Annotated in this window: 50 protein-coding genes (1 of these 50 cut by a window edge); 31 read left to right on the plus strand and 19 right to left on the minus strand. The window is 64.0% G+C overall.

All coding sequences use genetic code 11. The features are described from left to right. Positions 1-1,289 precede the first annotated feature (1,289 nt). From ACIQUI_RS10305 to ACIQUI_RS10370, 14 genes are all read left to right on the plus strand, one after another. Positions 1,290-2,606, plus strand: coding sequence for a nucleotide sugar dehydrogenase (locus tag ACIQUI_RS10305; protein WP_403197830.1), 1,317 nt, complete (start codon positions 1,290-1,292; stop codon positions 2,604-2,606). Between the two features lie 74 nt (positions 2,607-2,680). Next, a complete protein-coding gene (locus tag ACIQUI_RS10310; RefSeq protein ID WP_105945717.1) occupies positions 2,681-4,162 on the plus strand; it encodes a glycosyltransferase family 2 protein in 1,482 nt (493 codons plus the stop codon). 36 nt (positions 4,163-4,198) lie between these two features. Next, entirely contained in the window at positions 4,199-5,365 is a 1,167-nt protein-coding gene (locus ACIQUI_RS10315) for a PilZ domain-containing protein (RefSeq protein ID WP_403197832.1), read from the plus strand. A gap of 90 nt (positions 5,366-5,455) precedes the next feature. After that, positions 5,456-6,901, plus strand: coding sequence for an alginate biosynthesis TPR repeat lipoprotein AlgK (gene algK / locus ACIQUI_RS10320; RefSeq protein WP_403197835.1), 1,446 nt, complete (start codon positions 5,456-5,458; stop codon positions 6,899-6,901). Further along, a complete protein-coding gene (locus ACIQUI_RS10325; protein ID WP_403197838.1) occupies positions 6,898-8,376 on the plus strand; it encodes an alginate export family protein in 1,479 nt (492 codons plus the stop codon). Before algK ends, ACIQUI_RS10325 begins: the two co-directional genes overlap by 4 nt. A 16-nt stretch (positions 8,377-8,392) precedes the next feature. Next, a complete protein-coding gene (gene algG, locus ACIQUI_RS10330; RefSeq protein ID WP_391127562.1) occupies positions 8,393-9,952 on the plus strand; it encodes a mannuronan 5-epimerase AlgG in 1,560 nt (519 codons plus the stop codon). Positions 9,953-9,965: 13 nt separating this feature from the next. After that, a complete protein-coding gene (locus tag ACIQUI_RS10335) occupies positions 9,966-11,408 on the plus strand; it encodes an alginate O-acetyltransferase (RefSeq protein WP_403197842.1) in 1,443 nt (480 codons plus the stop codon). An 8-nt stretch (positions 11,409-11,416) separates the two neighbouring features. Next, a complete protein-coding gene (locus tag ACIQUI_RS10340; RefSeq protein ID WP_403197844.1) occupies positions 11,417-12,520 on the plus strand; it encodes a mannuronate-specific alginate lyase in 1,104 nt (367 codons plus the stop codon). Between the two features lie 197 nt (positions 12,521-12,717). Next, the gene (locus ACIQUI_RS10345) at positions 12,718-14,175 is read left to right on the plus strand and encodes an MBOAT family O-acyltransferase (RefSeq protein WP_403197846.1); all 1,458 of its coding nucleotides are present in this window, start codon (positions 12,718-12,720) and stop codon (positions 14,173-14,175) included. 10 nt (positions 14,176-14,185) lie between these two features. Further along, the gene (locus ACIQUI_RS10350; RefSeq protein WP_403197849.1) at positions 14,186-15,343 is read left to right on the plus strand and encodes an alginate O-acetyltransferase; all 1,158 of its coding nucleotides are present in this window, start codon (positions 14,186-14,188) and stop codon (positions 15,341-15,343) included. A 20-nt stretch (positions 15,344-15,363) separates the two neighbouring features. After that, the gene (locus ACIQUI_RS10355; protein WP_403197851.1) at positions 15,364-16,011 is read left to right on the plus strand and encodes an alginate O-acetyltransferase AlgF; all 648 of its coding nucleotides are present in this window, start codon (positions 15,364-15,366) and stop codon (positions 16,009-16,011) included. A 36-nt stretch (positions 16,012-16,047) separates the two neighbouring features. Then, entirely contained in the window at positions 16,048-17,502 is a 1,455-nt protein-coding gene (locus tag ACIQUI_RS10360; protein ID WP_403198096.1) for a mannose-1-phosphate guanylyltransferase/mannose-6-phosphate isomerase, read from the plus strand. A 188-nt stretch (positions 17,503-17,690) separates the two neighbouring features. Then, positions 17,691-18,155: a multidrug transporter gene (locus ACIQUI_RS10365; protein ID WP_403197854.1), complete on the plus strand. Its 465-nt coding sequence runs from the start codon at positions 17,691-17,693 to the stop codon at positions 18,153-18,155. Between the two features lie 150 nt (positions 18,156-18,305). Then, positions 18,306-19,118 (plus strand): SDR family oxidoreductase, encoded by an 813-nt coding sequence (locus tag ACIQUI_RS10370; RefSeq protein ID WP_403197856.1) that lies wholly within the window; start codon positions 18,306-18,308, stop codon positions 19,116-19,118. A gap of 130 nt (positions 19,119-19,248) precedes the next feature. Here the strand turns inward: ACIQUI_RS10370 and ACIQUI_RS10375 are convergent, their stop codons facing one another. The 5 genes from ACIQUI_RS10375 to ACIQUI_RS10395 all read right to left on the minus strand — a co-directional run bounded on the left by ACIQUI_RS10375 (position 19,249) and on the right by ACIQUI_RS10395 (position 25,390). Next, on the minus strand, positions 19,249-20,043 hold the full coding sequence (locus tag ACIQUI_RS10375; protein WP_403197858.1) for an SDR family NAD(P)-dependent oxidoreductase: 795 nt from the start codon (positions 20,041-20,043) through the stop codon (positions 19,249-19,251). 135 nt (positions 20,044-20,178) lie between these two features. Continuing rightward, the gene (locus ACIQUI_RS10380; protein ID WP_403197860.1) at positions 20,179-21,630 is read right to left on the minus strand and encodes an efflux transporter outer membrane subunit; all 1,452 of its coding nucleotides are present in this window, start codon (positions 21,628-21,630) and stop codon (positions 20,179-20,181) included. Continuing rightward, positions 21,627-22,688, minus strand: a complete 1,062-nt coding sequence (locus ACIQUI_RS10385) for an HlyD family secretion protein (protein WP_403197863.1) — start codon at positions 22,686-22,688, stop codon at positions 21,627-21,629. Before ACIQUI_RS10385 ends, ACIQUI_RS10380 begins: the two co-directional genes overlap by 4 nt. Before the next feature lie 28 nt (positions 22,689-22,716). Continuing rightward, positions 22,717-24,258, minus strand: coding sequence for an MFS transporter (locus tag ACIQUI_RS10390; protein WP_403197866.1), 1,542 nt, complete (start codon positions 24,256-24,258; stop codon positions 22,717-22,719). Between the two features lie 226 nt (positions 24,259-24,484). After that, on the minus strand, positions 24,485-25,390 hold the full coding sequence (locus ACIQUI_RS10395; RefSeq protein WP_403197869.1) for a LysR family transcriptional regulator: 906 nt from the start codon (positions 25,388-25,390) through the stop codon (positions 24,485-24,487). A 272-nt stretch (positions 25,391-25,662) separates the two neighbouring features. Here ACIQUI_RS10395 and ACIQUI_RS10400 point away from each other — a divergent pair, with 272 nt between their 5' ends. Then, the gene (locus tag ACIQUI_RS10400; RefSeq protein ID WP_403197871.1) at positions 25,663-26,112 is read left to right on the plus strand and encodes a universal stress protein; all 450 of its coding nucleotides are present in this window, start codon (positions 25,663-25,665) and stop codon (positions 26,110-26,112) included. Positions 26,113-26,458: 346 nt separating this feature from the next. Here ACIQUI_RS10400 and ACIQUI_RS10405 read toward each other — a convergent pair whose 3' ends face one another. Genes ACIQUI_RS10405 through ACIQUI_RS10420 form a run of 4 tightly spaced genes read right to left on the minus strand, consistent with a single transcriptional unit; the run spans position 26,459 to position 31,238 of the window. Then, positions 26,459-27,319 (minus strand): efflux RND transporter periplasmic adaptor subunit, encoded by an 861-nt coding sequence (locus ACIQUI_RS10405; RefSeq protein WP_391127514.1) that lies wholly within the window; start codon positions 27,317-27,319, stop codon positions 26,459-26,461. Positions 27,320-27,329: 10 nt separating this feature from the next. Then, positions 27,330-27,530: a DUF1656 domain-containing protein gene (locus ACIQUI_RS10410; RefSeq protein WP_008097766.1), complete on the minus strand. Its 201-nt coding sequence runs from the start codon at positions 27,528-27,530 to the stop codon at positions 27,330-27,332. Between the two features lie 4 nt (positions 27,531-27,534). After that, positions 27,535-29,712, minus strand: coding sequence for an FUSC family protein (locus tag ACIQUI_RS10415; protein WP_403197874.1), 2,178 nt, complete (start codon positions 29,710-29,712; stop codon positions 27,535-27,537). Further along, entirely contained in the window at positions 29,709-31,238 is a 1,530-nt protein-coding gene (locus ACIQUI_RS10420) for an efflux transporter outer membrane subunit (RefSeq protein WP_403197877.1), read from the minus strand. The genes ACIQUI_RS10415 and ACIQUI_RS10420 overlap by 4 nt, the downstream gene beginning before the upstream one ends. A gap of 191 nt (positions 31,239-31,429) precedes the next feature. Between ACIQUI_RS10420 and ACIQUI_RS10425 the strand changes: the two genes are divergently transcribed. Beyond that, on the plus strand, positions 31,430-32,377 hold the full coding sequence (locus ACIQUI_RS10425) for a LysR family transcriptional regulator (protein WP_016713499.1): 948 nt from the start codon (positions 31,430-31,432) through the stop codon (positions 32,375-32,377). Positions 32,378-32,553: 176 nt separating this feature from the next. Then, positions 32,554-33,528 carry a 2-hydroxyacid dehydrogenase gene (locus tag ACIQUI_RS10430; RefSeq protein ID WP_403197882.1) on the plus strand — a complete coding sequence of 325 codons (975 nt, stop codon included), beginning with the start codon at positions 32,554-32,556 and terminating at the stop codon, positions 33,526-33,528. A 134-nt stretch (positions 33,529-33,662) separates the two neighbouring features. Here ACIQUI_RS10430 and ACIQUI_RS10435 read toward each other — a convergent pair whose 3' ends face one another. Further along, complete coding sequence (locus ACIQUI_RS10435; protein WP_403197885.1) at positions 33,663-34,565, minus strand: DMT family transporter; 903 nt, start codon at positions 34,563-34,565, stop codon at positions 33,663-33,665. Between the two features lie 274 nt (positions 34,566-34,839). On the opposite strand from ACIQUI_RS10435, the gene ACIQUI_RS10440 reads away from it, so the two are divergent. Further along, on the plus strand, positions 34,840-35,715 hold the full coding sequence (locus ACIQUI_RS10440) for a helix-turn-helix domain-containing protein (RefSeq protein ID WP_403197886.1): 876 nt from the start codon (positions 34,840-34,842) through the stop codon (positions 35,713-35,715). A 127-nt stretch (positions 35,716-35,842) separates the two neighbouring features. Here ACIQUI_RS10440 and ACIQUI_RS10445 read toward each other — a convergent pair whose 3' ends face one another. The 6 genes from ACIQUI_RS10445 to ACIQUI_RS10470 all read right to left on the minus strand — a co-directional run bounded on the left by ACIQUI_RS10445 (position 35,843) and on the right by ACIQUI_RS10470 (position 42,193). Then, positions 35,843-38,233, minus strand: a complete 2,391-nt coding sequence (locus tag ACIQUI_RS10445) for a TonB-dependent siderophore receptor (protein ID WP_403197887.1) — start codon at positions 38,231-38,233, stop codon at positions 35,843-35,845. Between the two features lie 200 nt (positions 38,234-38,433). After that, entirely contained in the window at positions 38,434-39,414 is a 981-nt protein-coding gene (locus ACIQUI_RS10450; RefSeq protein ID WP_403197890.1) for a FecR family protein, read from the minus strand. Further along, positions 39,411-39,968, minus strand: coding sequence for an RNA polymerase sigma factor (locus ACIQUI_RS10455; protein WP_403197892.1), 558 nt, complete (start codon positions 39,966-39,968; stop codon positions 39,411-39,413). The genes ACIQUI_RS10450 and ACIQUI_RS10455 overlap by 4 nt, the downstream gene beginning before the upstream one ends. Before the next feature lie 22 nt (positions 39,969-39,990). Next, complete coding sequence (locus ACIQUI_RS10460; RefSeq protein WP_403197894.1) at positions 39,991-40,317, minus strand: DUF3325 domain-containing protein; 327 nt, start codon at positions 40,315-40,317, stop codon at positions 39,991-39,993. Next, positions 40,317-41,891 (minus strand): PepSY-associated TM helix domain-containing protein, encoded by a 1,575-nt coding sequence (locus tag ACIQUI_RS10465; protein WP_403197897.1) that lies wholly within the window; start codon positions 41,889-41,891, stop codon positions 40,317-40,319. The genes ACIQUI_RS10460 and ACIQUI_RS10465 overlap by 1 nt, the downstream gene beginning before the upstream one ends. After that, positions 41,888-42,193 carry a DUF3649 domain-containing protein gene (locus ACIQUI_RS10470; RefSeq protein WP_403197898.1) on the minus strand — a complete coding sequence of 102 codons (306 nt, stop codon included), beginning with the start codon at positions 42,191-42,193 and terminating at the stop codon, positions 41,888-41,890. The genes ACIQUI_RS10465 and ACIQUI_RS10470 overlap by 4 nt, the downstream gene beginning before the upstream one ends. A gap of 107 nt (positions 42,194-42,300) precedes the next feature. Between ACIQUI_RS10470 and ACIQUI_RS10475 the strand changes: the two genes are divergently transcribed. The 4 genes from ACIQUI_RS10475 to ACIQUI_RS10490 all read left to right on the plus strand — a co-directional run bounded on the left by ACIQUI_RS10475 (position 42,301) and on the right by ACIQUI_RS10490 (position 47,086). Continuing rightward, positions 42,301-42,846, plus strand: coding sequence for a sigma-70 family RNA polymerase sigma factor (locus ACIQUI_RS10475; protein ID WP_403197900.1), 546 nt, complete (start codon positions 42,301-42,303; stop codon positions 42,844-42,846). Beyond that, positions 42,843-43,763 (plus strand): FecR domain-containing protein, encoded by a 921-nt coding sequence (locus tag ACIQUI_RS10480; protein WP_403197902.1) that lies wholly within the window; start codon positions 42,843-42,845, stop codon positions 43,761-43,763. Before ACIQUI_RS10475 ends, ACIQUI_RS10480 begins: the two co-directional genes overlap by 4 nt. A gap of 380 nt (positions 43,764-44,143) precedes the next feature. Beyond that, on the plus strand, positions 44,144-46,468 hold the full coding sequence (fecA, locus tag ACIQUI_RS10485) for a TonB-dependent Fe(3+) dicitrate receptor FecA (RefSeq protein WP_403197905.1): 2,325 nt from the start codon (positions 44,144-44,146) through the stop codon (positions 46,466-46,468). 270 nt (positions 46,469-46,738) lie between these two features. Beyond that, the gene (locus ACIQUI_RS10490) at positions 46,739-47,086 is read left to right on the plus strand and encodes an HPF/RaiA family ribosome-associated protein (protein ID WP_391127474.1); all 348 of its coding nucleotides are present in this window, start codon (positions 46,739-46,741) and stop codon (positions 47,084-47,086) included. A gap of 75 nt (positions 47,087-47,161) precedes the next feature. Here the strand turns inward: ACIQUI_RS10490 and ACIQUI_RS10495 are convergent, their stop codons facing one another. Further along, a complete protein-coding gene (locus tag ACIQUI_RS10495; RefSeq protein ID WP_403197907.1) occupies positions 47,162-47,569 on the minus strand; it encodes a response regulator in 408 nt (135 codons plus the stop codon). A gap of 21 nt (positions 47,570-47,590) precedes the next feature. Continuing rightward, a complete protein-coding gene (locus ACIQUI_RS10500; protein WP_403197910.1) occupies positions 47,591-47,761 on the minus strand; it encodes a Flp family type IVb pilin in 171 nt (56 codons plus the stop codon). Between the two features lie 294 nt (positions 47,762-48,055). On the opposite strand from ACIQUI_RS10500, the gene cpaB reads away from it, so the two are divergent. From cpaB to ACIQUI_RS10540, 8 genes are read left to right on the plus strand one after another with little or no spacing between them, the layout of a single operon-like run. After that, positions 48,056-49,006 carry a Flp pilus assembly protein CpaB gene (gene cpaB, locus ACIQUI_RS10505; RefSeq protein WP_403197913.1) on the plus strand — a complete coding sequence of 317 codons (951 nt, stop codon included), beginning with the start codon at positions 48,056-48,058 and terminating at the stop codon, positions 49,004-49,006. A gap of 18 nt (positions 49,007-49,024) precedes the next feature. After that, entirely contained in the window at positions 49,025-50,263 is a 1,239-nt protein-coding gene (locus ACIQUI_RS10510) for a type II and III secretion system protein family protein (RefSeq protein ID WP_403197916.1), read from the plus strand. Continuing rightward, positions 50,260-51,450, plus strand: coding sequence for a pilus assembly protein (locus ACIQUI_RS10515; RefSeq protein ID WP_403197918.1), 1,191 nt, complete (start codon positions 50,260-50,262; stop codon positions 51,448-51,450). The genes ACIQUI_RS10510 and ACIQUI_RS10515 overlap by 4 nt, the downstream gene beginning before the upstream one ends. Beyond that, positions 51,447-52,703 carry an ATPase, T2SS/T4P/T4SS family gene (locus tag ACIQUI_RS10520; protein WP_391127457.1) on the plus strand — a complete coding sequence of 419 codons (1,257 nt, stop codon included), beginning with the start codon at positions 51,447-51,449 and terminating at the stop codon, positions 52,701-52,703. The genes ACIQUI_RS10515 and ACIQUI_RS10520 overlap by 4 nt, the downstream gene beginning before the upstream one ends. Continuing rightward, complete coding sequence (locus ACIQUI_RS10525; RefSeq protein WP_403197921.1) at positions 52,700-53,581, plus strand: type II secretion system F family protein; 882 nt, start codon at positions 52,700-52,702, stop codon at positions 53,579-53,581. Before ACIQUI_RS10520 ends, ACIQUI_RS10525 begins: the two co-directional genes overlap by 4 nt. Before the next feature lie 2 nt (positions 53,582-53,583). Next, a complete protein-coding gene (locus tag ACIQUI_RS10530; RefSeq protein WP_403197924.1) occupies positions 53,584-54,471 on the plus strand; it encodes a type II secretion system F family protein in 888 nt (295 codons plus the stop codon). A 10-nt stretch (positions 54,472-54,481) separates the two neighbouring features. Further along, the gene (locus ACIQUI_RS10535) at positions 54,482-55,183 is read left to right on the plus strand and encodes a tetratricopeptide repeat protein (protein ID WP_403197927.1); all 702 of its coding nucleotides are present in this window, start codon (positions 54,482-54,484) and stop codon (positions 55,181-55,183) included. Between the two features lie 15 nt (positions 55,184-55,198). Next, positions 55,199-55,462: a DUF3613 domain-containing protein gene (locus ACIQUI_RS10540; RefSeq protein WP_403197930.1), complete on the plus strand. Its 264-nt coding sequence runs from the start codon at positions 55,199-55,201 to the stop codon at positions 55,460-55,462. 282 nt (positions 55,463-55,744) lie between these two features. Here the strand turns inward: ACIQUI_RS10540 and ACIQUI_RS10545 are convergent, their stop codons facing one another. Beyond that, positions 55,745-56,167 (minus strand): prepilin peptidase, encoded by a 423-nt coding sequence (locus tag ACIQUI_RS10545; RefSeq protein ID WP_403198099.1) that lies wholly within the window; start codon positions 56,165-56,167, stop codon positions 55,745-55,747. Positions 56,168-56,243: 76 nt separating this feature from the next. Between ACIQUI_RS10545 and ACIQUI_RS10550 the strand changes: the two genes are divergently transcribed. Continuing rightward, positions 56,244-56,533 carry the 5' portion of a TadE/TadG family type IV pilus assembly protein gene (locus tag ACIQUI_RS10550; protein WP_403197932.1) on the plus strand. The gene runs 154 nt beyond the window's last position, so only the first 290 of its 444 coding nucleotides appear in the window; it begins with the start codon at positions 56,244-56,246; the stop codon falls past the right edge of the window.

Here is a 56,533-nt window from a genome sequence, read left to right on the forward strand (position 1 = left end):
ACCTGTGGGAGCAACTGTCTTATCCAAAATCTTCAAGCTCGCGCAATCTCTGTGGGAGCGGGCTTGCCCGCGAACACCGGCAAAGCCGGTGCCATCCACAGCGTTGTCTTCTTCGCGGGCGCGCCCGCTCCCACAGGTACTGCACCGGCTTCGGGTTCACCTTGAACCTGTGGGAGCAACTGTCTTATCCAAAATCTTCAAGCTCGCGCAATCTCTGTGGGAGCGGGCTTGCCCGCGAACACCGGCAAAGCCGGTGCCATCCACCGCGTTGCCTGTTTCGCGGGCATGCCCGCTCCCACAGATACTGCACTGGCTTCGGGTTCGCTTTGAACCTGTGGGAGCAACTGTCTTGCTCAATTTCTAAAAGCTGGCGCGAATCCCTGTGGGAGCGGGCTTGCCCGCGAACACCGGCAAAGCCGGTGCCATGCACCGCGTTGGATTCTTCGCGGGCATGCCCGCTCCCACAGGTACTGCTCTGGCTTCGGATTCACTTTGAACCTGTGGGAGCGGCTTTAGCCGCGAAGAGGCCAGCAGCCCGGATACAGCCTCCTGCCCTGCAACAGGGCACACTGCAAACCTCCATTACGCCAAGAAACCGGCGCCAAAATTTCTTCATGCCGGTCGTTATCGCCAACCGTCATAAGACCGTTCATACCTTTTTTGACGAATTTTGAAAAAAATTTTCTGATACTGGCATAAAAACATCTCGCAACAGTTTCACCCTTGGTACACAGGGGTATCACCCCCGCGTGCTATCAAATTGAAACTGCCAACAACTGAATAAATATTTAGAAATCTTTCATCCGGCCGAAACCGGCTCAGGAACTTCTCCTACGACGAATCGCTCATAGTGCCGTAACGAATTTCCTGCCTGCGGGCTGTGAGAGATGACTTACAGATGACAACGGCAGGTATCCACTACCCGCCTTGATAATTAAGACAGGCATGACCGGAACCCCCGAAACGCCTGTACACGCAGGAGAGACTCGCCCTTCACAATTCGTCCTAGTGGTTGATTTCAAAGGATTTTTCCACTTGAAAAAACAAGCACAGCAACGCGCCAAGTAGCGTATTGCAATAAAGACGGCTGCATTTCAGGGCACGTTTTTTAATAGATGGCTTTTTACTGCCAACTTTGAGTGCATAACTTTTTGCGCTCCGAATTTGTTTTGCCTGCGCTCGGCGAAGTGTGCATTCGCCATGGATCCGTGCGCCCGAAAACTGCTGTTAATCAACCCGGCCGGCACTTCTGGTAAGCGTCGGCGTGATAAACACATGAGGTGATAGCGATGCGTATCAGCATCTTTGGTTTGGGTTATGTGGGTGCAGTCTGTGCAGGTTGCCTGACGGCGCGTGGCCATGAAGTGATCGGTGTGGACGTGTCCAGCACCAAGATCGACCTGATCAACCAGGGCAAGTCGCCCATCGTCGAACCTGGCCTGGAAGCACTGCTGCAACAGGGCATCGCCAATGGCCGCCTGCGCGGTACCACCGACTTCGCCGAAGCCATCCGTGCCAGCGACGTATCGATGATCTGCGTGGGTACGCCCAGCAAGAAAAACGGCGACCTGGGCCTTGAGTACATCGAGTCGGTGTGCCGCGAAATCGGTTACGTACTGCGTGACACCACCCGCCGCCACACCATCGTGGTGCGCAGCACCGTGCTGCCTGGCACCGTCAAGAACGTGGTCATCCCGATCCTCGAGGACTGCTCGGGCAAAAAAGCCGGCGTCGACTTCGGCGTGGCGGTCAACCCGGAATTCTTGCGTGAAAGCACCGCGATCAAGGACTACGACCAGCCACCGATGACCGTCATCGGCGAACTGGACAGCGCCAGCGGCGACATCCTGCAAGCCCTCTACGAAGAACTCGACGCCCCGGTCATCCGCAAGCCGATCGAAGTGGCCGAGATGATCAAGTACACCTGCAACGTGTGGCACGCCACCAAGGTCACCTTCGCCAACGAGATCGGCAACATCGCCAAGGCCGTGGGCGTCGATGGCCGCGAAGTGATGGACGTGGTCTGCCAGGACACCGTGTTGAACCTGTCCCAGTACTACATGCGCCCTGGTTTCGCCTTCGGCGGCTCGTGCCTGCCCAAGGACGTGCGCGCCCTCACCTACCGTGCCTCCAGCCTCGATGTACGCGCACCGCTGCTCGACTCGCTGATGCGCAGCAACGAATCGCAGGTGCAGAACGCCTTCGAGCTGATCGAAGCCCACGACAAGCGCAAGGTCGCCCTGCTGGGCCTGAGTTTCAAGGCCGGTACCGACGACCTGCGCGAAAGCCCACTGGTAGAGCTGGCCGAGCGCCTGATCGGCAAGGGCTACCAGCTGGACATCTACGACGAGAACGTCCAGTACGCCCGTGTACACGGCGCCAACAAGGACTACATCGAATCGAAGATCCCGCATGTGTCGTCGCTGCTCAACGCCGACTTCCAGCAGGTGATCGACAACGCCGACATCATCGTGCTCGGCAACCGCGACGAGCAGTTCCGTGCGCTGGCCCAACAAGCGCCAGCCGGCAAGCAGGTGATCGACCTGGTCGGTTTCATGAGCAAACCGACCTGCACCACCAGCCGCACTGAAGGCATCTGCTGGTAAGTGTCTGGCCGGGCAGCGCAAGCCTCCCCACTTGCGCTGCCCACCCTCCCCCGAATTCTCGACGGATGCTGAACATGCAAAGGCTCCAGACCGTGCTGTTGCAGTGCGCCGGGTGGCTGCTCTACATGAGCCTGCTCATGCTGATCGCCCTGGCCCTGCCAGCCGATATCTTCGACTCGCAGTCGAAGCACTTCATCTTCCTGGTCGGCGCAGTCGGCATCTGGCGCTATTCCATGGGCGCCACCCATTTCATCCGCGGCATGATTTTCCTATACATCGTCTACCCGTACCTGCGCCGCAAGGTGCAGAAGATGGGCGATGCCACCGCCCCGTCGCATGTGTACCTGATGGTGACCAGTTTCCGCATCGAAGCGCTGACCACCGCCCAGGTGTACAGCTCGGTGATCCGCGAGGCGATCAACTGTGGTTTCCCCACCACCGTGGTCTGCTCGCTGGTGGAAATGTCCGATGAACTGCTGGTGAAGAGCCTGTGGGCCAAGTACAACCCGCCGGCCCATGTGAAGCTGGACATCGTGCGCATTGCCGGTACCGGCAAGCGTGATGGCCTGGCCTACGGCTTCCGCGCCATCTCGCGCATGCTGCCGGACGAAAACGCCGTGGTGGCGGTGATCGACGGTGACACCGTGCTGGCCGATGGCGTGGTACGCAAGACCGTGCCGTGGTTCAAGCTGTTCCCCAACGTGGGCGGCCTGACCACCAACGAATTCTGCGAAGTGCGTGGCGGCTACATCATGAGCGAGTGGCACAAGCTGCGCTTCGCCCAGCGCCACATCAACATGTGCTCCATGGCCCTGAGCAAGCGCGTGCTGACCATGACCGGGCGCATGTCGATGTTCCGCGCAAGCGTGGTGACCAACCCCGAGTTCATCGCCGACGTCGAAAGCGACTCGCTGATGCACTGGCGCCTGGGCCGCTTCAAGTTCCTCACCGGTGACGACAAGTCCAGCTGGTTCAGCCTGATGCGCCTGGGCTACGACACCTTCTACGTGCCGGACGCCGCCATCAACACGGTTGAGCACCCGCCGGAAAAGAGCTTCTTCAAGGCGAGCCGCAAGCTGATGTACCGCTGGTACGGCAACAACCTGCGGCAGAACTCCCGTGCACTGGGCCTGGGCCTTGGCCGCCTCGGGCTGTTCACCAGCATCGTGCTGTTCGACCAGCGCGTGTCGATGTGGACCAGCCTGCTGGGGCTGACCGTGGCGGTAATCGCCAGCCTCAAGTTCGGCCTGGCCTTCCTGCTGGTGTACCTGCTGTGGATCGGCATCACCCGCCTGATCCTCACCGTCATGCTGCTGTGCAGCGGCCACAACGTCGGCCCGGCCTACCCGCTGATTCTCTATTACAACCAGATCATCGGCGCGCTGATGAAGATCTACGTGTTCTTCCGCCTCGACAAGCAGTCGTGGACGCGTCAGCCCACTGCCCTCAAGCGTGACCTCGCCAGCTTTCAACAATGGTTCAACACCTGGTCCTCGCGGACCATGACCTTCTCGGCTGCCAGCATCTTCGTTGCTGTGCTGTTCATGGTCGTGTGAGCCCAACCCGGATCGGATCTAACAGGAACAAACCCCATGAATACCGCCGTGAACGTCAATGTCGTGCATGAGTCCGAAGCCCAGCGCCAACACGCCCGGGTGCGCATTCCCGCCAAGCTGCGGTTCCTGGACGCCCAGCGCCAGACCCACGAAGTGAAGGTCGACGACCTTTCTGCCGGTGGCCTGAGCTTCCACACCAAGCAGCCACTGTCGGTGGGCGATGTACTGCGCGGGCGCCTGCAGTTCGTGGTCGACAACCTGGGCCTGTCGATCGACATCGAGTTCCAGGTGCGCTCGTACAACCCGGACAGCGGCCGTACCGGCGCGCAGTTCCAGAACCTCGAACCCCGCGACATCGCCACACTGCGGCACATCATCACCAGCCACCTGTCGGGTGAGCTGATCAGCATCGGCGACGTGCTCAGCACCCTGCAACGTGACAACTTCACCAAGGCGCGCAAGCAAAAGGACGGCGGCTCTGGCCTGACCGCCTTCGGCCGGCTAAAGGCCGTTACCGTCACCCTGGGCGTGTTCGTGGTCGGCGTCGCTGCTTTCGGCTTTGTCGCCAAATCGCTGTACGGCATGTACTTCGTCAGCCATGCCGAAGCCGGTGTGGTCGCAGTGCCGACCACCACCATTACCATGCCGCGCGACGGCACCGTGAGCAGCCTGGTCGAAGGTGGCGGGCAAATTGCCAAGGGCGCACCACTGGCCAGCTTCACCACCAGCATGCTGGACATGCTCAAAGGCAGCCTGGATGACGCGCAGCTGGAACCGGCGAAGATCGAGGAACTGTTCGGCAAGCAGCTGTCCGGCACCCTGACCAGCCCCTGCGATTGCGTGGTCGCCCGGCAGCTGGTGGACGACGGCCAGTATGCCGCCAAGGGCCAGGCCATCTTCCAGCTGATCCCGCGCACCACCACGCCGATGGTCGAGGCGCGCTTCAGCTACCGCCAGTTCGACGAGGTCAAGCCAGGCACCCGGGTCAACTTCCAGGTGGCCGGCGAAGACGAAGTGCGCACCGGCCAGATCGTCAGCAGCGCCAGCCTCAACAGCGACGACCTGGCTTCCGACATTCGCGTGCAGATCAAGCCTGACGACGGCCTGCCCGCCGAACTGGCCGGCCGCCCGGCTGCGGTCAACAGCGACCGTGGCCCATCGCTGAACTGGCTGATCGACAAAGCCGTGGCCCGTGGGCTGTAAGAGGATCGGACGATGATCTCTGATACCAACACCTATCCTGTGGGAGCGGGCATGCCCGCGAAGAGGCCAGCATGGGCAGCATCGTCGGCCATGCCAGTTCGCGGGCTTGCCCGCTCCCACAGGGTCCGTGTGAACCTTGGTTTGTGTGGTCTGGCCATGGCCATCGCCTTGGCCGGCTGTGCCGGCCTGCCCGACCAGCGCCTGGCCAACGAAGCCCTGAAGCGTGGTGACACAGCCCTGGCCGAGCGCAACTACAAGGCCCTGGCCGACCTGGGCTACAGCGAAGCGCAAGTGGGCCTGGCCGACATCAAGGTGGCCACCCGCGACCCGTCGCAAATCAACGAAGCCGAGGCCACCTACCGCGCCGCAGCGGCCACGTCGCCCCGCGCCCAGGCACGCCTTGGTCGCCTGCTGGTGGCCAAGCCCGACAGCACCCAGGCCGAGCGCGAAGAAGCCGAAACCCTGCTCAAGCAGGCCGCCCGTCAAGGCGAAAGCAATACCCTGATCCCGCTGGCGATGCTCTACCTCAGCTACCCGCAGAGCTTCCCCAAGGTCAATGCCCAACAGCAGATCGACCAATGGCGCGCCGCCGGCAACCCGGAAGCGGGCCTGGCCCAGGTGCTGCTGTACCGCACCCAAGGCACCTACGATCAGCACCTGGGCGAGGTGGAGACAATCTGCAAGGCCGCCCTCAACAGCACCGACATCTGCTACGTCGAACTGGCCACGGTGTACCAGAAGCGTGGCCAGGCCGACCAGCAAGCCGCCCTGCTCGGCCAGCTGAAAGCCGCCTATGCCCGTGGCGCGGTGCCGGCCACCCGGGTCGACAGCGTCGCCCGCGTGCTGGCTGACCGCAGCCTCGGCCAGACCGACGAGAAAACCGCCAAGGACCTGCTCGAACAGGTCGCCCCGGCCAACCCGGCCTCATGGGTCAGCCTGGCACAGCTGGTCTACGACTTCCCCGAGCTGGGCGACACCGACCAGCTGATGGCCTACATCGACAAGGGCCGCGAAGCTGAACAGCCTCGTGCCGAATTGCTGCTGGGCCGCCTGTACTACGAAGGCAAGACCCTGCCAGCCGACGCCAAAAAGGCCGAGCAGCACCTGCAAGCCGCCGCCGACGCAGGCGAGATCAGCGCCCATTACTACCTGGGCCAGCTGTACCGCCGCGGCTACCTGGGCAACGTCGAGCCGCAGAAGGCCGTCGACCACCTGCTCGCCGCCGCCCGTGGCGGGCAGAACAGCGCCGACTACGCCCTGGCCCAACTGTTCAGCGAAGGCCACGGCATCCGCCCGCAACCGGGTAATGCCTGGGTATTCGCCCAGCTGTCGCAGGTCAACCCGACCCCGCAATCGAGCGAACTGCTGCAACAACTCGACCAGCAACTCACGCCAGACCAGCGCAGCCAGGCCCAGCAACTGCTGGCGCAAGAGAAGCAGGCGCGCGGCAGCATGGCCCAGGGCGCGAACAGCACGTTGGCCCTGGAAGCCCTGCAAGACGACGAAAAAGAAGTAGACGGTGAGGACTCGCTATGACGCTCAATCCCTTCGTGAAAGCTGGCATCGGCCTGAGCTTCGCCCTGCTGTGGTCCTGCCCGACCCTGGCGGAAATGACTGCTGAAAAGAACTTTGGCCTGGATGTGAAAATCACGGGCCAGTCGGAAGACGACCGCGACCTGGGCACCCGCCCTGGCGGCGACGTCAACGGCCTGGGCCTGGACCTGCGCCCGTGGGTGTACGGCGAACGCGGCAACTGGAGTGCCTACGCCATGGGCCAGGCCGTCGCCGCCACCGACACCATCGAAACCGACACCTTGCGCCAGAACGACGACGGCACCACCACCGACACCGGTGACGACAGCCGCCAGCCCGACAAAAGCTACCTGGCCATGCGCGAGTTCTGGGTTGGCTACAGCGGCCTCACCGCTTACCCCGGCGAGCAACTGCGCCTCGGCCGCCAGCGCCTGCGCAGCGACGACGGCATGTGGCGCGACACCAACATCGAAGCGCTGAACTGGACCTTCGACACCACCCTGCTCAAGGCCGACCTGGGCGTGGCCCAGCGCTTCAGCGAATACCGCACCGACCTCACCGAGCTGGCCCCGCAAGACAAGGACCGCACGCACATCTACGGCAACGTCGCCACCCAGTGGACCCCTGGCCACTGGGTAGGCGTGCGCGCCCATCACACCCACGACAGCGGCAGCCTGAAAAACCCGGGTGAAACCGTCGACGCACTGGACAAGACCCGCACCGGCGACCTGACCTGGCTGGGCCTGGAAGCCAACAGCGACGCCTACAACTGGCGCAACGACCACACCGTCAACTACTGGGGCAGCGTCACCTGGCTGACCGGTGACCGTGACACCCTCAGCAGCCAGGCCGTCGGCGACGACCAGGTTGCCACCGGCAAGCAGAGCGGCGACGTCAATGCCTGGGCCACCGACCTCGGCATTCGCCTGCGCCTGGACCCGCAATGGCAGGTCGGCGCGGCCTACGCCCGTGGCAGCGGCGGCGGTGGCGACGACGGTTCGAACAACTTCGAGCAGACCGGCCTTGAGAGCAACCGCTCCAACTTCACCGGCACCCGCTCGCGCGTGCACCGCTTCGGCGAAGCGTTCCGTGGCGAGCTGGGCAACCTGCAGGCCGCCACCCTGTTTGCCTCCTGGCAGCTGCGCGACGACTACGACGCCAGCCTGATCTACCACAAGTTCTGGCGTGTCGACGGCAACCAGAACATCGGTTCCAGCGGCATCAATGCCACCGTCGACGACAACGGCGTCAACCGCCAGCTGGTCGACGGTGAAAAAGATCTTGGCCAGGAAATGGACGTGGTCGTGACCAAGTACTTCAAGCAAGGCCTGCTGCCGGCATCGATGAGCCAAGCCATCGACGAACCGTCCGCCCTGGTGCGCCTGCGCGCCGGTGTGTTCAAGCCGGGCGACGCCTATGGCAAGGAAGCGGATTCGTACATGCACCGCGCCTTCGTCGACGTGATCTGGCGATTCTGAGGCCGGGAGAAACCTGATGAACCTTCACCCGCACTTACGTCACAGCCTGTTGGCCAGCGCCTTGCTGCTGGCCAGCGGCCTGGTCGCCGCCGCAGAACCTCAGGTCATTGCCAAGGAACTGCAGCAGGCCAAGACCTACACCGTGGCCAGCGCGCCGATCGAGCCGCTGCAGATGGACCCGCCCAAGCTGCCTGACCTGACCGGTTTCACCGCCGAGGCCGTGCAGAAAAAGATCGACCGTAGCCGCAAGGGCAAGGTCAGCCTGCGCCGCATGTTCCAGGAGGACACCCTCAAGGAGTTCGTCGGTGGTGACAACAAGGCGGCCGAGTGGGTGCAGCGCCAGCACGGCATTCCCCAGGCGATTTTCGTCGACGACGGCCATGTCGACCTGGTGGAGCTGAGCAAGAAGGTGCCCAAGCAGTACCTGAGCGAAGTCGAGCCGGGCGTGTACCTGGCGCGCCTGCCGATCGTGGTGGGGCAAAAGGGCATCCTCGAGATCGACGGCAAGGTCAAGCAGCTGCGCCTGTCCCAGGAGGGCGGTTCGTTCCTGGTCAACGACGGCAAGCTGTTCGTCACCGACACCCAGGTGACCGGCTGGCGCGAAAAGGACAATGGCCCGGCGACCTTCCGCTCGCCCAAGGAATTCCGCCCGTTCCTGCTGTCGTGGGGCGGCACCGAGACCTACATCGTCAATACCAAGATGGCCAGTTTCGGCTACGCCAAGTCCAAGTCGTATGGCGTGAGCATCTCGCAGTACACGCCGAACATGGCCAAGCGCATGGGCCGCCCTGAGCCTACCGGCTGGATCATCGGCTCGGAGTTCAGCGACATGTGGTACGGCTTCTACTGCTACGAAACCCAGGACTTCGTGGTCAAGGACAGCACCTACCGCGACAACATCGTCTACGGCATCGACCCGCACGACCGCTCGCACCGCCTGATCATCGCCGGCAATACCGTGCATGGCACCAAGAAGAAGCACGGCATCATTGTTTCGCGTGAGGTGAACGACAGCTGGATCATCAACAACAAGAGCTACGACAACAAGCTCTCGGGCGTGGTAATCGACCGTAACAGCGTCAACAACCTGATCGCCTACAACGAGATCTACCGCAACCACACCGACGGCATCACCCTGTACGAAAGCGGCGACAACCTGATCTGGGGCAACAAGCTGATCAACAACCGCCGCCACGGCATCCGCGTGCGTAACAGCGTGAACATCCGCCTGTACGAAAACGTCGCCATGGCCAACGGCCTGGTGGGCGTGTACGGCCACATCAAAGACCTGTCCGACACCGACCGCGACATTGCCCTGGACCCGTTCGATACCAAGGTGTCGTTGATCCTGGTGGGGGGTGAGCTCACGGCCAACGGCTCCGGCCCGCTGTCGATCGACTCGCCGCTGTCGGTCGAGCTGTACAAGGTGTCGATGCTCGCCCCGCGCAAGGCCAGCGGTATCAGCCTCAACGGCATCCTCGGCGAGCGCCAGGACGAAATCCTCGACCTGCTGGTGCGCCAGCAAAAGGCTGTGCTGATCGACCCGGTCGAACGCCAGACCGAAATGATCGATTAAGGAAGCCCAGACCATGACCCCACACCTGATGAAACTGCTGGGCCTGTCCGCCGCCCTTCTGGCGATCAGCCAGGGCGTGCGCGCCGATGACGTGAAGGCCCCCACCTTCAGCGCCGAGCCGTGCTGCCAGCTGTGCCCCGAAGCGCATGACGCCAGCCGCTACACCACCCGCTATCAGCAGAACTTCACCACGCTGGTGCAGGCCAAGGGGGACTGGCTGTTCCGTACCCGCGAAGACCTGCGCACCGAGTTCAACACCACCCCGGCCGGCTACAAGCGCCTGCAGCAGGTGCACGACGCGTTCAAGAAGCGCGGCGTGGAACTGGTGGTGGTGTACCAGCCGACCCGTGGCCTGGTGAACCGCAACATGCTCAACCCGGCCGAGAAAGCCGCCTTCGATTACCAGAAGGCGTTGGGCAACTACCAGGCCATGCTCAAGCGCTTCGCCAGCATGGGCTACAACGTGCCCGACCTGTCGCCGCTGACCAACGAACAGCTGGCCGCTGCCGATCAGGGCAAGGATTTCTACTTCCGCGGCGACCAGCACTGGACGCCGTATGGTGCCGAGCGCGCAGCAAAAATCGTGGCCGACACCGTGCACCACATGCCGGCCTTCGAAGGCATTCCGCGCAAGGAATTCGAAACCCAGAAATCCGGGCGCATGGGCAAGACCGGCACCCTGCACAACGTCGCCGGCCAGCTCTGCGGCACCAGCTATGCGGTGCAGTACATGGACCAGTTCGCCACCGAGCCCAAAGGCTCCAGCGGCGGTGGCGACGACCTGTTCGGTGACGGTGGCAACGCGCAGATCACCCTGGTGGGCACCAGCCACAGTGGCAAGAACTACAACTTCTCGGGCTTCCTCGAACAGTACATCGGCGCCGACGTGCTCAACGTCGCGTTCCCCGGTGGTGGCCTGGAAGGCTCGATGATCCAGTACCTGGGCAGCGAGGAGTTCCAGAAGAACCCGCCGAAGATCCTGATCTGGGAATTCTCCCCGCTGTACCGCCTGGACCAGGAAACCATCTGGCGGCAAATCCTTGGCCTGCTCGACGACGGCTGCGACGACCGCCCGGCCCTGATGAGCGCCAGCACCACCCTCAAGCCCGGCAAGAACGAACTGATGGTCAACGGCAAGGGCGGCGTGATCAAGGACCTGATCAACCGCAACATGCAAATGGACGTGAAGTTCGAGGACCCGTCGGTGAAGGTGTTGCAGGCCACCCTGTGGTACCTCAACGGCCGCCACGAGGACATCAAGCTGGAAAAACCGGAAACCTCCGACACCGACGGCCGCTTTGTCTTCCAGATGCGCGAAGACGAGGACTGGGCCAGCCAGAGCCTGCTGGCCTTCGAGGTGCAGGGGCCGGAAAGCGGCACCCAGAAAGTCGAAGCCAAGCTCTGCAAACGCAACAACTTCGCCGGGCCTGCGCAAACCGCGCAAGCCGGCCAGTGAGGCGACCCATGACCACCTTCAAGCGAATCTTCCGCCCCGCCCTGCTCGCGCTGGCCCTGTTCGGAGGGGCCGCGCATGCTGCGCTGGTTCCCCCACAGGGGTACTACGAGGGGATCGAAAAGCTCAAGACCGGCGACGGTAACTTCCGCTGCGAAGCCACGCCCAAGCCGTACACCGGTGCGCTGCAGTTCCGCAGCAAGTACGAAGGTTCGGACAGTGCCCGGGCAACCCTCAACGAGGATTCCGAGCAGGCCTTCCGCGATTCCACCAAGGACATCACCACCCTGGAGCGTGGCGTAGCCAAGATGGTCAACCAGTACATGCGCGACGGCCGCCCGGCGCAACTCGACTGCGCCCTGACCTGGTTGGGTACCTGGGCGCGTGCCGATGCGCTGATGTCCAACAACTACAACCACACTGGCAAGTCCATGCGCAAATGGGCGCTGGGCAGCATGAGTGGTTCGTGGCTGCGCCTGAAGTTCTCCAACTCGCAGCCGCTGGCCGCGCACCAGGCCGAGGCCGAGCTGATCGAAAAATGGTTCGCCCGCCTGGCCGAGCAAACCATGCGCGACTGGAGCAACCTGCCACTGGCGAAGATCAACAACCACAGCTACTGGGCCGCCTGGTCGGTCATGGCTACCTCGGTGGCTACCAACCGTCGCGACCTGTTCGACTGGGCCGTGAAGGAATACAAGATCGGCGCCAACCAGGTCGACGAGCAGGGTTTCCTGCCCAACGAGATCAAGCGCAAGCAGCGCGCCCTGGCCTACCACAACTACGCCCTGCCACCACTGGCGATGATCGCCAGCTTTGCCCAGGCCAACAACGTCGACCTGCGCAGCGAGAACAACTTCGCCCTGCAGCGCCTGGGTGAAGGCGTGCTGTACGGCGCGCGCGATCCCAAGCACTTCGCTGAACGCGCGGGCGAAAAACAAGACATGAAAGACCTCAAGGTCGACAGCAAGTACGCCTGGCTCGAACCGTGGTGCGCGCTGTACCAGTGCGTCGGCGACACGCTGCAGCGCAAGCATGGCATGCAGCCGTTCGACAGCTTCCGCCTTGGCGGCAACCTGACCCGGGTCTACGACCCGAGCGCCGCAAGCAAGAAATGAACTGACTCCCATTGTGGGGTCGGTACCTGTGGGAGCGGGCATGCCCGCGAAGAAGCCACCGCGGTGCATGGCAAGGGCTTCGCCCTTGTTCGCGGGCTTGCCCGCTCCCACAGGGGTCTAAGTTGCCCTCCTGCTTTTTGCTGGGGGGTTTGGGGGGCGCTGTGCCCCGGATGCTGTGAACAAAAAGGAGAACCGGGATGGTCTTCTCGTCCAACGTGTTCCTGTTCCTGTTCTTGCCGATCTTCCTCGGCCTGTACTACTTGAGCGGGCAACGCTATCGCAACCTGCTGCTGCTGGTCGCGAGCTACATCTTCTATGCCTGGTGGCGCGTGGACTTCCTGGCCCTGTTCGCCGGTGTCACCCTGTGGAACTACTGGATCGGCCTTAAAGTGGGTGCCGCCGGTGTGCGCACCAAGCCCGCCCAACGCTGGCTGCTGCTGGGTGTGGGCGTCGACCTGGCGATCCTGGGTTACTTCAAGTACGCCAACTTCGGCGTCGACAGCCTCAACGCGATCATCAGCTCGTTCGGCCTGGAACCGTTCATCCTCACCCACGTGCTGCTGCCGATCGGTATCTCGTTCTATATCTTCGAGTCGATCAGCTACATCATCGATGTGTACCGCGGCGACACCCCGGCTACCCGCAACCTCATCGACTTCGCGGCGTTCGTGGCGATCTTCCCGCACCTGATCGCCGGCCCGGTGCTGCGCTTCAAGGACCTGGTCGACCAGTTCAACAACCGCACCCACACCCTGGACAAGTTCTCCGAAGGCTGCACCCGCTTCATGCAGGGCTTCATCAAGAAGGTGTTCATCGCCGACACCCTGGCGGTGGTAGCCGACCACTGCTTCGCCCTGCAAAACCCCACCACCGGCGACGCCTGGCTTGGCGCACTGGCCTACACCGCGCAGCTGTACTTCGACTTTTCCGGCTACAGCGACATGGCCATCGGCCTGGGCCTGATGATGGGCTTCCGCTTCATGGAGAACTTCAAGCAGCCGTACATCAGCCAGTCGATCACCGAGTTCTGGCGCCGCTGGCACATCAGCCTGTCGACCTGGCTGCGTGACTATCTGTACATCACCCTGGGCGGTAACCGCAAAGGCACCTTCAACACCTACCGCAACCTGTTCCTGACCATGCTGCTGGGCGGCCTGTGGCACGGCGCCAACTTCACCTACATCATCTGGGGCGCCTGGCACGGCATGTGGCTGGCCATCGAGCGCGCGCTGGGCATCGACACCAACCCGCAGCGCTTCAACCCGGTGAAATGGGCTTTCACCTTCCTGCTGGTGGTGGTCGGCTGGGTGATCTTCCGCGCCGAAAACCTGCACGTGGCCGGCCGCATGTACGGCGCCATGTTCAGCTTTGGCGACTGGCAGCTGTCGGAACTCAACCGCGCCCAACTCACCGGCCTGCAAGTGGCCACGCTGGTGATCGCCTACCTAACCCTGGCGTTCTTCGGCCTGCGCGACTTCTATCGCAATGCCAAGCCAGCGCCAAAAGCGGCCCCGGTGCAGGTCAACGCGGACGGATCGATCGGGCTGGACTGGGCCCGGGTCATGACCCGCGCCCTGGTGCTGCTGCTGTTCGTGGCCTCGATCCTCAAGCTTTCGGCGCAAAGCTACTCGCCGTTCCTGTACTTCCAGTTCTGAGGCCGCTGACATGAACCGTACCTTACGCATCACCTATTCACTGTCGTTCCTCGGCTTGCTGGTCGGCATGGGCGTGTGGTCCACCGGTGGCCTGCAAAGCTTCCAGCGCACCGAGCAGATGACCGTGCTCAACGGCAAGCTGGCCAAGGCCGCCGAAACCCACTACGACGCCGAATTCCCGATCAAGCGCCTGGGCACCAACCTCTGGGCCGCGCTGGACTTCAAGCTGTTCAACGAAGGCCGCCCCGGCGTGGTGCTGGGCCGCGACCAGTGGCTGTTCAGCGACGAGGAGTTCAAGCCCACCGCCGGTGCCGAACAACAGATGCAGGAAAACCTGGCGCTGATCCGCGGCGTGCGCGACACCTTGCAGCAGCATGGCAGCCAGCTGGTGCTGGCCATCGTGCCGGCCAAGGCGCGTATCTATTCGGAATACCTGGGCAAGGAGCAGCCGGCCAGCCTGCACGACGACCTGTACAACCAGTTCCACGCCCAGGTGCGCCAGGCCAACGTGTTTGCCCCGGACCTGCAAGCGGCCATGGAACAAGCCAAGGCTCGCGGCCAGGTCTTCCTGCGCACCGACACCCACTGGACCCCGATGGGCGCCGAAGCCGTCGCCCAGGCACTGGCAGAGGCGGTAAGCCGGCAGCACCTGCTCAACGGTGACCCACAAACCTTCGTTACCGAAGCCGGTAGCAGCGCTCCCTACAAAGGCGACCTGACCAACTTCCTGCCGCTCGACCCGCTGTTCAGCAACCTGCTGCCAACCCCGGACAACCTGCAACAGCGCAGCACCCGCCCGGCAGAAGCCGCGGGTGACAGTGACGACGCGCTGTTCGCCAACAACGAAATCCCGGTGGCGCTGGTAGGCACCAGCTACAGCGCCAACCCGCACTGGAACTTCCTGGGTGCATTGCAGCAGGCCCTGCGCAGCGACGTGGCCAACTACGCCGAAGACGGCCATGGCCCGCTGCTGCCAATGCTCAAGTACCTGCAAAGCGATGCCTTCAACAACGCCGCCCCGCAAGTGGTGGTGTGGGAATTCCCCGAACGTTACCTGCCCATGAAAACCGACCTCGGCAGCTTCGATCCGCAGTGGATCGCGCAGCTGAAAAACGCCCGTAAATCCGAAGAAAACCTGGCCTTGTCGTCCACCCGGACGAACCACTGAACGATAGAGAGGAAATGCACATGACTACCAAGACTTCCATTGCCAAAGCCCTCACCCTCGCGGCCGGCCTTTCCCTTGCTTCGATGCAGGCCTTCGCCGGTGCCGACGCTGCGCTGTACGGCCCAAGCGCGCCAAAAGGCTCGACCTTCGTACGCCTGTTCAACGCCGCCAGCGCACCGGCTGCCGCCAGCGTCGGCAACACCCAGATCAAGCAGGTTGGCGCCCAGGCCAGCAGCGACTTCAGCTTCCTGCCCGGTGGCGACTACACCGCCCAGGTCGGCGGCAAGAGCGTGCCGGTGAAGCTGGCCTCGGACAAGTACTACACCCTGGTCAACAGCAGCAGCGGCAACCCGCAGCTGATCGAGGAACCGCCGTTCAAGAACAAGCAGAAAGCCCTGGTGCGCGTGCAGAACCTGAGCGACCAGCAACTGACCCTGAAAACCGCCGACGGCAAGACCGAAGTGGTCAAGCCGGTGGCCGCCAACGGCCGTGGTGAACGTGAAATCAACCCGGTGAAGGTCAACCTGGCGCTGTTCCAAGGAGACAAGAAAGTCGGCGACGTGAAACCCGTCGCCCTGGAGCGCGGCGAGGCCGCGGTGCTGTATGTAACAGGTTCCGGCAACGCCTTGTCGCCGGTGTGGGTAACTCGCCCCGTGGCTAGCAACTGATCCCCCCTGCCTCTAAACGACTATTGGAGAAACATGATGATCCCGGTAATTCTTTCTGGTGGTAGCGGTTCGCGTCTGTGGCCTCTGTCGCGCAAGCAGTTCCCCAAGCAGTTCCTGGCCCTGACCGGCGAACACACCCTTTTCCAGCAAACCATCGAGCGTTTGGTGTTCGAAGGCATGGACTCACCGATCGTGGTCTGCAACAAGGACCACAAGTTCATCGTCCAGGAGCAACTCGGCGCACTGAAGCTGGAAACCCAGGGCATCCTGATGGAGCCGTTCGGCCGCAACACCGCGCCCGCCGTGGCCATGGCCGCCATGAAGCTGGTCAACGAAGGCCGCGACGAGCTGATGCTGGTGCTGCCAGCCGACCATGTGATCGATGACCAGAAGGCCCTGCAACGCGCCCTGGCTTTGGCCACCGTGGCCGCCGAGCGTGGCGAGATGGTGCTGTTCGGCGTGCCGGCGACCAAACCGGAAACCGGCTACGGCTACATCCGCTCCAGCCAGGACGCGCTGCTGCCCGAAGGCGTGGCACGGGTGGCCCAGTTTGTTGAAAAACCTGATGAGAAGCGCGCTGCCGAATTCGTCCAGGCCGGTGGCTACTTCTGGAACAGCGGCATGTTCCTGTTCCGCGCCAGCCGCTTCCTCGAAGAGCTGAAAAAGCACGAAGGCGACATCTACGACACCTGCGTGCTGGCCCTGGAGCGCAGCCAGGAAGACGACGATGTGCTGAGCATCGACGAAGCCACCTTCGCCTGCTGCCCGGACAACTCCATCGACTACGCCGTGATGGAAAAGACCCAGCGCGCCTGTGTGGTGCCGATGTCGGCCGGCTGGAGCGATGTGGGCTGCTGGTCGTCGCTGTGGGAAGTGCACGAGAAGGACGACAACGGCAACGTCACCAAGGGCGACGTGGTGGTGCAGGACAGCCACAACTGCATGATCCACGGCAACGGCAAGCTGGTGTCGGTGATCGGCCTGGAAAACATCGTGGTGGTCGAGACCAAGGACGCCATGATGATCGCCCACAAAGACAAGGTCCAGGGCGTGAAGCAGATGGTGAAAACCCTCGACGAACAGGGCCGCACCGAAACCCAGAACCACCTGGAAGTGTATCGCCCGTGGGGCTCGTACGACTCGGTGGACATGGGCGGGCGCTTCCAGGTCAAGCACATCACCGTCAAGCCGGGCGCCAGCCTGTCGCTGCAGATGCATCACCACCGCGCCGAGCACTGGATCGTGGTGTCGGGCACTGCCGAGGTCACCTGCGACGAGAACGTGTTCCTGCTGACCGAAAACCAGTCCACGTACATTCCGATTGCCTCCATCCACCGCCTGCGCAACCCGGGCAAGATCCCGCTGGAGATCATCGAAGTGCAGTCGGGGAGCTACCTGGGCGAGGATGACATCGAGCGCTTCGAGGATGTGTATGGGCGAACCTCCACACCCGTCGAGCGAGGGGTTTCGGTGAAAACCATCGCGCAGTAAGCGAACCCCCGGGGCCGCGTTGCGGCCCTATCGCGACACAAGGCCGCTCCCACAAAGGCCTGCGTACGCCGATCAATGTGGGAGCGGCCTTGTGTCGCGATTGGAGGGCGTAGCCCTCCCGCTTTTGAGCCCCACCCCATTTCGGGCTACGATGGTCAGACCCCGCGCAACCAAGGTCTGCAAGCGTCATGATCATCGGTGCCTTCCTCATTCTTACCTGGCTGGTACTGCTGCTGCGCTACCCGGCCAAGGCCCTGCCGATTTCGTTGGCCGCCGTGTGTGGCCTGGGCCTGGTGGCGCTGTTTGTCGTGTGGCAGGACAACCGCGAAACCTCACGACTGGCCCGCCTGGACTTGCGCCTCGTGTATGCCCCCGAGCAATGCCCTGCCGACCGTGCGTTGCAAGTTCGCATGAAAAACGGCAACAGCGTGCCGCTTACCGAGCTGCGCTGGCGGGTGGCGGCGTATGCGCCGGGTGATACCGTGAACCTGGCCGAGAATACCTACAATGCCCCGCGCTACCGTGGGCCGGGTGAGCTGCAGCCCGGGGCGGAGTGGAAAGACTGTTTGCCATTGCCTCCTGTGCGCTCCGGGTACCGGCCGCAGACCCTGGAGTTTCGGGCTGAGCACCTGCAGGGTACATTTGCCAATTGATTTGTCGCCTGTGCCGGCCTCTTCGCGGGCAAGCCCGCTCCCACAGGTACTGCACAGGCTTTGAAAGCTGTGGGGCACCTGTGGGAGCGGGCTTGCCCGCGAAGAGGCCGGCACAGGAAAACCTATCCTTCCTGAAGACAGGCCCCAACCATGCCCACCGTCCTGATCACCGGTTGTTCCAGCGGCATCGGCCGCGCCCTGGCCGACGCCTTCCGCGATGCCGGCCACAATGTCTGGGCCACCGCCCGCAAGGCTGAAGATGTAGAGGTATTGAACGCCGCCGGCTTCACCGCCCGGCAACTGGATGTGAACGACAACGAGGCCGTGGCCCGCCTGGCCGAGGAGCTGCCAAGCCTCGACATCCTGATCAACAACGCCGGCTACGGCGCCATGGGCCCGTTGCTCGATGGCGGCGTGGACGCCCTGCGCCAGCAGTTCGAAACCAACGTGTTCGCCGTGGTAGGCGTAACCCGCGCCTTGTTCCCACTGCTGCGCCGCTCACGCGGCAAGGTGGTGAACATCGGCAGTGTCTCGGGCGTGCTGGTCACGCCATTCGCCGGCGCCTACTGCGCTTCTAAAGCTGCCGTGCATGCGCTGAGCGATGCCTTGCGCCTGGAACTGGCGCCATTTGGTGTGCAGGTGATGGAAGTGCAGCCGGGAGCGATTGACACCCAGTTCGCCAACAACGCCCAGCGCCAGGCAGAGCAGGTGCTGGCGGCGGATTCGGCGTGGTGGCCGTTGCGCGAGCATGTACAGGCACGGGCGCGGGCATCGCAGGACAAACCGACATCGGCGGCGGTTTTTGCCCAGGGGGTGTTGGCGGCGGTGAGCAAGTCGCCGGTGCCAGCGGTGGTGCGGTTGGGCAATGGCAGCACGGCGTTGCCGTTGATGGCCCGGGTGCTGCCACGGCGGGTGCTGGACTGGGCGTTACGCAAGCGGTTCGGGCTGCTGCGTCCGCTCTGAATTTTCGGCTGCTTGTACTGGCCTCTTCGCGGGCTCGCCCGCTCCCACAGGTATTGCACCAGCTTCGGGAGCACACTAGTCCTGTGGGAGCGGGCAAGCCCGCGAAGAGGCCGGCGCAGGCAACCCAGAATCAGGCAATGGAGCGCAGCACCCCGCCATCCACCCGCAGCGCAGCCCCGGTGGTCGCACTGGCCTGCATCGACGCCAGGTACACCACCATATTGGCCACCTCTTCCACCGTCGCCAGCCGCTTGATCAGCGAAGTCGGCCGGTGCTCGGCCAGGAAATTGGCCTCCAGCGCTTCACTGGAAACACCCTGCTCCTGCGCCAACTTGGCAAAGAAATCGCCCACGCCTTCCGAGCGTGTAGGCCCCGGCAACACCGCGTTCACCGTCACCCCGGTGCCTGCCAGGGTTTCGGCCAGCCCACGCGACACCGCCAGCAGTGCCGTCTTGGTCATGCCGTAGTGGATCATTTCGGTCGGGATCTGCAGCGCCGACTCGCTGGACAGGAACACCACCCGCCCCCATTTGCGCTCGGCCATGCCCTGGGCGTAATGACGCGACAGGCGCACAGCGCTGAGTACGTTGACGTCGAAGAAGCGCTGCCAGTCCTCATCCTCGATCTCGAAGAACGGCTTGGGTTCGAAGATGCCGAGGTTGTTGATGAGGATGTCGGCGTGCGGAACCTGGTCGAAGAGTTTCTGCGCACCGTCCTTGCTGCCGAGGTCGGCGGCAATGCCGATGATGCGTGCTTGCGGCAGGCGTTCGCGCACGGCCTTGATGGCTTCGTCGACACGGGCCTGGGTGCGGCCGTTGAGTACCACTTCTGCGCCCGCCTCGGCCAGGCCGATGGCGATGGCCAGGCCAATGCCGGCGGTGGAGCCGCTGACGATGGCGCGCTTGCCGTTCAGGGAAATGTGCATCTGTGCCTCCTAGGTAAACAGGTCAGTTGTCGGGGCTGCTTTGCAGCCCTTCGCGGGCACGCCCGCTCCCACAGGACCGAGCGCTAACCTGTGGGAGCGGGCGTGCCCGCGAAGGGCCGCAAAGCGGCCCCGCTTTCATGCTTTCTTCACCGGCTGCTCATCAAACGCCTGCCAGCCACCGCCCAACGCCTTGTACAGGCCGACCAGGGCCTGCGAAACCGCCGCCGAACTGTCGATCCACTGCTCCTCGCTGGCCAGCAATGCCCCCTGCACGGTCAGCACATTGAGAAAGTCCACCGCCCCTTCCACATACTGGCGCTGGGCAGTCTCCAGGGCGATGCGGTTCTGCCGCACGGCCTCGGCCAAATGGTCACGACGCAACTGGCTGGCGTTGTACAGGCGTAGCACATCGTCGATTTCATGCCAGGCAGCCAGCACCACCTTGCGATAGTTCAGCGCTGCTTCCTGCTGCTGCGCCTCGCGCAGTTCCAAGGCGCCTTTGAGGCGGCCACCATCGAAGATAGGCAAAGACAACTGCGGACCGAAGGCAAAACGGCGCGAATCCCAGGCGCCGAAATCGGACAGCTGCATCGCCTGAAAACCGATGCTGCCCGACAAACGGATGCTCGGGTAGAAATCGGCCTTGGCTACACCAATGCTGGCAGTGGCAGCATGCAGGCGGGCCTCGGCCTGGCGGATGTCCGGGCGGCGCTCGGCCAGCTCGGACGGCAAGCCGATGGCAAACTTCTGTTGCGGTGCGGGCAGCTCGCCGCCCTTCGACAATTCGGCCTGCAAACTGCGCGGTGGCTCAGCGGCGAGCAGGCTGAGGGCGTTGATCAGGTCATCGCGGCGGGCTTCCAGGCTGGGCAGGCGTGACTCGATCGAAGCGACCTGAGCGCTGGCCTGGGCCACATCAAGCCGGGTAGCGACGCCTTCGGCCTGGCGGTTTTCAGAGAGTTTCAGGCTGTGCCGGGCGACCTCGAGGTTGTCCTGAGTCACCTCGATAGTGTGCTGCACCGCACGCAGCTGGATGTAGTTGCCGGCTGTTTCCGACAGCAGGGCCAGCAGCACCCCACGGCGGTCATTCTCGGCCACTTCGACCGTGGCATCGGCAGCCTCGACCTGACGCCGCACACGGCCCCACAGGTCCAGCTCCCAACCGGCCACCAGGTCACCTTGCCACAGGTTGTAAGCCTCTTTACCCGCCTTGCCGGATGGGTCGCTCAGGCCTTCGGCGCTGTTGCGGGCACGGCTGTAGCCAGCGTTCGCGTCTACCGACGGCACTTCATCCGCCGCCACGCTACTGCGCAAGGCGCGGCTTTGCAGCAGGCGGGCGCTGGCCATCTGCAGGTCGAGGTTGCGTTCGGCAACCCGCTGGATCAAGGCGCCAAGCTGCGCGTCATGGAAGGTTTCCCACCAGCGCAACTCCAGCGCTTCGGCCTGCGGCTGACTGGCCGCCGCCTCGCCTTGCAACGGTGCCCACTGCTGCGGGGCCTGGGTGTCGGGGCGCTGGAAGTCCGGGCCCATCGTGCAACCCGCCAGCAACACAGCCAGCAGCAAAGGGCTCAAGCGTAATGCCGGCTTCATCGTGCAGTTACCTCTTTGCCGTCCAGCGTGTCGCCACGGGTATCGATGGTCGCTTCCACCGACATGCCCACCCGCAGGCGCGAGAGCAGCGGCTGGCCGTCATCGAAAACAATCTTCACCGGGATGCGCTGCACCACTTTGGTGAAGTTGCCAGTGGCGTTGTCCGGCTTCACGGCGGCGAAGGTCACGCCCGTTGCCGGGGCGATGCTTTCTACATGGCCTTGCAGCTTCTCGCCGGAGAAGGTGTCGACCGTGATGTTTACCGGTTGGCCAGGCTGCACATGGGTCAGCTGGGTTTCCTGGAAGTTGCCGACTACATAGGCCTGCTGCAACGGCACCACCGACAGCAGGCGGGCGCCCGGGTTGACGTAGGCGCCTACCCGCAGGGCGCGCTCGCCAACCATGCCGTCCACCGGGGCGGTGATGCGCGTGTAGGACAGGTCGAGCTGTGCCTTTTCCAGGCCCGCTTCGGCGCGCTTGAGCTGGCCATCGGCACTGGCCACCTGGGCCGTAAGAATGTCCACTTGCTTGCGCGCCGCCACCAGCGCTGCCTGGGCGTTGGCCAGGCGGGCGCGGGCCTGGTCGACCCCGCTGCGTGCCTGCTGGGCGTTCTGCACGGTACCGGCGCCCTGCTCGGCCAGGCGGCTGTAGCGGTTGACCTCGTGGTCGGCGAACGCTGCCTCGGCCTGGGCGGCTTTCACGGCGGCTTCGGCCTGGGCAATCAGGGCGGCCTGGCGCTCGAGGGTGGCGCGGGCATCGGCGCTTTGCGCCTGGGCTACCAGCAACTGCGCCTGTGCGGCGTCCAGGGCGGCCTGGTAGTCACGGGCATCGATGGTCGCCAGCAACTGGCCGGCCGTGACTTGCTGGTTGTCCTCCACCAGCACTTCCTTGATGAAGCCGGCCACCTTTGGCGCGACCACGGTGTAATCGGCGATTACATAGGCATCGTTGGTGCTCTGGCGGTGGTCGCTGCCGAGCATCCACGGGCCGACGATGCCAGCCAGGACAGCCACGGCCAGCACCGAGCCGATGAACAGGGTTTTGCGCTTGTTGGTCATTTCAGGGGGTCTCGAATTCATCCAGGGTTCAGGCCACCGCACGCGGCGGATAGACCCGGGTAGGCACGAAAGGAATCAGGCAGATCAGGGCCACGGCGATGCAGGCCATGACCAGGTAGAGGTCGGCGGAGGTCAGTACCAGCGCCTGGTCGTGGATGCGCCTGGCCAGGCCTGCGCTGTTGTCGTCGATCAGCGGAGCGTTACCCAGGCTGTCCACCAGGTGGTTGGAATGGAAATGCCGGCGCAGGGTGCCAAGGGCATCCAGCAAGCCACCGGCGATCACTGCGGCCAGGCCTTTTACGGTGTTGAACCAGCTGGAGGCGAACGGGCCTTCCTGTGGGGTCATGCCGTTGGTCGACAGCATCAGCAGTGGCAGCACCGCCATGGGCTGGCCGAACACCTGCAGCAGGTAGAACGGGTAAAAGTCGCCACGGATCCACTCGCTGGTCAGCAGGCTGCTGCCCACGCAAGACACCGCCAGCATTGCCAGGCCGATGCCCAGCACCCAGCGGCAGTCCACCGCACGGATGTTGCACAGCGCTGCGGTCAGCGGCAGGGCAACCAGCTGCGGCATGGCTACCAGCATCATCAACGGGCTGGTCTGCGCCGGTCGATAACCCTGGATCTGCGCCAGGTAGGCCGACGGAATGCTGCCCACGCCGGACAACACGATCAGCACGCCGGCCAGGGTCACCAGGGCGAAACTCAGGTTGCGCCGCGACAGCATGCGCAACTGGAAGAACGGCAACGGCTCGGACCATTCGTTGTACATGAACAGCACCAGCAGCAGCAGGCCACCGCCGAGCAGCCAGCAGATCAGCGGCGAGTCGAACCAGCCCCAACGATCACCCAGCGACAGGCCCAGCACGATGCAACTGATGGCCGGCAGGCCGAGCAGCACTCCGCGCCAGTCGAACTGCTTGAAACGCTCCAGGCGCAGCGGGTCTTGCGGAAGGCCCCAACCGACACAGGCCATCGCCAGCGCCGACGGCACGATGATCTGCCAGAACGCCCATTGCCAGCCCACGTACTCGGTCCACAACCCCGCCAGCGGTGTGCCGAGGTTGGGGCCGAAGGTGGCGGTAAGGGCGTAACAGGCCAGGCCGTACACCTTGATGCCCGGCGGCAGGAAGCGCAGGGCCACGCTCATCAGCATCGGCGGCAAGGCGCCAGACGCAAAGCCCTGCAGCACGCGCAGCAGCATCAGGCTGTGCAGGTTGGGGGCGAATGGTTGCAGCAGGCCGAGCACGGCGAACAGGCCGATGGCGCTCATGGTGAAGCGGCGCAGCGAGAAGGTGGTGGCCAGCCAGGGCGCAAAGGCCATGGCCGAAACCGAAGCGGCGCTGTACACCGCCAGCAGCCAGGCGCCTTCGTCGGCACCGATGCCCATGGCCCCACGGATATCGGCCAGGGAAATCTTGGTCACCGACTCGTTGAGGCCCGCACACAACACGGCCAGCAATACACCGAACAGCCCCACTACCACCTGCAGGCCGAACGCCGTCTGCGCGGGGGCAGCCGGCGCGGGGGCGGCGGCAATGGCGGCAGACGGGGCGGACAGGGAACTCATGGGAAGACATCTCCAGCAACAAATTTGCGACTGGAGCAAGTCTAAGAAGGTCGAATGCTGACGAAAACTGAATTCTCGGTAGTGTTATGTTGCGTCAGACGCAATCCACTTCAGGACCGAGTCGCCTGCTTCGCGGGCACGCCCGCTCCCACAAGGACATCACTGCCCTCAGGAGCTGCGATGCCCCTGTGGGAGCGGGCGTGCCCGCGAAGAATCCAACCCGGTTTCACGGGTCTATGCTGCCACATGCTTTAAGCGTCTGGCGCAGCCACCGGTGGGCCGGGTCGTTGTCGAACCGCGGGTGCCACGCCTGTTTGACGTTCACTTTCTCCAGTGGCACGGGGATCTCAAACGACCGCAATGGCAGCTTCAGCCGGTTCACACTGTTAAGGATATTGGCCGGTATCGGCAGGATCAGGTCCGAATCCGGCAACGAGAACATGGCTGAATGGAAGCTCGTGGTGATCAGTGCCACCCGCCTCTCCACCTTGTGAGCGGCCAGCGCCACATCGATCGGCCCATTGGCACGGCCGCGCCGGGACACACTGATCTGCGGGTAGCTGGCGAAGCGCTGTGGGGTGATGGGGGCATCGAAGATCGGGTGCCCTTCCCGGGCCAGCCCTACAAAGTAGGTATTGAACAGGCTCTGGACCTTGATTTCCGGGCCCAGCTCAACGGCTGAACTGATGATCAGGTCGATCTGCCCGTTGCGCAGCACTGCATCATCGTCGCCACTGCCCTCCGGGACGAACCTCAACACCGTACGCGGCGCCTGGGCCAGCATCATGCGCAGCAACTGGGCACCGTACAGGGCGATGAACAGGTCGTTGGTGCGAATGTTGAACGCCCGGTCCAGGTTCGCCAGGTCCACATCGTCACGGCTGCGGAACACCTGCCCCGCCTGCTCCACCAGCCCGTGCACCTGTTCACGCAGGGCCAACGCCCGTGGCGTCGGCACCAGGCCACGGCCGGCGCGCACCAGGATCGGGTCACCCAATGCGTCGCGGATACGCCCCAGGGTGCGGCTCATGGCTGCCGGGCTCAGGTTCATGCGCTGTGCCGCGCCGACCACACTGCCTTCATCGAGCAGGACATCGAGGGCAATGAGCAGGTTCATGTCCGGGAGTTGCATGGCCGTTTTCCGTTACAGCGTTGGGGAATGGCGATGGTAGCAGGTTGGGGGATTGCATCAGACGCAATGCGCTCGTGCGTGGTGGGGCATTTATTCCCCGAATGTGATCGGCGATAAATGAAACATAGCCAGGTCCGGCCTCTTCGCGGGCACGCCCGCTCCCACAGGGACCGCACAGTATCCGAAGGCTGCGCAGTACCTGTGGGAGCGGGCATGCCCGCGAAAGGGCCGGCCCTGCAGACTTATCAGCCAGCCTCAGTCAAGGATCCCCAATGCCCACCCCCGTCCTGATCGCCATCGACGCCTCCCCCGCTTCCAGCACCCTGCTCACCCTCGCCCGCCGCTACTGCCGCCCCGCCGAACACGAACTGCACATCCTGCTGGCCATCGATTCCACCTTCGCCGTGCACGAGCAACCCGCGCCCTATACCGCCGAGGAACTGGAGGAATACCCCGCAGCCTGCGAGGAACAGCAGCATGCCGACCACGCCGTGGCCGAGGCGGTGCGTGCGTTGCAGCAAGCCGGCTTTACCAGCCAGGGCTGCATGGTTGCCGGGCAACCGGTCGAGGCCATTGTGGCCAAGGCACTGGAGCTGAACTGCGAGCTGATCATCATGGGCCACCGCCACCTGTCACGGCTGGGGCGGATGCTGGATCCGTCGATCAGCGCAAAGGTGATCGACCGGGTTGAGGTGCCAGTGCTGGTGGGTCTTGCGGGCTGACCTGCATGGGGTTTGCCTCTGGTAAAGCATGTGGGCCAGCATGTGATCGGCTTGAGAGGTTTTTCGCCTGCGAGATCGAGCGCCGCCCGCGCGGCGCTTCGCGGGGCAAGCCCGCTCCCACATTTGTTTCGGGCCAATCTATCCTGAGCCTGCAGCGCGCGCCCCCTTTCAGAGTCCACCTCGATATCGTGTGTGACAAACAAGGCGGTCGCGCGCGCGGCCACAGGCGAGACTGGCCCGAAACAAATGTGGGAGCGGGCTTGCCCCGCGAAGCGCCGCGCGGGCGGCGCTCGATACCACAGGCCCTGAAAGTCTCAAGTCATGCACCCGCAACCCCTACCATCTCTCACCCCTCGCTCGGCTTCACCACCACCGTACACGTCGTCCCCGCCGCCAGCAAAAACCCTTCCGGCACTTCATCGATATGTATCCGCACCGGCACCCGCTGCGCCAGGCGCACCCAGTTGAAGGTCGGGTTCACATCGGCAATCAGCTCACGGCTTTGCGGGTTGTCGCGGTCGTAGATGCCGCGGGCGATGCTCTCCACATGGCCCTTGATGCGCTCGCCGCTCATCATCTGCAACTCGGCCTGGTCACCTACTTTCACATGCGGCAGCTTGGTCTCTTCGAAGAAGCCGTACACCCAGAACGAGTTCTCGTCGACCACCGCCATCACTGCTTCACCAGTACGCGCATAGTCGCCCTTGTGGATGTTCAGGTTAGTCACGTAGCCGTCCACCGTGGCCACGATGTGGGTGCGCTTGAGGTTCAACTCGGCAGCCGCCAGTTCGGCAAGGGCCTGCTGGTAGTCCGCCTGGGCGGAGTTGGCGATGTTGCTGGCGTCGTCGCGGTTTTCCTTGGAGATCACCAGGTTGTCCATGTCGGCACGGCGCTTGGCGTTGACCTTGCGCATTTCCCAGGTGGCCTTGCGCGAGGCGACCATGGCCTTGGCCTGGTCGACTGCCAACTGATAGTGCTCGGGGTCGATCTGGATCAGCAGGTCACCCTTTTTCACCCGCTGGTTGTCCTTGACTGGCACGTCCACCACGTAGCCCGGCACATCGGCGGCAACGTTGATGATGTCGGCACGCACGCGGCCGTCACGGGTCCAGGGCGTGGTCATGTAGTGCAGCCACAACTGGCGGCCAATCACCACGGCGGCGGTCAGCACCAGCAAGGTAGCGATCAGGCTGAAAAACTTTTTCATCGAAGGGTTCTCACCAGTAGAGCGACAGCGCCAGGGCGCCGAACAGGCAGACGAACAGGCTCAGGCGCAGCAGCGCCGGGTGCCAGAAGAAGCGGTAGCCATCATGGCTGGCGATGAACCGGTCCAGGCCCCAGGCCAGGCCCAGGGCGAACAGGAACATCAGGGTCATGGTGGGCATGTACACGCCATGGAAGGCGATTTCACGGGGCATGCTTTCACGCAGCATCTTGCAGTCCTTTCGCCGGTACCAGCGGCGACTGTGGGTCCAGCAGGGAAGAACGGATGAAGTGCAGGTAGCTTTGTGCACGGCGCAGCACCGAGGTGTCGAAGTGCCGGGCAAACGGCTCGTCAGTGGCCTGCACACGGGCAATGGCATGGTCCACCGCCACCAGCGCACGTTCGTGATTGCTGGCACTGGGTTGCAGGAACAGCCGTGCCAGGGCGCGGCCCATCACGCGGATGGCCTGGCGCCAGGGCTGCGATTCGGCATAGGCCGGGTGCACCGGCGCGCGGGCCTGTTCCTTGCGCAGCTCGATCACGGCGTGGCCGATTTCCAGCACGGTGAACATCCAGCCCATCAACTGGCTCTGTACTTGCGGCTTGCCGGCCGCCAGACCATAGGCCTGGTGCAGCAAGTCGCGGGTGCGGCTTTCAAAGGCCGTGCCGATACCACGCAGGCGGCCGCTGATGGCGAACAGCACTTGCTCGCGCAGTTCCTGCTCCAGGCGGCTCCACAACCACCGGCTGTTGGGCGGCAGGATGATCGCACCGGCAGCGGCACAGACGAACATGCCGATGACCATGCCGATGTAGTCGTTGATGAAGCTATACGGGTCATACACGGTGAGGTTGTTGGGCACCGAGCCGATGGCAAAGAACACCAGCAGGCCGATGCCGTACCCCGCATAGGCCGGGCGCGACGAGAGGAATGCGCCCAGCACGAACACCGGCGCCAACACCATGCACAGCAGGGGGAAACCGTCGATCCAGGGGAACACGAAAAAGGTTTCGAAGAAGCCGACAAAGGCGCCGATGGCCGTGCCGCAAGCCATCTGGAACGACATGCGCTTGGGGTTCGGCGAGGCCGCCGACAGGCCCACGGTGACGGTGGCGATCAGGGTCATCATGGCGCCGCTGGGCCAGTCGCTGAGCAGCCAGTAGCTGCCCAGCAGCAACAACACCGCCGACGCCCGCACGCCGGCGGCCAGCGACACCAGCCAGCTGGTCTGCGCCACGTAGGGCTCATCCCACTGTTCGCGCTCGTGCTTGTGCGCAGCCAACGAAGCGTGGGTTTCGGCGTAGCTGTACATTTCGTCGACAAAGCGGTACAGCAGCTCGAAGGCGGTGTGGAAGTCGAGCAGGTCGGCCTCGCTGGGCTCGGTCGCCAGGTACTCGGCACGCAGCCCACGCACCTGGGCTTGCAGGCCTTCCTTGTAGGCGGCCAGCTCCAGGGTGAGGCGCAGCGCATCGGCATCGGTCAGCGCCCGGCCCACATAGGGCTGCAACAGTTCCACCAGCGTATTCAGCCCCGGTTCAATGGCACCGACGATCTGCAACGGGCCACGGGCGCGCAGGCGCTCCAGCAAACGGTGCAAGGCGTTGAAGCGCGTGGTGATGGCCATGAATTCGCTGTTCATCCGCACCAGGCGGCCAGAGCGGCGGCGCATGTGCGGATCTTCGAAGGCGGTGACGTTGCGCAGGCTCTCAAGGCCGACCGCTTCGGCAACGAAGCGCACGTTGCTGCTCTCGAAACGGTCTTTCTGGCTGTCACCACGCAAGGCCTCGACCACCACCCCGGCGAACACGCCAAAGCGCTGGTACAGGGCGTTGCGCATGGCAGCACTGGCCGACTGCGGCAGGATTGCGGCACTGACAAAAGTCGAAACCAGGATGCCCAAGGCAATTTCCAGCACCCGCCATACCGCCGCCATGAACGCCTGGTCGGGGTGCTGCAACACCGGTAGGCCGATCATGGCCGCGGTGTAGCCGGCCAGCACGAAGCCATAGGCGCGGAAGGTGCGGTAGCGCATGGCGCCGGCCGAGCACAGCCCCACCCACAGGGCCAGGCTGGGCAGGAACAGCTCGGTGTTCTGCGGGAAGATGGCGATCAGCGCCACCATCATCGCCGAACCGGCCAGGGTGCCGAGCACCCGGTAGAAGCTCTTGGCGAACACATGCCCGCTTTGCGGCTGCATCACGATGAACACAGTGATCATCGCCGTACGCGGTTGCGGCAGCTCCAGGCGCATGGCCAGCCACAAGGTGATGAAGGCGGCGGCCAGCACCTTGAAGATGTACACCCAGGTCACCCCGTCGGTGCGCGCCCAGGCAAAGAAGCCCCGGCGCCATTCCAGGCTTTGCAGCCAGCGCACGGGCAAACTGGAAGTGCTCATTCGGCGTTATCCGGCTTCTTGTCGAAAATGGCCAGGGTGGCCGGGGTTTTCGGCGCGGCCTGACGTTGCTCCTTCGGCACATCCTGGCCAGCCTGCAGGCCACCGCCCAAGGCGGTGACCAGCTCGGCATGGGCAATCAGGCGGGCAGCCTGCACCTGCTGCTGCACCTGCTGCTGGCGGAACAGCAAGGTCTGCGAATTGAGCACGTTCAGGTAGTCGGTAAGGCCACGCTGGAAAGCGACCATGGCGATGTCGTAGGTTTTCTGCGCGGCAGCGACGGATTCGGCGGCGAAATGCGACTGTTCTTGCATCGACTCGCGGCGGATCAGTTGGTCGGAGATGTTCTTCAGCGCGCCAACCACGGTCTGGTTGTAACGTGCCACGGCCACGTCATACCCCGCCGCAGCCACACCCAGTTCCGAGCGCAGGCGGCCACCGTCGAAGATGGGCAGGCTGATGGCCGGGCCGACGTTGTAGTTGAACTTGCGCCCGGTCAGGAACTCCAGCGGGCCACCGCCGGTGGCCATGAAGCCCAGGCTGCCCACCAGGTCGACATTGGGGAAGAAGCCGGCATGGGCGACGTCGATGCCACGCGCCTGCGCAGCCACCTGCCAGCGGCTGGCGACCACGTCGGGGCGCTGGCCGACCAGCTCGGCAGGCAGGTTGGACGGCAGTTTCAGCGGCGCGGCCAGGGCCAGGGTCGGGCGCTGCAACTGTGCGCCCTCCCCCGGGCCCTTGCCGGCCAATGCGGCCAACTGGTTGCGGGTGAGGGCGATTTCTTCGTTCAGGCTATCGAGCTGGCGGTGGGTTTCCGGCAGCGGTGATTCGGCCTGGCTGACTTCGAAATGGGTGCCGATGCCGGCGTCCAGGCGGCGCTTGGCCAGGGCCAGGATCTGCTCCTGCTGCTCCAGCTCGGCCTTGACGATATCGCGCTGGGCAAAGTGCAAGCTCAGCTGGATGTAGGCACGCACCACGTTGTTCTGCAGCTCCAGCTGCGCCTGGCGGGCTTCGGCAACGCTCATGTGCGCCTGGTCCACAGCCTGCTCGCTGGCATTGCGTTCGCGGCCCCACAGGTCGAGTGCGTAGCTGAAGCCGAAAGCGGCGTTGTTGTCCCAGGTATTGGCACCCGACAGTGCGCCCGGGCCGTAGAACTGGTCCTCAGGCCAGTTGTGGCGCTTGAGCGCAGCCTGGCCATTGACCTGGAGTTTTTCTGCCGACTCGACCACACCGGCCATGGCCTTGGCTTCGCGCACCCGCGCGGCAGCCATGGCCAGGCTTGGGCTGCCGGCCACTGCCAGGGCAACCCAACGGTCCAGCTGGGGGTCGCCATAGCCGTGCCACCACTGCTGGTCGGGCCAATGGGCGTCGGTCGCGGCTTCGCGTATGGCCGCGTCGGTGGTCAAGGTATTGGCTTGCAGCGTCTTGCTTTGCGGGGCAATGCCCCAGGTTCCGATACAGCCGCTCAAGGTGAGGGCAAGGGCACAGGCACTGAACGCATTGAGCGTTCTGATGATGCGACGCGGCACAGCTGCGATTTCCCGAGGAAGAGGTGAAGGGGCCGGGCAATTCTAGGGGGCGACAGCACTGGCGATAAGCGCAGATTCCTGCGAATCTTTGTTACCGAAACAGCGATAATCCGCCTTTGGTCGAAGGTAACTTTTCAGCTTTTTGCCGTTACTTCGTGACACAATTTTGTCCTCTACATTGAGAGTGACCCATGGACACCCTGCAAAACATGCGTGCTTTCAGTTGCGTAGCCCAGCTAGGCAGCTTCACCGCTGCGGCGGCACAACTGGATACGACCACCGCGAACGTGTCGCGGGCGGTCTCCAACCTGGAAGCCCATCTGCAAACAAGGCTGCTCAACCGTACTACCCGCCGCATTGCGCTGACCGAAGCCGGCAAGCGCTACCTGATGCGTTGCGAACAGATTCTTACCTATGTGGAAGAAGCCGAAGCCGAAGCCAGCGATGCACACGCCCGCCCTGCCGGGCAGTTGAAGGTGCACTCGATGACCGGGGTCGGCCAGCACTTCGTGGTGGATGCCATCGCCCGCTACCGTGAATCGCACCCAGACGTGACCTTCGACCTGACCATGGCCAACCGCGTGCCCGACCTGCTCGACGAAGGCTATGACGTGTCCATCGTGCTGGCCACCGAGCTGCCCGACTCGGGGTTCGTATCCCAGCGGCTGGGTATTACCTACAGCATCGTCTGCGCCTCGCCCGGCTACATTGCCCGCCACGGCAGCGCGCAAAAGCCCGCCGACCTGCTCAAGCACGCCTGCCTGCGCATGGTCAGCCCGGTGATCCCGCTGGAAAAGTGGCTGTTCGACGGGCCGGAAGGCCAGGAAATGGTCAACATCACCAGCTCGCCGTTCATGGTCAACACCGCCGACGCCATGAAGACCGCGATCCGCAGTGGTATGGGCGTAGGCGTGCTGCCCATTTACTCGGCCATCGACGGCCTGCGTGATGGCAGCCTGGTGCGGGTGCTGCCCGAGTACCGCCTGCAGGAGCTGAACCTGTACGCCATCTACCCATCGCGGCAATACCTGGATGCCAAGATCAAGACCTGGGTCGAGTACCTGCGCAACTCGCTGCCGGAGATTCTCGCAGCCCATGAGGCAGACCTGAAAACCCATCAGGTGCTGATCGCCAACTAAAAGCAGCTGCAAGGCGGTGGTAGACAATGGTAGGTTGCTAACCAATGTAGGCCCATTCGCGGGCACGCCCGCTCCCACAGGTACGGCACACCTTCAAGCCCTGTGCATTACCTGTGGGAGCGGGCATGCCCGCGAAGAAGCCCCCACCGTCCACCGCCTTGCAGAGAAGTAGCCCGATGAAAAAGACCGTCCTGGCCTTCAGCCGTATCACCCCGGCCATGGCCGAGCGCCTGCAGCAAGACTTCAACGTGATCCTGCCGAACCCCAAGCTCGGCGACATCAATGCCCAGTTCAACGAAGCCCTCCCCGAGGCCCACGGCCTGATCGGCGTTGGCCGCAAGCTCGGCCGTGCCCAGCTTGAAGGCGCGGCCAGGCTGGAGGTGGTGTCCAGCGTTTCGGTCGGTTACGACAACTATGACCTGGACTATTTCAACGAGCGTGGCATCGCCCTGACCAACACCCCCGACGTGCTCACCGAAAGCACCGCCGACCTGGGCTTCTCGCTGGTCATGGGCTGCGCCCGGCGCACCGCCGAGCTGGATGCCTGGACCAAGGCCGGCAACTGGCAGGCCACCGTGGGCCCGGCGCACTTCGGCAGCGATGTGCATGGCAAGACGCTGGGTATCGTCGGCATGGGCAACATTGGCGCTGCCGTTGCCCGCCGTGGGCGGTTCGGTTTCAACATGCCGATCCTGTACAGCGGCAACAGCCGCAAGACCGCGCTGGAACAGGAGCTGGGTGCGCAGTTCCGCAGCCTGGATGAGTTGCTGGCAGAAGCGGACTTCATCGTCATCGTGGTGCCGCTGTCCGACGCAACCCGCAAGCTGATCAGCACCCGTGAGCTGAAACTGATGAAGCCGAGCGCATTCCTGATCAACATTGCCCGTGGCCCGGTGGTCGATGAAGCCGCGCTGATCGAGGCGCTGCAGAACGGCACTATTCGTGGGGCTGGCCTGGATGTGTACGAGAAAGAACCGCTGAGCGATTCACCGCTGTTCACACTGCCCAATGCGCTGACCTTGCCGCACATTGGTTCGGCCACTGCCGAAACCCGCCAGGCCATGGCCAACCGCGCGATGGAAAACCTGCGCGCGGCACTGCTGGGTGAGCGGCCGCGGGACCTGGTGAACCCGCAGGTTTGGAAGGGCTGATAGCCTTCTATCGCCTGCACCGGCCTCTTCGCGGGCAAGCCCGCTCCCACAGATACCCCACAGCCCTCAGGACCTGTGCAATACCTGTGGGAGCGGGTTCACCCGCGAAAGGGCCAGTGCAGACAACACATTATCTATTTGGCCACCACCAACCCATCAGCCACCTTGGCCTTGGGCTTGCGAAACACCAGCACATTCCCCGCCATCACCGCCACCAGCCCCATCAGGGCCGGCGCCGTCCACTGATACCCCTCGGCCACCGCCGACACATTCAGCGCCACCAGCGGGAACAGCACCGTGCAGTATGCCGCCCGCTCCGGCCCCATGCGCCCGACCAGGGTCAGGTAGGCAGTGAAGCCGATCACCGAGCCCGGTATCACCAGGTACATCAACGACCCGATATAGCGGGTGTTCCATTCCATGTCGAAAGGAATACCGCTGGCCAGGCAATACACCGCCAGCATCATCGCCCCGTAGACCATGCCCCAGGCATTGGTGGTCATGGGCCTGAGCCCAGCCTTCTGCTGCATGCTCGAAAGCATGTTGCCCGCCGAGAAGCACAGCGTCCCGAGCAAGGCCAAGCCAAGGCCGTACAACGTCTCGCGGCTGGCGCTGTGGTGCGAAAGCTCGGGCCAGAACAGCAAGCCCAGGCCAAGCAAGCCAAGGGCCCCGCCACCCAGCACATTGCTGGCGATTTTCTGGCCGAAAAACATCCGTGCGTTAAGTGCGTTCCACAGCGTGGCGGTGGAGAACACCACGGCGATCAGGCCACTGGCAATCCACTGGCTGGCCGTGAGAAAGCACATGAAGTTGACGCAGAACAGGCACAAGCCCTGGGCCAGGCAGATCTGGTGGCCGCGGCGGTTCATGGGCTGAAGGCGGCGGGTAAGCAGCAGGAAGGCGAACAGGATCAGCCCCGCCAGGGCGAAGCGGTAAACGATCGAGACAGGGATGGCGACCTCACCCAACTGGAGCTTCAGGGCAATCCAGGTGGTCCCCCAGATCAGGACGGTGAGCAGGTACAGTGACAGGTTCATGGGTGCAGTTCCTCAGGCGATCGACATTACATCCCGGGGCCGCTGCGCGGCCCATCGCCGGCAAGCCAGCTCCCACAGGGACAGCGTCAACCCCAAGCCGGGCGCTGTACCTGTGGGAGCTGGCTTGCCGGCGATCGAGGGCGCAGCCCTCGCCAGTGCCAACAGTGTTCACCGTGCGCGGCGCATGCAGCTTGCACAAACTTGCGCTTTTGTCCCGCAGGTAGCTGTCAGCCTGCCCAAGTGGCAGTAGGATGGCAGGCAAGAGGAACCGCCCATGACCCCACTCACCCAGCTGCAAGTGTTCAACGCCATGCATGCCTCGCCCCACGCGCGGCTGGAGCTGAGCGCGCAGCTGGGCGACGGGCTGGCGGCGGCGTTGTGGAGCAACCGCGACGATGCCCGCGACTATCAGGCGCCGACCCATCACACCCTGTCGTGCTACATCGCCGACGGCACCGGCACCTTCCGCCGCCAACGCCCGGCCGACAAGGGCGCGCCCGGCAAGCTGTGCGTGATGCCGGCCGGGCAGGAGTCGAACTGGGTGGTCAATGGTGCCATCCGACTGGCGCACCTGTATGTGAGCGAGGCGCAGTTCGCCTTGGGTTGCGTGCGCCTGCTCGACCGTGAACCACGTGAATTGCAGTTGCAGGAAGCGACCTTTCTCGACGACCCGCAACAGGCCACTCGCTTTCGCCAGTTGATCACCCTGGACTGGGACGAGCCCGGCGAGCGTTTGCTGGCCAGTACCCTGGCGCACGAGATCGTCGACCATGCGCTGCTCAGCCAGGTCGGCCTGCGCCAGGGCCTGCGCCTGAAAGGCGGGCTGGCGCCCAACCTGCGCCGGCAACTGGTCGATTACATCGAGGCGCACCTGGACCAGCCCATCACCCTGGGTGAACTGGCCTTGCGCTGCAACCTGTCCGAATACCACTTTGCGCGCATGTTCCGCACCAGCTTCGGGCTACCGCCGCACCAGTACCTGCTGGCCCGGCGGCTGCACCGGGCTTGCGAGCTGTTGCAGTTGGGGGCGATGCCGCTGGGGGAAATTGCCCTGCTCTGCGGGTTTGCCAGTGCCAGCCATTTCAGCAACCGGTTCCGCCAGGCGATGGGTGCCACACCAGGAGAATACCGTTTGGCCTTCAGCCTGTGACATTGGGGCTGCTTTGCAGCCCATCGCCGGCAAGCCAGCTCCCACAGGATTCTCACAGGCTTGAAGTTGTCGCGATACCTGTGGGAGCTGGCTTGCCGGCGATGGGCCGCAAAGCGGCCCCCTGCTCCTAAAACTCGAAGGTGCTCGACAAGCTCACCTGCCGCGCATCGCCAATCGCCACAAAGTACTGGTTCACCGCCGAGCTGTAGTACACCTTGTCGAACAGGTTCTTCACGTTCAATTGCAGCCGGACATTGTGCTCATCGAGCTTGGTCTCGTAGGTAGCGAACGCATCGGCCACGGTGTACGACGGCAGGTCGAAGGTGTTGGTCGAGTTGCCCGCCCGTTCACCCACGTAGCGTGCGCCAGCACCGAACCGTAGCTTGTCGCCACCGAACAGGCTGCCGAAGTCGTACACAGCCGACAACGAGCCCGTGTGCCTGGCCACGTTCTGCAGGCGGTTACCCTCAAGGTCCGGGTCTTTCGTCACCTTGGCATCGGTAAAGGCATAGCTGCCGATCAGGCTCCAGTGCTCGCTGAGCTGGCCGGTCAGGTCAAGTTCCACGCCTCTTGAATTGACCTCGCCGGCATTGCTGTAGACCGTCTCGCCGGTTCCGCTGTCGAAATTGGCGACCAGCACATTACGCTTGGTGATGTCGAACAGCGCCAAGGTACCGGTCAGGCGGCCGGGCATGTCCAGCTTGGCGCCCAGCTCCCACGACTTGCCTTCCTCGGGCGCAACGGACGAGTCCAGTACTACGCCGCCCGTCAGCGGCGCAATGCTGGAGTTGGGCTTGAACGACTCGCTGTAACTGCCATAGAACGACAGCTGGTCATCGACCTTGTAGACAATGCCAGCATGCGGAACCCAGGCCTGGCCGCTGTTATCGGTATTGGCCGTGAACGGTCGACCGCGGCCGGCATACTGGTCGAACTGCTGGAAGCGTGCGCCGGCCACCAGGATCCAGTGATCATCCAGGTGCAACGCGTCCTGCACGAACAGTGCATCGGTACGCAGCTTGTCGGTCTGGTCGCTGTCACTGGCACGTACGCTGGTGCCTTCCACTTCCTGGCCGTAAACGGGGTCGAGGTAACTGAAGGTGGAGCGTGCGGTCTGGCGGATCAGGTCGCCGCGATACACCTTGCGGTCTTCATGGTCGACGCCGAACAACAGGTCATTCTGCATGCCGGCCAACTCCACATTGCCGGCCAGGCTGAGGGTGGCGAACTGGTCGCGGCTCATGGCGTTGTGGGTGCCGTCGATGCTGCGCGTCAGTGTGCCTTTGGCTTCGTTGACCCCGGTCACCCGCACCTGGCTTGCATCGTATGTTTCGCGGTTGAAGCTGTAGCCAAAGTGCAGCTTCCAGTCGTCGGCCAGCTGGTGGTCGACTTCCAGCCGATACAGGTCGGAGCGCCCCTCCATGTCATTGAACGGCTCGTCCAGCCGACGCGTGGCGGGGATATTCAGCGGGTGGCCGTTGTTGCCGAATGCGGTGCCACGGTCGAACGGGTAAAGAAATTCGCGGTGGTCGTAGGCCAGCACCACCTGGGTGTCTTCGCCCAGCCAGGCCAGCGACGGCGCTACCAGTGACTCGCGGTGCACGCCATAATTGCGCCAGTAATCCTCGTCTTCGTGATCGACGATCAGCCGGTAAGCGAAGTTGCTGTCACCCAGTGCGCCAGTGCTGTCGAACCCGCCGCCACTGCCATTCTTGCCGCTGCCGTAGGTGGAGCCGCGTACGGTCAGCGCGTTGTACTGTTCAAGTTGCGGGCGCTTGCTGACCACGTTGATCACCCCGCCCGGGTCCTGGATGCCGTACAGCAGCGAGGCCGGGCCTTTGAGCACTTCGACCCGCTCGGTGCTGGCGTTGAGGCTGCGGCCCTGCACGATGGGCATGCCATCACGCATGATCGAGCCGTCGCGGTTGTCGCCAAAACCGCGCTTCATCACCGTGTCGGAGGTGCCGCCAAAGTTGTTGCCCTGGGTAATGCCGCTGACGTTGGCCAGGGCATCATCCAGGTTACGCGGGGCCTGGTCGCGGATGACCTGGGCCGGTACCACGTTGATGGCCTGGGGGATGTCCTGGTTCGGGCCCTGCCCGCGCATGATCGAGGCGGTGGCCGGCGGTTGATAGCTGTACACGTCCATTTGCGAGGTCACGGTGGTGGCCTGCAGGTTGAGGGCGCCGGAGGTATCTGCGGTTTCGAGGGTCAGGGTACGTGCATCGACCCGGCGCCAGGCCAGCCCGGCGTTGCCCAGCAGCTGTTGCAGGGCCTGTTCGGCGCTGAAGCGGCCATTCAGTGCCGGCGCCTGCACGCCCGGCAGTTCCAGGGTGTAGACCACACTCTGGCCGGTGGTGCGGCTGAAGGCGTTGAGCGCCTGGGCCAGGGGCTGGGCCGGCTGGGCGAAGGCATAGGTCTGCTGGTGCTCGGCGGCACTGGCCAAGGGGGCGACAGCAATGGCCGGGAGCATGGCAAGGCCGAACCAGAGAGGGACGCAAAGCGAGGAGAACTTCATGGACGCTGACCTGTGAGAGGGTGATGATTGCGAATGAATCGCACTTCCACTCATTACACGGATGCCACGTCCTGTTACCTCACCCGCTTTCTGAAAATATTTTTCCTGCGCCGGCCTCTTCGCGGGCATGCCCGCTCCCACAGGGACTTGCGCAATACCTGTGGGAGCGGGCGTGCCCGCGAAGAGGCCGGTGCATGTAACTACCGAACCAAGGTCAAACGCCCCAACACCGTCTGCCGCGAAAAGCCCATCACCTTGCCCAGCGAATCCAGCGCCAGCAGTGGCTCGCCCACCGGGAAACTGCCACTGACCTTGCGCTGCCCCAGTTCGCCATCCAGCAACACAATGCGCCCCGGGTAATAACGCCCGAGGTCTTCGACCACCTGTGCCAGCGGCGCCTGGTAGTAGTTCAGCCACCCTTGCCGCCAGGCCAGACGGTTGTCACTGTCCACAACCTGGGTGTCGCCTACCCTGTCTGCGCTGTAGTTCACCTGCTGGTTGGCAGTCAGCTCACGCGCCAAGGTGCCCTGCGCAGGGCTAACCCCCACACGCCCGCTGCGCACCGTCACCTGGGCGCCCTCGCCTTGCTCACGCACCTCGAACTGGGTGCCGAGCACTCGAACTTCGCCACCGGCAGCTTCCACCAGGAACGGCTCGCCGGTGTGTGTAACCTGGAAGAACGCCGCGCCATGCAGCAACCGCACACGGCGCTCACCCTGGGCAAAATCGACGGCAATGGCGCTGCCCGCATCCAGCGTGACTTGCGACTGGTCGGCCAAGGTCACCTGGCGAATCTGCCCGGCAGTGCTGTAGTCGGCCTGCAAGTCCTGTAACCAGTAGCCCGGGTGCCAGCCACCGGCAACACCCACGGCCAGCACCAGGCAGGCCGCCATTGCCAGTGCCGCCACGCGCCGCCACGGGCTGCGGGTCGGCGGGCTGGCCATGGCATCGAGGTAGCGCTGCAGGGCGTCGTGTTCCTCGTCCGCCAGCAGCAAAGCCGGGGTGGCGCTTTTCTGCCACAGTGCCTGGGCCTGTTGGTAGGCGTCACGGTGCCCGGGGTCGGCCAGCAACCAGCGCTTGAACGCCGCCCCTTCGGCTTGCGCGGGCTGCTCGTTGATGCGGCTGAGCCATTGCAGTGCTGCCTGGGATTGCGCCTCGGTAATGGGGGGCATGCTGCTCATCGACGGGCGCTCCCTGGCCGGCGTGGAGTGGGCGCGGGCTCGGCAACACTGGCCTTGCACGCTTCAAGGGCGCGCATCATATGCTTTTCCACGGCACTCTGGGACAACTGCATGGCCTTGGCGATTTCGCCGTACTTGCAGCCGTGGATGCGGTTGAGCAGAAAGATCTGCCGGGTGCGCTCGGGCAAGGCACGCAAGGCGGCTTCGATGCGTTGCAGGTCGTGGTCCACCTCCAGGGCCTGCTCGGGTGCCTGGGCCGTGGCCATCTCGTCCACTGGCAAGGCGGCTTCTGCCACACGCTCCCGGCTGCCTTCACTGCGCAGGTGGTCGATGGCCAGGTTGCCGGCGCAACGCAGCAGGTAGGTATCCAGTGCCTCGACCTTGACCTCGGGGCGGCGCCAGAAGCGCAGGAACAGTTCCTGGACCAGGTCCGAAGCCGTGGCACGGCAGCCGACCCGGCGGCTGACCAGCGCCTCCATGCGCGCCCGTTGGGCCAGAAAAACCTGGACGAAACGGGCACGCCCGCCGCCATTCTCGGCGTCCAGTTCGGTCATGTCCCCCGGCTCGCTCACAGGGTCACACTGCAAACACGGCCAGCAACGGCCCCAGCACCACGCTGGCGGCGGCCAGGCCCAGCAGCAGGCGCGGTTGGTAAGGTAGCCCGAACACCCACAAGGTCACCCCGGCCATCATCACCGCCGTCCACTCCACCAGGCCGTGGGCCCAGCCACGCAAATGCACGCTCAGGACCAGCGACAGCAGCAACAACAGCCAACCGGCGATACGCAACAGCCGCAACTGCCCAGAGCGCGGCTTGCGCCCGAGCAAGTCGCTGAAGTGTTTTTCCATGGCCAGGCACAAGGCGACAAAACCTGCGAATGCGATAAGTGCGTTACCCAGCATCAGCTCGCCTCCGCCGTTTCGCTGCTCGGCTTTTTCGCCACACGTGGGCGCTTTGCCACCGGTTTGGGGCTGCGCAGCATCTTGCCGGCCAGCCAGGCCAGGAACAGCCCGGTTGCCAGGGCTGTCAGGTCGAAGCCGGCCATGGCCCAGTCACCTTCCAGCAGCGAATGGTTCAGGCCCCGATCAGTGCTCAGGCCGTTGAGCAATGGCAGCAAGGCAAAGGCCAGCGCACCCACCGCAAGTTGCTCGCCCCAGGCCCTGCGGCCACTGCGCAGCACGGCATGCACAAGCGACAGGCCCCAGGCCATGAAGAAGGCATTGACCTCCCACTCGGCGCGGCCTTCGAAGCCCATCGGGAAAAGGCGGTTGGCCCAGAAGAAACTCGCCACCGCCAGCAACAAGCCGCTCATGCTGGCAATGTTCAGCACTTCCACCAGGCGCAGCTCACCCGGCATGTGCTCGCTCTTGGCGTGCTTGAGCTGGCGCTTGCCCAACCACATCACCAGCCCCGTGCCAATCACCGCAGTACCCGCCACGCCGAAGAAGAAGTACAGCCAGCGCAGCCAAGGCCCGGCGAAATTGCCCATGTGCAGCCCGGCAAAACTGAAGGCGGTCATCATCGCCCCGCTCTCGGGCTTGCCCTGGCTCAGCAGCGCGCCACTGGCGCCGTCGAAGGTCCAGTTGGCACTGCGCCGGTAAGCCACGTGGTCGGCAGCCGATTGGGTGAAGGTGACGCGGGCATTGCTGTCACCCGGGTTTTGCACCTGGATGTTGCCAATGCGCGCGCCGGGTTGCAGGGCCTGCACCTGGGCATACAGGCTCGGCAGCGGCACCAGCGGCGCAGCCACCTGGGCTGCCTTCGGCGCGTCGTTGCGGCCGAACAGGTCGTTGAAGTACTTTTCGGTGTCATTGCCATAACTGGCCATGATCCCCGCCGGCATCACCATGTACATGAACAGCACCAGGCTGCTGTAACTGATCATCAGGTGGAACGGCAGCACCAGCACGCCAATGGCGTTGTGCCCGTCCAGCCAGGAGCGCTGCCCTTTGCCGGGGCGGAAGGTGAAGAACTCCTTGAAGATCTTCTTGTGGGTGATGATGCCGGTAACCAGCCCCAGCAGCATGATGAAGGCGCAGAACGTCGACAGCCACCGGCCGAACGGGTAAGGCATCTGCAACTGGAAGTGGAAACGGTAGAAGAACTCGCCACCGCGGCTGTCGCGTGCTTCCACCGGCTGGCCCGTCTGTGTATCGAGGGTTTTGCTCACGAACCCGCGCTGCCCGCTATCAGGGTCGCGGTAGCCCACGCTCAAGGCCGCCTCGCGTGCGTTGGGCATGCGAATGAACCACGTGCCCGAATGCCCGCCATGGTCCTGCAGGTAGTGCTGGGCCATGTCCAGGCTATGCAGCGGGTCAAGGGCATGGCTGCGTACTTCGGGCTGTGTCCAGTGGGTAATTTCTTCCTTGAAATACGACAACGTGCCGGTGAGGAAGATGGCGAACAACAGCCAGCCGAAAATCAGCCCGGTCCAGGTGTGCAGCCAGGCCATCGCCTGGCGGAAGCCTTCTTTCATGGGTTTTTCATCCAGTAGGCAACGCCGCTGATCATCCCCAGTAGCAGGCTTGGCGCCAGTACGCCCAACCAGGCACGCCAGGCGCTACGGCACGCGAAGCACCAGATGAATGCCAGCAGGTAGAAGACGAACGACAACAACAGACCGGTAAGCGTGGCATCAACCTTTGGCAACGGCGCCACCAGGGCAATGCAGACGCTGGCCATGGACGCCAGCAGGTAGCCACCCAACAGCGCGGCCAGGCTGCGTGAGGCAACGGCCAGCCGATAGCTGAGCGGGAGGCCGGCAGTTTTGCGCGTCATGGCGAAGGTCCGGGCGTTTTTTGGGGGTGCAATAATAATGATTTCAATTCTCATAAGCAAAGCCCGCAGACGGCTGACGATTGCCGAAAAACCCGCCAGTCAATACAATGCGAACAATTCTTACTACCAGTTGCGCTGTACAGCGCCGGAGTATCACGGTGCCCAGCGCGCTTTCATCCACGGTCGAAGGCCTTTATCACGCCCACCACAACTGGCTCACCGGCTGGTTGCGCCGCCGCCTGGGCTGCCCACAGAGCGCCGCGGACCTGGCGCAGGACACCTACCTGCGCCTGCTGCAGGCCCGCGAAGCACCGCAACTGGTCGAGCCGCGCGCGTTCCTTGTAACGGTAGCCAAGCGCGTGCTGTGCAACCACTTTCGCCGCCAGGAGCTGGAGCGCGCCTACCTGCAAGCGCTGGCGCAGGTGCCGGAAGAGGTCGCACCGTGCGAGGAGCAGAAGGCGATCATTTTCGAGACCCTGCTGGAGCTCGACCGCCTGCTGGACGGCCTGCCGCCCTTGGTCAAGCGCGCCTTCCTGCTGGCACAGGTCGATGGCCTGGGCCAGGGTGAAATCGCCCGCGAACTGGGTATCTCGCTGGCCACGGTCAAGCGCTACCTGAGCAAGGCGGCCATGCGCTGCTACTTCGCCCTGTGAACGCCTCGTTTTCCCCGCAGGTGGCGGAGCAGGCCGTGCACTGGCTGATCGAGTCCCAGGGCGATGAGTTTGGCCAGGCGCAACAACTGGCCTTCGACCGCTGGTTAAAGGCTGACCTCGAGCACCAGCGGGCCTGGGCGCATATCCAACAGGTAAACCAGCGACTGCGCGGGGTGTCGTCGCCGGTGGTGCATGCAACGCTTCAGGCTCCACCTTCGCCGGCCAGGCGCCGGGCGCTCAAGGCCTTGTTGTTGGTCGGCGTAGCCAGTGCCACGGGGCTTGGGCTGCAACAGCAAAACCCGTTGCCCGGGCTGCTTGCCGACTACCGCAGCCCGGTCGGTCAGCGCCGCCGCATGCAACTGGCGGACGGCAGCGTGCTGCAGCTCAACACCCGCAGTGCTGCGGATGTGCGCTTCGACGGCCAACAGCGCCGGGTGCGGCTGTTCGAAGGCGAACTGGCGCTGCAGGTGGCCAGCGATGCCCGGCCGTTGCTGCTGCGTACCGGCGAAGGGGCATTACGCCTGGACAGCGGGCGCTTCAACGTGCGCCAGTTCGACGGCTACAGCCTGGTGTCGGTGTTCGAGGGTGTGGCCAGCGTCGCGGGGCAACCGCTGCTGGCTGGGCAGCAGGCACGCTTCACGGGGGCCTGGCAGGCGATCTCGGCGCTGGACCGCAATGTCGGCGCCTGGGTCGATGGCATGCTGGTGGCCTCGCAGATGCGCCTGGCGGATTTTCTTGCCGAGCTTGGGCGCTATCGCCACGGCCAACTGGGGTGCAGCGAGAAGGTCGCCGGCTTGCGCATTTCCGGGTCGTACCCGCTGGATGACAGCGAGCGCATCCTGCAAATGCTGGAAGTCGCGCTGCCGGTGCGGGTGCGGCGGTTTACTCGGTATTGGGTGACGGTGGATGTAGTGTGATGGCTACCAGGTGGCCGACGTTGTTTTTGCAGGGGGGCGGATATCGAGCGCCGCCCGCGCGGCGCTTCGCGGGGCAAGCCCGCTCCCACATTTGTTTCGGGCCAGTTATTCCTGATCTGAAGGCGCGCGGCCCCTCGGCGCACGCCTCGCTATCGAGTTGGAATGGCAAGGCGGTCGCGCGCCGGCGACACAGAAGATACTGGCCCGAAACAAATGTGGGAGCGGGCTTGCCCCGCGAAGCGCCGCGCGGGCGGCGCTCGGTCTCACAGGCGACAAAAATGTCATGACGAACAAACCCGCAAAAAAAATCAAATCAACTGAGCCATTTTCCCAACCTCGCGTGACAGACATGGCAGAACCCCTCTTTCAGGACCCGACCCATGCCGTTGCGCCCCAGCCCCCTGCTCCACGCCCTGCTGCTCACCACCACCCTCGGCCTGGCCATGCCTGCCGCCCATGCCGAAACCCGCAGCTACCACATCGCCGCCGGCTCGCTTGAAGACGCACTCAACCAGTTCGGCCGCGAAAGCGGTGCGCTGATCTCGTTCGGCTCGCAACTGACCCAAGGCATCAGCACCCAGGGCCTGGACGGCCAGTACGATGTGCGCCAAGGCCTCGACGTGCTGTTGCGCGGCAGCGGCCTGCAGGTGCGGCAGGAAACCGACAACGCCTTCAGCCTGCAGCCCGTCGGTAGCCCCGCTGGCAACGCCCCGGTCGAGCTCGGCGCCTCCACCGTGGTCGGCGACTGGCTGGCCGAAGCGCAGCAGGACAATGTGTTCGAGCACCCCGGTGCCCGCGACGTGGTGCGCCGTGAAGAGTTCGAGCGCAACGGCGCGACCACTGCCCGCGAAGTGCTCAACCGCATCCCCGGTGTCAACGCCCCCGACAACAACGGCACCGGCAGCCATGACCTGGCGCTCAACTTTGGCATCCGCGGCCTCAACCCGCGCCTGGCATCGCGTTCCACCGTGCTGATGGATGGCATCCCGGTGCCCTTCGCCCCCTACGGCCAGCCGCAACTGTCGCTGGCACCGTTGAGCATGGGCAACATGGACGCCGTGGATGTGGTGCGCGGTGGCGGCGCGGTGCGCTACGGCCCACAGAACGTTGGCGGTATCGTCAACTTCGTCACCCGGGCGATCCCCGAGCAGGCCACCTTCAAGGCGGCCATGCAGAACCAGATCAGCCCGTCCTCCAGCCACGATGGTTTCAAGAACAGCGCCAACTTGCTGGTCGGCGGTACCAACGCCAACGGCCTGGGCGGCGCCTTGCTGTACTCCGGTACCCGCGGTGGTGATTGGCGCGAACACAGCGACACGCAGATCGACGACCTGATCCTCAAGGGCAAGCTGCAACTGGACGAAGCCAACAGCCTGCACGCCATGGCCCAGTACTACGAGGGCGAAGCCGACATGCCCGGCGGCCTGAGCACGGCCGACTTCGATGCCGACCCGTACCAGTCCACGCGTTTGAAAGACAAGTTCTGGGGCCGCCGCACCCTGTTCAATTTCGGCTACGACTACAAGCAGGACGACCGCCAGTTCAGCGTCAACAGCTTCTTCACCAAGACCCTGCGCAGCGGTTACCTGGACCAAGGCAGCTTCGTCTCGCTGTCACCACGCGAATACTGGGTGCGCGGCATCGAAACCCGCTTCTCGCAGGGCGTGGCCCTGGGCGACAGCTGGCACGAGCTGGGTATCGGCTACCGCTATGTCAACGAAGCCGGCCACGAACTGCGCTTCCGCGAACCGCTGAACGGCAACCTGCCGACTACCGCCAGCCGCAACGACCGCGACACCCGTGGCAGCACCGAAGCCCACGCCATCTACCTGGATGACCGCATCGACATCGGCCGCTGGACCATTACCCCCGGCGTGCGCTACGAGATGATCGACTCCGAGCAGAGCAACAAGCTCAACGGCCAGCGCTACCAGGGTAGCTACAACACTGCGTTGCCGGCACTGAACGTGATGTACCACCTGACCGACAGCTGGAACCTGTACGCCAACACCGAAGGCTCGTTCGGCAGCGTGCAGTACAGCCAGATGCCCAACCGGGTCAGCAGCGGCGAAGTGAAACCGGAAAAGGCGCGCACCTGGGAAGTGGGTACCCGTTATGACAGCGGCGACCTGCAGGCCGAGATCGGCGCATTCCTGATCAACTTCGACAACCAGTACGAAAGCAACCAGACCAACGACTCGGTCATCGCCCGTGGCGAAACCCGCCACCAGGGTATCGAGACCAGCGTTCGCTACGCACTGGACGGCTTGAGCCCGGCCCTGGCCGGCTTCGACGTGCACGCCAGCTATGCGTTCGTTGATGCCACCATCCGCGAAGACGGGCCGAACAAAGGCAACCAGGTGCCGTTCTCGTCGCGCCACAAGGGCAACCTGGGCGTGGGCTACACCGAGGGCCCTTGGCAGTTGAATGTGGACGGCAGCTTCCAGAGCAGCCAGTACGCCGACAATGCCAATACCAGCACCGAAAGTGCCGACGGCAGCACCGGGCGCATCCCTGGCTACATGCTGGTCAGCACCCGTGCCGGGTACGACTTTGGCCCGCAGCTGTCGAACCTGAAAGTGGCGGTTGGCGTGAAGAACCTGTTCAACCGCGAGTACTACACGCGCTCTTATGATGACAACAACAAGGGCAAGTATGTGGGTGAGCCGCGCACCTTGTATGTGCAGACCTCGGTAGAATTCTGACCAACCGTAAGGGGCCGCTGTGCGGCCCTTCGCGGGCATGCCCGCTCCCACAGGGATAGTGCATTTCTGCACCGACGCGCAACCTGTGGGAGCGGGCGTGCCCGCGAAGGGCTGCACAGCAGCCCCATTTGCAACAAAAAATTTATTTTCAAAAAGGGCTTGAATTCATCTCCCGGTTGCCTGACCTTAGAGTCAAGAGGCGCAGAAATTCCAAGGGTCTCAAGGACCTGGGCGCGCCTCCATGCGAGCAAGCTGAATAAGGATTGAATCATGCAAATCCAGGTCAACAGCAGCAACCATTTCGAAGGCAACGCCCGGCTCGACCAGTGGGTCCGCAGCACACTGCAGAACTCGCTGGAACGTTACGAAGAAGACCTCACCCGCATCGAGGTTCACCTGCGCGACGAGAACGGCGCCAAGCCCGGACCGCATGACAAACGCTGCCAGATGGAGGCTCGCCCCAAAGGCCACCAACCGATTTCCGTGACCCACACTGCCACTTCGGTGGACCAGGCAGTCGACGGTGCCGCCACCAAGCTCAACCACGCGCTGGAACACTTCTACGGCAAGCTGCGCAGCAAGCGCGGCGCCCTGGAACTGAGTGACCCAGAGGCCTGACCGCAACAATGAAAAAGCCCGGCCAAGTGCCGGGCTTTTTCGTTAAGGGCTATTAAAAACCATTCAAGCCCTCCCTCAAATCACTACCTTCAACCTGGGTACCGGGAACAGGTTCTCCAGGGTTGTCAGCAGCCGCGCGTGGTACAGCGGCTTGCGGAAGAAATCCACCACCTGCAGGCGCAGCAAATCACTGACATCGTCCAGGTCCGCCTGCCCGGACATGACGATCACCGGCAGGTGCTGGCGGGCCGTATGGTCGCGCAGGCGCTTGATCAGACCAATGCCGCTTTCCTCCGGCATGCGCAGGTCGGTGATCACCAGGGCAACGTCCGGATGTCGGGTAAGCTGTTTCAATGCCGCCTGTACTGATGTGGCAGTCAGGCAGGCGAAGCCTTCGTTATCGAGAAGTTCGGCCAGTTCCAGCAGAACGTCCTGCTCGTCATCCACCAAAAGGATCTGCTGGCGCGAGGAGGCGTTCTGCATGGCGTTGGCTCCTGGTCACAGTCAAAGCGCATCTTTGATCGTGGTAAAGGTGGCTTTCACAGCCGTGGAAATGTCCCCGACGAAGGCGGCCAGCACCACCGCGACCATGGTCGCAATGACCGCATACTCGATACCGGATGCACCGTCCTTGCGATTCAGGAACGTCATGCAGTAGAAAATGAACAGTTTCATGGCTCAGCTCCTTGCGGCGTACATGCCGACGACACCGGTATCAAAGTGACACCTATTTGCCATCAAAGAATCGCCAAGCCGGGGCGGACTGCAAATGTATTAAAGGATTAATCACAACGTGTTAATCCAAACGCATTAACCAGCGAAAAATCGCTAACCCTCTGTATTGCCTGCACTTAATCACAATTGCGAAAAAAACCGCCCTGGCTCATGGCAAATGGTGATGGCTGCGCTACCGTCCTATAGCGAAATAGTAACTTTTTGCCATCACTCGACGCGTGCAGGGAGGCCGAGATGAGCAGTCGCTTGACCCTATTCCTGGCGGCGTTCTTCCTGCTGGCAGCCCTTCTGGCAGGTTACTGGGGTGTAGTGCTCAGTCGCCCTGCACCGGCCCCCGTGACGGTTGCTCCAACGGCTGATCAACCGGCTGTAGCCGTCGCGCCACCTCCCTCCACGCCACCGGAGCCGCCCCGCACGGCCGTGGTCGTTCTGCGCAACGCGCTACCGGCCAATACACCGGTCACCGAAGACGATGTGCTGGTCGAGCGCCTGCAGGTTGCCCCCGCCGGGGCCTACCAGCAAACCGCCCAGGTGGTCGGGCGCACCAGCGCCAGGCCACTGGCAGCAGGTACCTGGCTGGATGATTCGAGTTTTCAGGCTGGCGGGCCGCTGGCGCGAATGATCCGCGCCCACGAGCGCGCCGTGGCAGTCGGTGTCGACGAGGTGGTAGGGGCCGCCGGCCAACTGCGCCCGGGCGACTACGTGGACGTGCTGCTGTTTCTGCGTGAAGAGCCCAACAACCCGCAATCTTCCGCCCAGGTTGTGTTGCCCGCCTTGCGCGTGCTCAGCGTCGGCGAGCAAACGGGCCTTGCCAACGACGGCCGGCCGGCGCAAACCGCCGAAGAGCAAAAAGCCCGCCGCGAACAAGCCAGCCTGAACAGCACGGGCACCCGCACCGTGGCGCTGGCGGTGCCCGAGGCCCTGGCCAGCCGCCTGATGCTGGCTGCCCAGGCCGGCACGTTGCGCCTGGCCGTGCGCAGTGCCGATGAACAACGCCTGGCCCGCTACTGGGCCGAGCCCGATGCCAAACCGCAGGTAGAAGCCGCCAACCGCGAACTCTACCGTTTCAGCCAGCTGTCCCAGTCGCCGGTGGCCAACGTTGCCAACCTGGCGACCAGCCCCGCCGCACCCGCCATGCACATCATCCGTGGCGCCAAGGCTGACGATACGACCAAGACCCCCTGACCCGGCAAGGATGCAGCGATGCGCAGTTCCTTCTTCAGACAAGCATGTTGTAGCGGGCTGCTGGCGGTGCTATTGCCCCAGGCCCAGGCGGCCGGCAAGGGCTGCGAAGCGTTCAACCAGTTGCCCTCGGTCATCGAGATCGACCAGGGCCTGCAGCAGGAACTGCGCCTGCCGCTGGCCATCACCCGGGTTGCCGTGGGCGAACCGAAGGTGGCCGATGTGCAAGCCAGCGGCGAACGCGGTGTGGTGGTTACCGCCGTGGGCCAGGGCAATACCTCGCTGATGCTGTGGACAGCATGCGCCCCGGCCCCCCACAGGGCCATGCTGTTCGTCAAAGGCCGGGCCAGTGCCGACATGGCCGAAGACAGCTTCTTGCCGTCACAGGACGCGCAGCTGATCAGCCAGGTGCAGGCCGATATCCGCTTCGTGGAGGTACGCCGCAGCAAATACAAGGAGGCCGGTGCGCGGCTGTTCTTCAAAGGCTCCAACAATAGCCTGATCGGCTCGCCAGGGACGGTGCCCGGCACGTCCGTCAGCCCCGGCTCGGTGCCGAACGTAACCCCGTCGATCCCCCTCGACGACACCGTGTTCAACATCGTCTGGGGCGGCGGCAGCAGCCGCTTCCTGGCCATGATCAACGCCCTGGAAAACAGCGGCTTCGCCTACACCCTGGCCCGCCCGAGCCTGACCGTGCTCAGCGGCCAGACGGCAAGCTTCCTGGCAGGCGGCGAAATTCCCATCCCGGTGCCCAGCGCAGGCAGCGACAACGTGTCGATCGAATACAAAGAGTTCGGCGTACGCCTGGCGCTGACCCCGACCGTGGTCAGCCAAGGCCGGATCACCCTGAAAGTGGCGCCGGAGGTGAGCGAACTGGACTACAGCAACGTGGTGACCATTGCCGGCACCCAGGTGCCGGGTTTGACGGTAAGGCGCACCGACACCAGCATTGCCTTGGCCGATGGCGAAAGCTTCATCATCAGCGGCCTGGTCAGCAACAACACACGTTCCGCGGTAGACCGACTGCCCGGCCTGGGTAGCCTGCCGGTACTGGGTGCGTTCTTCCGCAACTCGGCCATGCGCCGCGAAGAAACCGAACTGCTGATGATCGTCACCCCGCACCTGGTCCAGCCCCTGGCCGCCAACGCACGGCTGCCGCAACTGCCGGGCGAGAACCTGCGCACTTACGACCCCAGCTGGGGGCGGTTGTTCTTCCTGGAGAATGGCAACTTCGATGGCAAGGGCGGGCTTTCCCAATGAACGAGAGCCTGAACCCCACCTTTCTTGCCATCACCCGCAACGAAGACGACCTGCGCTGGCTGCAGGGCGCGCTGGCGCCACAAGGCCAGGTGATCGGTGCCAGTGCCAGCAGCCTCGACGAGCTGCTGGCGCTGGTCAATGCCACGTTCAGCAACCTGATGTTCATCGGTCTGGACCGCGAACAGCTGGTCAGCCAGTGCGCCTTGATCGAGGGGGTGCTGGAGGCCAGGCCGATGCTGGCGATCGTCGCCCTCGGCGATGGTATGGACAACCAGCTGGTGCTGCATGCCATGCGCGCCGGCGCCCGTGACTTCGTCGCCTATGGCTCGCGTGCCAGCGAAGTGGCCGGGCTGGTGCGGCGCCTGGGCAAGCGCATGCCGACGGTCGCCAGCAACCCCAGCCTCGGCGGGCTGACGGTGCTGTTCGGCGTACAAACCAGTGCCGACGGCGCATTGCTCACCACCCACCTGGCCCGGGTGGTGCAGGAAAGCGGCCAGCAAACCCTGCTGCTGGACCTGGGCCTGCCGCGCGGCGACAGCCTGGCACTGCTTGGCCTGGAGGCTTCGTTCTTCTTCGGCGACGCCCTGCGCCACTTGCGCCGCCTCGACACCACACTGATCGACAGCGCATTCACCCGCGACAAGAAAGGCTTGCGCCTGCTGACCTACGCCGAGGCCGACGACCCGCTGCAACAAACCAGTGCCGCCGAGTTGTACATGCTGCTAAGCGCCTTGCGCCAGCACTTCCAGCACATTGTCGTGAACCTGACTGGTCATGCCGACAGCGAAGCCCTGCGCACGCTGGTGAGCCACTGCGACAAACTGATCGTCTACACCGACCAGAACATCCTCGACTGCCGGCGCAACCTGGAAGTGCTCGACCTGTGGCGTGACCACGGCATGAAGCTGGAGCACGCCAGCCTGTTGGTGGACCGCTACCTGAACAACGTTGCACCCGACGCCGATACCCTGGCCAAGCGCTATGGGCTGCCCTTGCTCAAGGCCATCCCCTACAGCCCCGAAGTGCGCCTGAACGTGAAAAACCAGGGCCTGAGCCTGTTCGAGCTGGCCCCGCGTGAAAATCTCACCCAGGCCCTGCGCAACCTGGGCGAACGCCTGGCACGGCGCTCGGAAAACCTCTCACCACCGGCCTTTACCTGGCTGCGACGGCTTTGGGGGAGCAAATGAACAATGACCAACCCTTTGGCGGCCAGCAACACGCCTCCGGCGACCCTTATGCACTGAAACGTGCGCTGCACCGCTTTGCCATCGACGCCATCGAGGACAGCGGGCGCAACCTGCTCGAAGGCGCACGGCCTGCGCTGACCCAGTTCGTGCTGGAGCAGGTGGGCGATTACGTCGCACGCCTGCGCCTGGCCCTGTCGCGCTACGAAATGGAGCGTCTGGCCGAAGAACTGGTGGATGAGCTGACCGGTTTCGGTCCGCTGGAGGTGTTGCTGCGAGACGTGACCGTCACCGAGATCCTGGTAAACGGGCCTCACCGGGTGTTCGTGGAGCGGGCTGGCCTGTTGCAGCAGACCGACCTGCGCTTCATCGATGCCCACCATGTGGAGCGGGTGATGCAGCGCATCCTGGCACCGCTCGGCCGGCGCCTGGACGAATCGTCACCCATGGTCGACGCCCGCATGCCCGATGGCAGCCGGGTGAACGCGATCATTCCGCCGGTGGCACTGGACGGCCCGTGCCTGTCGATCCGCAAGTTTCGCCAGGACATGCTCAAGAGTGCCGACCTGCTGGCCACCCGTGCCATCGACCAGCCTATCTTCGACTTCTTCGAACGCGCCGTTGGCAAACGCTGCAACATCCTGGTCAGCGGCGGCACCGGCACCGGCAAGACCACCTTGCTGAACATTCTCAGCCAGATGATTGCGCCCCGCGAACGCCTGGTCACCATCGAAGACGTGGCCGAGCTGCAATTGCACCACCCCCATGTGGTGCGCCTGGAAACCCGCCCGCCGAATGCCGAAGGGCATGGCGAAATCAAGGCCAGCGAACTGATCCGCAACGCCCTGCGCATGCGCCCCGACCGCATCATCCTGGGCGAGATCCGCGGCAGCGAAGTGCTTGATGTACTGACCGCGATGAACACCGGCCACGATGGTTCGATGAGCACGGTGCACGCCAACACCGCTCAGGATGCGCTGCTGCGCCTGGAAACCCTGGTCGGCCTGAGCGGCCGGCAGATTGCCGAAAAGACCTTGCGGCAAATGGTCTGCGCGGCGCTGGACGTAGTGATCCAGCTGACCCGCCTGCCCGATGGCCGGCGCTGCGTCAGCGAGGTGCTGGAAGTGGTCGGCGTGCGCGACGAGGTGTACGTGACCAACACCCTGTTCCGCCTCGATCGCCGTGGCGGCGATAGCTTTCTGCGCGAGGCACCCAACCCGGCGGGCAGCAAGCTGCGCGCAGAGGGCGTGCTGTGACCGGCCCCTTGCTGCTGGCGCTGTCGCCGCTGTTGCTGGGCGTGGCCCTGCTCCTGTTGCGCCGCGGCCTGTACAAGCGCCACGAAGAGCGCATCCTGCAACGCCTGGGGCGGGCGTTCAGCATTGTGCGCAATGGCACCGCCCGGCGCGAATGGCTCGACGCCCTGCTGCAGCGCGCCGGCCTGGGGGCCGTCGAGTTCGAGCCACAGCGCTGGTTACTGGCGTGGCTGGGCGTGGTGCTGCTGGCGCTGATCGCCGCCGGCTGGGTGGCTGCATTGATGCTGCTGATTGGCCTGCCCAGCCTTGCGTACCTGATCCTGAGCTGGCAAAGCCGACGGCAGATGCGCCAGATCGTCGATCAGTTGCCCAGCCTGCTGGACTACAGCGTGCGTAGCCTCAAGGCCGGCCGCACCCTCAATGACGCGGTGCTGGGCGGCATCGACGGTAGCCGCGAGCCCCTGCGCTCGACCATGGCCCGGGTGCGGCGCAACGTGCAGCTGGGCGTGGCGCTGGAGGACGCGGTCAGCGAGTTGGCCGAACTGCACAAGCAGGATGAACTGCGGCTGTTCGCCCTCGGCTTGCGCATCAACCAGCGTTATGGCGGTAATGCCAGCGAGCTGATGGAAAACCTGATCAAACTGATCCGCGAGCGGGAGCAAGGTGCGCGTCAGCTCAAGGCGATGACCGGTGAAACCCGCATCACTGCAATCATCCTCGGCTCATTGCCGCTGGCGATGGTCGGCTACTTCATGATGGCCAACCCGCATTACCTGCTGGCCATGTGGCGCGACAGCAGCGGCCAGATGATGCTGTTGATGGCCTTCGCCCTGCAGGTGGTCGGTTGCCTGGTGCTGTGGCGCATGATGAGGAGCCTGTGACCATGGCCTTGCTGATCTGCGCCCTGTGCCTGTTGATTGCCGCCAGCCTGTTTGGCCTGCAGGCGGCTCGCCAATGGCGCGCACGGGTACTGGTGGCCCGGCGGCTACAGGGGCGGCTGGCCCGCGACGAGCGCCTGGGTGACTGGCTGCACTGGCTGGGCAGCAGCCCGTGGGGGCAGCGGCTACAGAAATTCGACAGCGAAAGCCAGGCCCTGCTCGAACGTATCGGCTGGCGCCGCAGCCGCCAGCGCGCCCTGTTTGCCGCAGTGCAACTGGGCCTGCCGCTGCTGGCAGTGGCGATGACGCTGCTGTTGCAACAGGGGTTCAAGGGCAGTGCCGCAGCCGGCTGGGTAGTCTGGCCATTGTGCGCGCTGGGCGTCGGTTACCTGCTGCCCAAGCGCCTGTTGGCCTTGGCTGCGGCACGTCGCCAGCAACGCATTGCAGAAGAGGTCAGCCTGTTGATTCCACTGCTGCGAATTCTGTTCGAGACCGGCCTTGCCGTTGAGCAGGCGCTACGCGTGCTGAGCCACGAAGGGCAGACGCTGATCCCGAACATCAGCGCTGAGCTGCGCCAGGTCTTGCAACGGGTGGATTCGGGCATGGCACTGGGCCCGGAGCTTGAAAAGGTCGCACAGCTGCTGGCGGTGGACGAGTTCACCGATACCTGCGTGATCCTGCGCCAGCTGCTGGCACAGGGCAGCGGCGCGATGAAGTCGTTGCAGGCCCTGAAGGCGTTGCTTGATGACCGCCGCCTTACCCGCCTGCAAGAGCGGGTTTCGAAGATGTCGGCAAAGATGTCGGCCGTGATGATGGTGTTCCTGTTTCCGGCGTTGCTTATCGTGCTCGCCGGGCCGGGCTTTTCTGCATTGGCGCGGGCATTGAGCCCATGAGGAGTGATTGATGAAGACCATCCTGTTGTGCGCGAGCCTGGTGTTGTTGACCGGATGTGCCGGGCAACAGCCGGACGGGTTGCGCCAGCTGTTCGCCACCAGCAGTTGCACCAAGCCCGACGCAGACCAGCAACTGGCACTGAACCTGGCGGACGAAATGCTCAACGACGGGCGCCCGCATGCCAGCCTTGCCCACCTGCAGCAACTGCCGGACTCGCTGGACCAGGTACGCCTGCGCAAGGCCAAAGTGTCACGCCTGCTTGGCCTTGGCGAGGCCGAACCCTTGTACCGCAGCCTGCTCGGGGGTTGCCTGGCCGCCGAGGGCGAACACGGCCTGGGCCAGTTGGCCTCGGCCCGGGGCGACGACATACAAGCCTTGCAGAACCTTCAGCGTGCAGTGCGGCTTGCCCCTACCGACGAGCGGGTACGCAACGACCTTGGCGTAGTGCTGATGAACCTGGGGCGCTATGAGCAGGCGCGCTTCGAGTTGTTGACCGCCATCGAACTGAAGGACGACAGCGCGCTGCCGGCGGTGAACCTGGTGACCCTGGCACTGGTGCAGGACAACTGGCAGCAAGCCACCGACCTGGTAGGCCGGCTGCAGCTAAAGGCCGGACAGTTTGCCGAAGCCCAGGCGCGGGCAAACCGGATCAAGGCTGGCGGCCGAGGCCCAATTGCGTCGGCCAAAGCTCCGGACATGATGGTCAACTGATACGCGGAGGTGATCATGATCAGGTACGTGATGGTACTGGTTTGCTGGGTAGGCAGCACTGCGTTGCAGGCAGAAGAGTACCCCCGGCAAACCGCGCAGGACGAAACGGCCACCGAAAGGCTGCTGCGCGTGCAGTCCAGCGGCGATCAGGCGTCCCGCCGCCTGCAGGTGCAGACCGCGCGGGAACGCGACCAGTCGATGCAGCGCTGGCTGGATACCTACAAGTACGAAATCCCGGACTTCTACCGCTGGACCAAGATGACCGAGCGTAATAACTAGGTGCTCATCGTGCCTTTTGCAGCGCCTATGCGATCGAGCGCCGCCCGCGCGGCGCTTCGCGGGGCAAGCCCGCTCCCACATTTGTTTCGGGCCAATAAATCCTGAGCCATTGGCGCGCGGCCCCTTGGCGCATGACTTGCTATGGAGTTGAAACGACAAGGCGGTCGCGCGCGATGGCACAGGACACACTGGCCCGAAACAAATGTGGGAGCGGGCTTGCCCCGCGAAGCGCCGCGCGGGCGGCGCTCGATCTCAAAGCCCCCAAAAATCCCAAGGCAAGCGTCAGCCAACCCATGCAAGCGAAACGGCAAAGCCTGCCAGCAAACACGGCGCAAACGGTTTTTTCTCCCCAGGCTGGCGCGCCTTGCGCCGCACCATCTGCCAGGCAACCAATGCCACACCGGCACCGATAAACGTGCCGAGTACGTGATCCAGGCTGGTGGCCAGGGCCAGTGCGGCCAGCAGCTTGACGTCGCCGGCCCCGAACTGGCCGAGCGCGTAGCCGGGCAGCGTCAGCAGCAGGACAACGGCAAACGCCAGTGCGGCATCACTGCCGTGGGCACCCAGCCAGGTCTGCCCGGTGGCCAGCAACCAGGCCAGCGCACAGGCGCCGACACCCAGCGTCAGCACATTGGAAATCTGCCGTTCGCGGGCATCCTGCCCGGCGCACAGCGCCAGCCAGACAAGCAATGCAAGGCTATGTATAGGCAATTGGCCATCCCTGTTCGACGATCGGTTCTATGCTGTTACTCAGGACTCATCGTCAGGGTAGACGCAATCGATGAAAGCAGGCGCGGCAAAACGGCAGAAAGGTGCAGCGGCCATTGAGTTCGCAGCCGTGTTCATGATTTTTTTCGCCGTGTTCTACGGCCTGGTCAGCTACACCCTGCCCATGCTGATGCTGCAATCTTTCAACCAGGCCAGCGCCGAGGCTGTGCGCCGCTGCGTGGCCCTGGACCCGGACAGCGCCAGCTACAGCACCGATGTGCAGAACCTGGCCCGCCAGGTCATCAGCCAGCAGTTGCAGTGGATGCCCTCTGCGTTCAACTTCCAGGCCGCCAGCGACGCCCA

Origin of the sequence: Pseudomonas sp. NPDC090592 (genome assembly GCF_044769185.1) — a bacterium.
Lineage (GTDB): Bacteria > Pseudomonadota > Gammaproteobacteria > Pseudomonadales > Pseudomonadaceae > Aquipseudomonas.

Excerpts from the sequence above, each read along its gene's own strand:
- ACIQUI_RS10335 (WP_403197842.1), top strand. The coding sequence starts at position 9,966 with ATGACCCCACACCTGATGAAACTGCTGGGCCTGTCCGCCGCCCTTCTG.
- ACIQUI_RS10495 (WP_403197907.1), bottom strand. The coding sequence starts at position 47,569 with ATGCAGAACGCCTCCTCGCGCCAGCAGATCCTTTTGGTGGATGACGAG.
- ACIQUI_RS10310 (WP_105945717.1), top strand. The coding sequence starts at position 2,681 with ATGCAAAGGCTCCAGACCGTGCTGTTGCAGTGCGCCGGGTGGCTGCTC.
- ACIQUI_RS10425 (WP_016713499.1), top strand. The coding sequence starts at position 31,430 with ATGGACACCCTGCAAAACATGCGTGCTTTCAGTTGCGTAGCCCAGCTA.
- ACIQUI_RS10305 (WP_403197830.1), top strand. The coding sequence starts at position 1,290 with ATGCGTATCAGCATCTTTGGTTTGGGTTATGTGGGTGCAGTCTGTGCA.
- ACIQUI_RS10395 (WP_403197869.1), bottom strand. The coding sequence starts at position 25,390 with ATGCAACTCCCGGACATGAACCTGCTCATTGCCCTCGATGTCCTGCTC.
- ACIQUI_RS10345 (WP_403197846.1), top strand. The coding sequence starts at position 12,718 with ATGGTCTTCTCGTCCAACGTGTTCCTGTTCCTGTTCTTGCCGATCTTC.
- ACIQUI_RS10325 (WP_403197838.1), top strand. The coding sequence starts at position 6,898 with ATGACGCTCAATCCCTTCGTGAAAGCTGGCATCGGCCTGAGCTTCGCC.
- ACIQUI_RS10430 (WP_403197882.1), top strand. The coding sequence starts at position 32,554 with ATGAAAAAGACCGTCCTGGCCTTCAGCCGTATCACCCCGGCCATGGCC.
- ACIQUI_RS10465 (WP_403197897.1), bottom strand. The coding sequence starts at position 41,891 with ATGAAAGAAGGCTTCCGCCAGGCGATGGCCTGGCTGCACACCTGGACC.
- algG (WP_391127562.1), top strand. The coding sequence starts at position 8,393 with ATGAACCTTCACCCGCACTTACGTCACAGCCTGTTGGCCAGCGCCTTG.
- ACIQUI_RS10535 (WP_403197927.1), top strand. The coding sequence starts at position 54,482 with ATGAAGACCATCCTGTTGTGCGCGAGCCTGGTGTTGTTGACCGGATGT.
- ACIQUI_RS10440 (WP_403197886.1), top strand. The coding sequence starts at position 34,840 with ATGACCCCACTCACCCAGCTGCAAGTGTTCAACGCCATGCATGCCTCG.
- ACIQUI_RS10405 (WP_391127514.1), bottom strand. The coding sequence starts at position 27,319 with ATGAAAAAGTTTTTCAGCCTGATCGCTACCTTGCTGGTGCTGACCGCC.
- ACIQUI_RS10400 (WP_403197871.1), top strand. The coding sequence starts at position 25,663 with ATGCCCACCCCCGTCCTGATCGCCATCGACGCCTCCCCCGCTTCCAGC.
- ACIQUI_RS10460 (WP_403197894.1), bottom strand. The coding sequence starts at position 40,317 with ATGCTGGGTAACGCACTTATCGCATTCGCAGGTTTTGTCGCCTTGTGC.
- ACIQUI_RS10435 (WP_403197885.1), bottom strand. The coding sequence starts at position 34,565 with ATGAACCTGTCACTGTACCTGCTCACCGTCCTGATCTGGGGGACCACC.
- algK (WP_403197835.1), top strand. The coding sequence starts at position 5,456 with ATGCCAGTTCGCGGGCTTGCCCGCTCCCACAGGGTCCGTGTGAACCTT.
- ACIQUI_RS10455 (WP_403197892.1), bottom strand. The coding sequence starts at position 39,968 with ATGACCGAACTGGACGCCGAGAATGGCGGCGGGCGTGCCCGTTTCGTC.
- fecA (WP_403197905.1), top strand. The coding sequence starts at position 44,144 with ATGCCGTTGCGCCCCAGCCCCCTGCTCCACGCCCTGCTGCTCACCACC.
- ACIQUI_RS10365 (WP_403197854.1), top strand. The coding sequence starts at position 17,691 with ATGATCATCGGTGCCTTCCTCATTCTTACCTGGCTGGTACTGCTGCTG.
- ACIQUI_RS10490 (WP_391127474.1), top strand. The coding sequence starts at position 46,739 with ATGCAAATCCAGGTCAACAGCAGCAACCATTTCGAAGGCAACGCCCGG.
- ACIQUI_RS10500 (WP_403197910.1), bottom strand. The coding sequence starts at position 47,761 with ATGAAACTGTTCATTTTCTACTGCATGACGTTCCTGAATCGCAAGGAC.
- ACIQUI_RS10475 (WP_403197900.1), top strand. The coding sequence starts at position 42,301 with ATGCGAACAATTCTTACTACCAGTTGCGCTGTACAGCGCCGGAGTATC.
- ACIQUI_RS10510 (WP_403197916.1), top strand. The coding sequence starts at position 49,025 with ATGCGCAGTTCCTTCTTCAGACAAGCATGTTGTAGCGGGCTGCTGGCG.
- ACIQUI_RS10370 (WP_403197856.1), top strand. The coding sequence starts at position 18,306 with ATGCCCACCGTCCTGATCACCGGTTGTTCCAGCGGCATCGGCCGCGCC.
- ACIQUI_RS10445 (WP_403197887.1), bottom strand. The coding sequence starts at position 38,233 with ATGAAGTTCTCCTCGCTTTGCGTCCCTCTCTGGTTCGGCCTTGCCATG.
- ACIQUI_RS10515 (WP_403197918.1), top strand. The coding sequence starts at position 50,260 with ATGAACGAGAGCCTGAACCCCACCTTTCTTGCCATCACCCGCAACGAA.
- ACIQUI_RS10360 (WP_403198096.1), top strand. The coding sequence starts at position 16,048 with ATGATCCCGGTAATTCTTTCTGGTGGTAGCGGTTCGCGTCTGTGGCCT.
- ACIQUI_RS10375 (WP_403197858.1), bottom strand. The coding sequence starts at position 20,043 with ATGCACATTTCCCTGAACGGCAAGCGCGCCATCGTCAGCGGCTCCACC.
- ACIQUI_RS10380 (WP_403197860.1), bottom strand. The coding sequence starts at position 21,630 with ATGAAGCCGGCATTACGCTTGAGCCCTTTGCTGCTGGCTGTGTTGCTG.
- ACIQUI_RS10350 (WP_403197849.1), top strand. The coding sequence starts at position 14,186 with ATGAACCGTACCTTACGCATCACCTATTCACTGTCGTTCCTCGGCTTG.
- ACIQUI_RS10340 (WP_403197844.1), top strand. The coding sequence starts at position 11,417 with ATGACCACCTTCAAGCGAATCTTCCGCCCCGCCCTGCTCGCGCTGGCC.
- ACIQUI_RS10315 (WP_403197832.1), top strand. The coding sequence starts at position 4,199 with ATGAATACCGCCGTGAACGTCAATGTCGTGCATGAGTCCGAAGCCCAG.
- ACIQUI_RS10540 (WP_403197930.1), top strand. The coding sequence starts at position 55,199 with ATGATCAGGTACGTGATGGTACTGGTTTGCTGGGTAGGCAGCACTGCG.
- ACIQUI_RS10410 (WP_008097766.1), bottom strand. The coding sequence starts at position 27,530 with ATGCCCCGTGAAATCGCCTTCCATGGCGTGTACATGCCCACCATGACC.
- ACIQUI_RS10530 (WP_403197924.1), top strand. The coding sequence starts at position 53,584 with ATGGCCTTGCTGATCTGCGCCCTGTGCCTGTTGATTGCCGCCAGCCTG.
- ACIQUI_RS10385 (WP_403197863.1), bottom strand. The coding sequence starts at position 22,688 with ATGACCAACAAGCGCAAAACCCTGTTCATCGGCTCGGTGCTGGCCGTG.
- ACIQUI_RS10470 (WP_403197898.1), bottom strand. The coding sequence starts at position 42,193 with ATGACGCGCAAAACTGCCGGCCTCCCGCTCAGCTATCGGCTGGCCGTT.
- ACIQUI_RS10520 (WP_391127457.1), top strand. The coding sequence starts at position 51,447 with ATGAACAATGACCAACCCTTTGGCGGCCAGCAACACGCCTCCGGCGAC.
- ACIQUI_RS10390 (WP_403197866.1), bottom strand. The coding sequence starts at position 24,258 with ATGAGTTCCCTGTCCGCCCCGTCTGCCGCCATTGCCGCCGCCCCCGCG.
- ACIQUI_RS10355 (WP_403197851.1), top strand. The coding sequence starts at position 15,364 with ATGACTACCAAGACTTCCATTGCCAAAGCCCTCACCCTCGCGGCCGGC.
- cpaB (WP_403197913.1), top strand. The coding sequence starts at position 48,056 with ATGAGCAGTCGCTTGACCCTATTCCTGGCGGCGTTCTTCCTGCTGGCA.
- ACIQUI_RS10415 (WP_403197874.1), bottom strand. The coding sequence starts at position 29,712 with ATGAGCACTTCCAGTTTGCCCGTGCGCTGGCTGCAAAGCCTGGAATGG.
- ACIQUI_RS10450 (WP_403197890.1), bottom strand. The coding sequence starts at position 39,414 with ATGAGCAGCATGCCCCCCATTACCGAGGCGCAATCCCAGGCAGCACTG.